Annotated in this window: 51 protein-coding genes and 1 pseudogene (2 of these 52 cut by a window edge); 19 read left to right on the top strand and 33 right to left on the bottom strand. The window is 69.1% G+C overall.

Translation table 11 applies throughout. From position 1 onward, the window contains the following. On the top strand, positions 1 to 307 hold the 3' end of the coding sequence (locus ACGFH6_RS00305; RefSeq protein WP_393379120.1) for an MFS transporter. It extends 869 nt beyond the left edge of the window; only the last 307 of its 1,176 coding nucleotides appear in the window; the start codon falls outside the window, past its left edge; it ends in the stop codon at positions 305 to 307. On the opposite strand, the gene ACGFH6_RS00310 is transcribed toward ACGFH6_RS00305, so the two are convergent. After that, positions 294 to 1,157, bottom strand: a complete 864-nt coding sequence (locus ACGFH6_RS00310) for an SIS domain-containing protein (RefSeq protein WP_393379122.1) — start codon at positions 1,155 to 1,157, stop codon at positions 294 to 296. The two genes, ACGFH6_RS00305 and ACGFH6_RS00310, sit on opposite strands and share 14 nt — an antisense overlap. A 119-nt stretch (positions 1,158 to 1,276) precedes the next feature. Here ACGFH6_RS00310 and ACGFH6_RS00315 point away from each other — a divergent pair, with 119 nt between their 5' ends. Beyond that, a complete protein-coding gene (locus tag ACGFH6_RS00315; RefSeq protein WP_112244167.1) occupies positions 1,277 to 2,059 on the top strand; it encodes a DeoR/GlpR family DNA-binding transcription regulator in 783 nt (260 codons plus the stop codon). Positions 2,060 to 2,214: 155 nt separating this feature from the next. Then, a complete protein-coding gene (locus ACGFH6_RS00320; protein ID WP_393379124.1) occupies positions 2,215 to 2,892 on the top strand; it encodes an O-methyltransferase in 678 nt (225 codons plus the stop codon). 146 nt (positions 2,893 to 3,038) lie between these two features. Here the strand turns inward: ACGFH6_RS00320 and ACGFH6_RS00325 are convergent, their stop codons facing one another. From ACGFH6_RS00325 to ACGFH6_RS00340, 4 genes are read right to left on the bottom strand one after another with little or no spacing between them, the layout of a single operon-like run. After that, complete coding sequence (locus ACGFH6_RS00325; protein ID WP_393379127.1) at positions 3,039 to 3,761, bottom strand: alpha/beta hydrolase family protein; 723 nt, start codon at positions 3,759 to 3,761, stop codon at positions 3,039 to 3,041. After that, on the bottom strand, positions 3,761 to 4,771 hold the full coding sequence (locus ACGFH6_RS00330) for an amidohydrolase family protein (RefSeq protein WP_393379130.1): 1,011 nt from the start codon (positions 4,769 to 4,771) through the stop codon (positions 3,761 to 3,763). The genes ACGFH6_RS00325 and ACGFH6_RS00330 overlap by 1 nt, the downstream gene beginning before the upstream one ends. Beyond that, a complete protein-coding gene (locus ACGFH6_RS00335; protein ID WP_393379132.1) occupies positions 4,771 to 5,289 on the bottom strand; it encodes a 3-hydroxyanthranilate 3,4-dioxygenase in 519 nt (172 codons plus the stop codon). The genes ACGFH6_RS00330 and ACGFH6_RS00335 overlap by 1 nt, the downstream gene beginning before the upstream one ends. 3 nt (positions 5,290 to 5,292) lie before the next feature. Beyond that, positions 5,293 to 5,718 carry a RidA family protein gene (locus ACGFH6_RS00340; protein WP_393379135.1) on the bottom strand — a complete coding sequence of 142 codons (426 nt, stop codon included), beginning with the start codon at positions 5,716 to 5,718 and terminating at the stop codon, positions 5,293 to 5,295. 94 nt (positions 5,719 to 5,812) lie between these two features. On the opposite strand from ACGFH6_RS00340, the gene ACGFH6_RS00345 reads away from it, so the two are divergent. Continuing rightward, positions 5,813 to 9,307, top strand: coding sequence for a tetratricopeptide repeat protein (locus tag ACGFH6_RS00345; protein WP_393379138.1), 3,495 nt, complete (start codon positions 5,813 to 5,815; stop codon positions 9,305 to 9,307). On the opposite strand, the gene ACGFH6_RS00350 is transcribed toward ACGFH6_RS00345, so the two are convergent. The 4 genes and pseudogenes from ACGFH6_RS00350 to glgC form a co-directional block, all read right to left on the bottom strand. Further along, complete coding sequence (locus tag ACGFH6_RS00350) at positions 9,257 to 10,759, bottom strand: 2-hydroxymuconic semialdehyde dehydrogenase (RefSeq protein WP_393379140.1); 1,503 nt, start codon at positions 10,757 to 10,759, stop codon at positions 9,257 to 9,259. The two genes, ACGFH6_RS00345 and ACGFH6_RS00350, sit on opposite strands and share 51 nt — an antisense overlap. Beyond that, positions 10,756 to 12,057, bottom strand: coding sequence for an FAD-dependent oxidoreductase (locus ACGFH6_RS00355; protein WP_393379143.1), 1,302 nt, complete (start codon positions 12,055 to 12,057; stop codon positions 10,756 to 10,758). Before ACGFH6_RS00355 ends, ACGFH6_RS00350 begins: the two co-directional genes overlap by 4 nt. Next, positions 12,054 to 13,313 carry a kynureninase gene (kynU, locus tag ACGFH6_RS00360; RefSeq protein WP_393379146.1) on the bottom strand — a complete coding sequence of 420 codons (1,260 nt, stop codon included), beginning with the start codon at positions 13,311 to 13,313 and terminating at the stop codon, positions 12,054 to 12,056. Before kynU ends, ACGFH6_RS00355 begins: the two co-directional genes overlap by 4 nt. A 92-nt stretch (positions 13,314 to 13,405) precedes the next feature. Continuing rightward, positions 13,406 to 14,614 (bottom strand): annotated as a pseudogene (glgC, locus tag ACGFH6_RS00365) (glucose-1-phosphate adenylyltransferase); the annotation flags it as partial. 229 nt (positions 14,615 to 14,843) lie between these two features. Here glgC and ACGFH6_RS00370 point away from each other — a divergent pair. The 3 genes from ACGFH6_RS00370 (at position 14,844) to ACGFH6_RS00380 (ending at position 17,874) form a co-directional block, all read left to right on the top strand. Beyond that, positions 14,844 to 15,389, top strand: a complete 546-nt coding sequence (locus ACGFH6_RS00370; RefSeq protein ID WP_393379148.1) for a GNAT family N-acetyltransferase — start codon at positions 14,844 to 14,846, stop codon at positions 15,387 to 15,389. 18 nt (positions 15,390 to 15,407) lie between these two features. Then, a complete protein-coding gene (gene glgA, locus ACGFH6_RS00375) occupies positions 15,408 to 16,565 on the top strand; it encodes a glycogen synthase (protein WP_393379151.1) in 1,158 nt (385 codons plus the stop codon). A 70-nt stretch (positions 16,566 to 16,635) separates the two neighbouring features. Next, positions 16,636 to 17,874 carry a hypothetical protein gene (locus ACGFH6_RS00380; RefSeq protein ID WP_393379154.1) on the top strand — a complete coding sequence of 413 codons (1,239 nt, stop codon included), beginning with the start codon at positions 16,636 to 16,638 and terminating at the stop codon, positions 17,872 to 17,874. Here the strand turns inward: ACGFH6_RS00380 and ACGFH6_RS00385 are convergent. Next, positions 17,864 to 18,748, bottom strand: coding sequence for a helix-turn-helix transcriptional regulator (locus ACGFH6_RS00385; protein ID WP_393379155.1), 885 nt, complete (start codon positions 18,746 to 18,748; stop codon positions 17,864 to 17,866). The genes ACGFH6_RS00380 and ACGFH6_RS00385 overlap by 11 nt on opposite strands. Positions 18,749 to 18,852: 104 nt before the next feature. Between ACGFH6_RS00385 and ACGFH6_RS00390 the strand changes: the two genes are divergently transcribed. Next, on the top strand, positions 18,853 to 19,707 hold the full coding sequence (locus ACGFH6_RS00390; RefSeq protein WP_393379158.1) for an oxidoreductase: 855 nt from the start codon (positions 18,853 to 18,855) through the stop codon (positions 19,705 to 19,707). Between the two features lie 35 nt (positions 19,708 to 19,742). Here the strand turns inward: ACGFH6_RS00390 and ACGFH6_RS00395 are convergent, their stop codons facing one another. After that, entirely contained in the window at positions 19,743 to 21,260 is a 1,518-nt protein-coding gene (locus ACGFH6_RS00395) for a leucyl aminopeptidase family protein (protein WP_393379161.1), read from the bottom strand. A 142-nt stretch (positions 21,261 to 21,402) separates the two neighbouring features. Further along, entirely contained in the window at positions 21,403 to 21,570 is a 168-nt protein-coding gene (locus tag ACGFH6_RS00400; protein WP_012923066.1) for a DUF3117 domain-containing protein, read from the bottom strand. Between the two features lie 165 nt (positions 21,571 to 21,735). Between ACGFH6_RS00400 and ACGFH6_RS00405 the strand changes: the two genes are divergently transcribed. Both ACGFH6_RS00405 and ACGFH6_RS00410 read left to right on the top strand, forming a co-directional pair. After that, positions 21,736 to 22,551, top strand: coding sequence for a PaaX family transcriptional regulator C-terminal domain-containing protein (locus ACGFH6_RS00405; RefSeq protein WP_393379163.1), 816 nt, complete (start codon positions 21,736 to 21,738; stop codon positions 22,549 to 22,551). 33 nt (positions 22,552 to 22,584) lie between these two features. Beyond that, positions 22,585 to 23,376, top strand: a complete 792-nt coding sequence (locus tag ACGFH6_RS00410) for an enoyl-CoA hydratase/isomerase family protein (RefSeq protein ID WP_393379165.1) — start codon at positions 22,585 to 22,587, stop codon at positions 23,374 to 23,376. A gap of 747 nt (positions 23,377 to 24,123) precedes the next feature. Here ACGFH6_RS00410 and ACGFH6_RS00415 read toward each other — a convergent pair. The 7 genes from ACGFH6_RS00415 to ACGFH6_RS00445 form a co-directional block, all read right to left on the bottom strand. Beyond that, positions 24,124 to 24,684: a DNA-3-methyladenine glycosylase I gene (locus ACGFH6_RS00415; protein ID WP_393379168.1), complete on the bottom strand. Its 561-nt coding sequence runs from the start codon at positions 24,682 to 24,684 to the stop codon at positions 24,124 to 24,126. Then, a complete protein-coding gene (locus tag ACGFH6_RS00420; RefSeq protein WP_393379169.1) occupies positions 24,681 to 25,130 on the bottom strand; it encodes an SRPBCC family protein in 450 nt (149 codons plus the stop codon). The genes ACGFH6_RS00415 and ACGFH6_RS00420 overlap by 4 nt, the downstream gene beginning before the upstream one ends. Then, entirely contained in the window at positions 25,130 to 26,314 is a 1,185-nt protein-coding gene (locus tag ACGFH6_RS00425; protein ID WP_393381135.1) for a DivIVA domain-containing protein, read from the bottom strand. The genes ACGFH6_RS00420 and ACGFH6_RS00425 overlap by 1 nt, the downstream gene beginning before the upstream one ends. Before the next feature lie 76 nt (positions 26,315 to 26,390). Beyond that, on the bottom strand, positions 26,391 to 27,260 hold the full coding sequence (locus ACGFH6_RS00430; RefSeq protein WP_393379172.1) for a TIGR00730 family Rossman fold protein: 870 nt from the start codon (positions 27,258 to 27,260) through the stop codon (positions 26,391 to 26,393). Positions 27,261 to 27,285: 25 nt separating this feature from the next. Next, entirely contained in the window at positions 27,286 to 28,365 is a 1,080-nt protein-coding gene (gene dapE, locus ACGFH6_RS00435; protein ID WP_393379174.1) for a succinyl-diaminopimelate desuccinylase, read from the bottom strand. After that, on the bottom strand, positions 28,365 to 29,051 hold the full coding sequence (locus ACGFH6_RS00440; RefSeq protein WP_393379177.1) for a VOC family protein: 687 nt from the start codon (positions 29,049 to 29,051) through the stop codon (positions 28,365 to 28,367). The genes dapE and ACGFH6_RS00440 overlap by 1 nt, the downstream gene beginning before the upstream one ends. A gap of 10 nt (positions 29,052 to 29,061) precedes the next feature. Next, positions 29,062 to 29,646, bottom strand: coding sequence for a CGNR zinc finger domain-containing protein (locus ACGFH6_RS00445; RefSeq protein WP_393379179.1), 585 nt, complete (start codon positions 29,644 to 29,646; stop codon positions 29,062 to 29,064). Positions 29,647 to 29,739: 93 nt separating this feature from the next. On the opposite strand from ACGFH6_RS00445, the gene ACGFH6_RS00450 reads away from it, so the two are divergent. Further along, positions 29,740 to 30,399, top strand: a complete 660-nt coding sequence (locus ACGFH6_RS00450; protein ID WP_393379182.1) for a pyridoxal 5'-phosphate synthase — start codon at positions 29,740 to 29,742, stop codon at positions 30,397 to 30,399. Then, complete coding sequence (locus tag ACGFH6_RS00455) at positions 30,390 to 31,058, top strand: maleylpyruvate isomerase family mycothiol-dependent enzyme (protein ID WP_393379184.1); 669 nt, start codon at positions 30,390 to 30,392, stop codon at positions 31,056 to 31,058. Before ACGFH6_RS00450 ends, ACGFH6_RS00455 begins: the two co-directional genes overlap by 10 nt. 100 nt (positions 31,059 to 31,158) lie before the next feature. Here the strand turns inward: ACGFH6_RS00455 and ACGFH6_RS00460 are convergent, their stop codons facing one another. From ACGFH6_RS00460 to ACGFH6_RS00475, 4 genes are read right to left on the bottom strand one after another with little or no spacing between them, the layout of a single operon-like run. Continuing rightward, positions 31,159 to 33,195, bottom strand: coding sequence for a DUF4185 domain-containing protein (locus ACGFH6_RS00460; protein WP_393379186.1), 2,037 nt, complete (start codon positions 33,193 to 33,195; stop codon positions 31,159 to 31,161). 10 nt (positions 33,196 to 33,205) lie between these two features. Continuing rightward, a complete protein-coding gene (locus ACGFH6_RS00465; protein ID WP_393379189.1) occupies positions 33,206 to 34,003 on the bottom strand; it encodes a carbohydrate ABC transporter permease in 798 nt (265 codons plus the stop codon). Beyond that, positions 33,993 to 34,949 (bottom strand): carbohydrate ABC transporter permease, encoded by a 957-nt coding sequence (locus ACGFH6_RS00470; protein ID WP_393379192.1) that lies wholly within the window; start codon positions 34,947 to 34,949, stop codon positions 33,993 to 33,995. Before ACGFH6_RS00470 ends, ACGFH6_RS00465 begins: the two co-directional genes overlap by 11 nt. Further along, a complete protein-coding gene (locus ACGFH6_RS00475; protein WP_393379195.1) occupies positions 34,949 to 36,310 on the bottom strand; it encodes an ABC transporter substrate-binding protein in 1,362 nt (453 codons plus the stop codon). The genes ACGFH6_RS00470 and ACGFH6_RS00475 overlap by 1 nt, the downstream gene beginning before the upstream one ends. Before the next feature lie 226 nt (positions 36,311 to 36,536). On the opposite strand from ACGFH6_RS00475, the gene ACGFH6_RS00480 reads away from it, so the two are divergent. The 3 genes from ACGFH6_RS00480 to ACGFH6_RS00490 all read left to right on the top strand — a co-directional run bounded on the left by ACGFH6_RS00480 (position 36,537) and on the right by ACGFH6_RS00490 (position 39,232). Further along, on the top strand, positions 36,537 to 37,199 hold the full coding sequence (locus ACGFH6_RS00480; RefSeq protein ID WP_393379198.1) for an SIS domain-containing protein: 663 nt from the start codon (positions 36,537 to 36,539) through the stop codon (positions 37,197 to 37,199). Beyond that, on the top strand, positions 37,196 to 38,155 hold the full coding sequence (locus ACGFH6_RS00485; RefSeq protein WP_393379200.1) for a ribokinase: 960 nt from the start codon (positions 37,196 to 37,198) through the stop codon (positions 38,153 to 38,155). The genes ACGFH6_RS00480 and ACGFH6_RS00485 overlap by 4 nt, the downstream gene beginning before the upstream one ends. A gap of 69 nt (positions 38,156 to 38,224) precedes the next feature. Continuing rightward, entirely contained in the window at positions 38,225 to 39,232 is a 1,008-nt protein-coding gene (locus ACGFH6_RS00490; protein WP_131359232.1) for a LacI family DNA-binding transcriptional regulator, read from the top strand. Between the two features lie 1,039 nt (positions 39,233 to 40,271). Here ACGFH6_RS00490 and ACGFH6_RS00495 read toward each other — a convergent pair. The 4 genes from ACGFH6_RS00495 to ACGFH6_RS00510 all read right to left on the bottom strand — a co-directional run bounded on the left by ACGFH6_RS00495 (position 40,272) and on the right by ACGFH6_RS00510 (position 46,028). After that, complete coding sequence (locus tag ACGFH6_RS00495) at positions 40,272 to 43,367, bottom strand: GH92 family glycosyl hydrolase (protein WP_393379203.1); 3,096 nt, start codon at positions 43,365 to 43,367, stop codon at positions 40,272 to 40,274. 18 nt (positions 43,368 to 43,385) lie between these two features. Then, positions 43,386 to 44,279, bottom strand: coding sequence for an NAD-dependent dehydratase (locus ACGFH6_RS00500; protein ID WP_393379206.1), 894 nt, complete (start codon positions 44,277 to 44,279; stop codon positions 43,386 to 43,388). Continuing rightward, complete coding sequence (locus tag ACGFH6_RS00505; protein ID WP_393379208.1) at positions 44,276 to 45,112, bottom strand: phosphotransferase; 837 nt, start codon at positions 45,110 to 45,112, stop codon at positions 44,276 to 44,278. Before ACGFH6_RS00505 ends, ACGFH6_RS00500 begins: the two co-directional genes overlap by 4 nt. 61 nt (positions 45,113 to 45,173) lie before the next feature. Further along, on the bottom strand, positions 45,174 to 46,028 hold the full coding sequence (locus tag ACGFH6_RS00510; RefSeq protein ID WP_393379211.1) for a nucleoside hydrolase: 855 nt from the start codon (positions 46,026 to 46,028) through the stop codon (positions 45,174 to 45,176). Between the two features lie 72 nt (positions 46,029 to 46,100). Here ACGFH6_RS00510 and dapD point away from each other — a divergent pair, with 72 nt between their 5' ends. Next, positions 46,101 to 47,039 (top strand): 2,3,4,5-tetrahydropyridine-2,6-dicarboxylate N-succinyltransferase, encoded by a 939-nt coding sequence (gene dapD, locus ACGFH6_RS00515; RefSeq protein WP_393379213.1) that lies wholly within the window; start codon positions 46,101 to 46,103, stop codon positions 47,037 to 47,039. Positions 47,040 to 47,151: 112 nt separating this feature from the next. Continuing rightward, the gene (locus ACGFH6_RS00520; protein WP_393379216.1) at positions 47,152 to 48,129 is read left to right on the top strand and encodes a hypothetical protein; all 978 of its coding nucleotides are present in this window, start codon (positions 47,152 to 47,154) and stop codon (positions 48,127 to 48,129) included. Between the two features lie 178 nt (positions 48,130 to 48,307). Here the strand turns inward: ACGFH6_RS00520 and fdxA are convergent, their stop codons facing one another. Continuing rightward, positions 48,308 to 48,634 carry a ferredoxin gene (fdxA, locus tag ACGFH6_RS00525; protein WP_131359246.1) on the bottom strand — a complete coding sequence of 109 codons (327 nt, stop codon included), beginning with the start codon at positions 48,632 to 48,634 and terminating at the stop codon, positions 48,308 to 48,310. A 139-nt stretch (positions 48,635 to 48,773) separates the two neighbouring features. Between fdxA and ACGFH6_RS00530 the strand changes: the two genes are divergently transcribed. Then, complete coding sequence (locus tag ACGFH6_RS00530; protein WP_393379219.1) at positions 48,774 to 49,700, top strand: GNAT family N-acetyltransferase; 927 nt, start codon at positions 48,774 to 48,776, stop codon at positions 49,698 to 49,700. Here ACGFH6_RS00530 and ACGFH6_RS00535 read toward each other — a convergent pair. Then, the gene (locus tag ACGFH6_RS00535; protein WP_393379222.1) at positions 49,682 to 51,052 is read right to left on the bottom strand and encodes an MFS transporter; all 1,371 of its coding nucleotides are present in this window, start codon (positions 51,050 to 51,052) and stop codon (positions 49,682 to 49,684) included. The two genes, ACGFH6_RS00530 and ACGFH6_RS00535, sit on opposite strands and share 19 nt — an antisense overlap. A gap of 66 nt (positions 51,053 to 51,118) precedes the next feature. Between ACGFH6_RS00535 and ACGFH6_RS00540 the strand changes: the two genes are divergently transcribed. Next, positions 51,119 to 51,568, top strand: coding sequence for a type II toxin-antitoxin system PemK/MazF family toxin (locus tag ACGFH6_RS00540; protein WP_393379224.1), 450 nt, complete (start codon positions 51,119 to 51,121; stop codon positions 51,566 to 51,568). A 253-nt stretch (positions 51,569 to 51,821) separates the two neighbouring features. On the opposite strand, the gene ACGFH6_RS00545 is transcribed toward ACGFH6_RS00540, so the two are convergent. The 4 genes from ACGFH6_RS00545 to ACGFH6_RS00560 all read right to left on the bottom strand — a co-directional run. Continuing rightward, the gene (locus ACGFH6_RS00545) at positions 51,822 to 53,600 is read right to left on the bottom strand and encodes a VanW family protein (protein ID WP_393379227.1); all 1,779 of its coding nucleotides are present in this window, start codon (positions 53,598 to 53,600) and stop codon (positions 51,822 to 51,824) included. Positions 53,601 to 53,771: 171 nt separating this feature from the next. Next, positions 53,772 to 54,290 carry a flavin reductase family protein gene (locus tag ACGFH6_RS00550; protein ID WP_393379229.1) on the bottom strand — a complete coding sequence of 173 codons (519 nt, stop codon included), beginning with the start codon at positions 54,288 to 54,290 and terminating at the stop codon, positions 53,772 to 53,774. Positions 54,291 to 54,366: 76 nt separating this feature from the next. Then, the gene (gene mshB / locus ACGFH6_RS00555; protein WP_393379232.1) at positions 54,367 to 55,278 is read right to left on the bottom strand and encodes an N-acetyl-1-D-myo-inositol-2-amino-2-deoxy-alpha-D-glucopyranoside deacetylase; all 912 of its coding nucleotides are present in this window, start codon (positions 55,276 to 55,278) and stop codon (positions 54,367 to 54,369) included. A gap of 226 nt (positions 55,279 to 55,504) precedes the next feature. Then, positions 55,505 to 55,797, bottom strand: the 3' portion of a protein-coding gene (locus tag ACGFH6_RS00560; RefSeq protein WP_393379235.1) for a response regulator transcription factor. Its footprint extends 4 nt past the window's final position; 293 of the gene's 297 nt are visible here — the last part of the coding sequence; the start codon falls outside the window, past its right edge; its stop codon occupies positions 55,505 to 55,507.

Here is a 55,797-nt window from a genome sequence, read left to right on the forward strand (position 1 = left end):
TGGGTCCTTCGCCGTACTTCTGCTGCTGGCGGCTGTCGCCGGACTGCTGCAGGGGCCGACCATGCCGGCGATGTTCGCGGCCCGTCAGCAGTACAGCCCTCAGTCACTGCAGGGCAGGGTCAGCACGACCGCAGCCAGCCTGCGCGTGGGCACTGCCGCGCTCGGGCAGGCTGCGGGCGGCCTACTGGTGCCGGCGATCGGCACTCACAAGGCCCTGCTCGTCGTAGCCATCGGACTGGTCGCCGCCGCGGTCTTGGGTCGCGTGGCAGGCGTCCGGACCAAGGAGCCTGTGCTCAGTCGAGGATGACGGACCGGGTCAGACTGCGCGGCTGGTCCGGGTTGAGGCCCAGAGCCAGTGCCTTGGCGACCGCGACGCGCTGCGCCACGACCAGCGACGCCATCGGGTCCAGGTCCGCGTGGTGCACGACGGTCGCACCGGTGGCAGTGACGTTGTCGAGCAGACCGGCCGGCGACTCCCCGAAGATCCAGACGCCGCGGCCCGGCTGCGCGATCGCGATCGGACCGTGCCGGTAGTCCATCGCCGGGTACGCCTCGGTCCACGCGGACGCGGCCTCACGCTGCTTCAGCGCCGCCTCGTGCGCCAGGCCGACGGTCCACCGGGTGCCGACGTACGTGAGCTGCTCCAGCTTGGCCAACTCGTCCACGTTCACGGTCAGCGCCGTCTCCGCGTCCGCGGCCGCCTGCTCGAGGTCCTGACCCAGTGACGCCCGCAGCAGCGCCAGCGTGGTGGTCGCGAAGCGGGTCTGGACGACGGACTGCTCGTCGGCGAAGTCCAGCATGATCGTGTGGTCGGCCAGTTCGACGATCGGCGAGTCCGGAGTGGCGGTGATCGCGATCGTGGGGAGGTCCGTCGTCCGGATCAGGTCGAGCACCTCGGTCGTCGTACCGGACCGGCTGATCACGACCACAGCGTCGTACGTCCGGCCGGCCGGGAACTCCGATCCGGCGAACGCGTCGGTCTCCCCCTGGCCGAGGTCCTCGCGCAGGGCGGCGTACGCCATCGCCATGAACCAGGACGTGCCGCAGCCGACCGCGGCGACCCGCTGACCGGCCTTCGGCAACGCGCCGCCGTACTGCGCGAAACCGGTCGAAACCTGCCACCAGAGGTCAGGTTGAGTGGCGATCTCAGTGCTCACAAATGGCGTCTGGGTCATGTCGTCTCCGCACTTGTCATGGTCGAAACTGCTCGAACGTGATCGAATGGTGCCAACCAGCCGCCACCCGGCTGACCGATTGTGTGAAGGAGGAGCCCCGGGTGAAGCGTTATGAACGCCTCAACACCTTGCTCGAGTCGCTCGCCGAGAAGGGCGCCATCGACGTCGACGAGCTCGCCGAGCAGTTGCACGTCTCGGCAGCCACGATCAGGCGCGATCTGGACCACCTCGGTAAGCAGCAACTCCTCACCCGGACCCGCGGTGGCGCGGTGGCCAACGCGGTGTCGTACGACCTCCCGCTGCGCTACAAGACTGCGCGTTTCGCGTCCGAGAAGCAGCGGATCGCGCAAGCCGCGGCCACTTTGGTCCGCCGCGGCATGGTGATCGGGATGAACGGCGGCACCACGATCTCCGAGGTGGCCCGCACGCTGGCGACCCGGCCGGAGCTGTCCGCCGAGCATGGCGAGCCCGCGTTCACCCTCGTCACCAACGCGCTGAACATCGCCAACGAGCTGATCGTCCGGCCGCACGTCAAGATGGTGCTCACCGGCGGCGTGGCCCGGCCGCAGTCGTACGAGATGATCGGGCCGCTGTCGCACCGGATCCTGGCCGACCTGTCCCTGGACATCGCCTTCATCGGTGTCGACGGGATCGACGAGACCGGCGCCACCGCCCACCACGAGGGCGAGGCGAACATCAACCAGCTGATCGTCAGCCGGGCCGCCAAGGTCGTCGTGGTCGCCGACTCCTCCAAGCTCGGCCAGCGCGCGTTCGCGCGGATCTGCGAGCTGAGCGAGATCGACACCCTCGTCACCGACGCCCAGGCCGACGAGAGCCAGCTGGCCGTGTTCAAGGAAGCCGGCATCGACGTCATCCGTTCCTAGGACCCTCATCGCGCCGTACCTCCCTCCGTGGGTGGCTCATGTCTGCCGAGGTCGATCATATATGACTCAAGTGGCAAAGTTATGAGCAAGAGTGCGCAGTCCCAGCGCGGGAGACACGGAATGCGGCCCTCGTGCCGCTAGGCTTCTGACTCAGCATGAGTAGCGCAGCGGCAGAACCTTGGGAGGGCATCATCGCCACCGGCATCGACCCCACGTCCTGGGCATACGCCGAGGACTACACCGGTGAGGACGAAGTCGTCACCGGTGCGCGGGTGAGTGCCGAGGACAGCGGCATCGCCGCGATCGGTCCCGGTGCCGCGGCCGCGCTCAGCATGCTCGCGGCCGGCGTGAGCGCCAAGGCAGTGGTCGAGATCGGCACCGGCACCGGCGTCTCCGGGCTGGCCCTGCTGCGCGGGATGCGCGCGGACGGCACGCTCACCACGGTCGACATCGACGCCGAGAACCAGCGGCTCGCCCGCAAGACGTTCCTGGACGCCGGCGTCCCGTCGAACCGGTTCCGCCTGATCGCGGGCTCCGGGCTCGACGTGGTCACCCGGCTCACCGACGGGCACTACGACCTGGTCTTCTGCGATGCGGACCGGCGCGAGAACACGGCGTACCTGCACGAGGCGCTGCGCCTGCTCCGCCCCGGCGGCCTGGTCGTCTTCGCCGGCATCCTCGCCGGCGGCCGAGTCGCCGACCCCGCCCACCGCGACCCCGACACCAACGCCCTGCGCGACCTGATCCGAGCCGTCCGCGACGACGACAACCTGGTCTCAGCCCTCCTCCCCACCTCCGAAGGCCTCCTCAGCGCCGCCAAGCGCCTGAGCTAAGCACCACGCGGCGCAAACCGGCAGTGATGCGCTCCCGCTGGCAGGTTATCCAGCCGATAGCGCGCTAGAACCCGCCAGCAGGCAAAGATCGCGCTACCGGTGCCCTCGGCACCCAACTGGTGTCCACGGATTCAGGCTGAAGGCTTTCAACCGGTGAGGCGGGTCAGTTCTGCGGTGAGTTCGTGCCAGTGGGGGCTTTGGGGGTCTATCAGGTCGTAGTGGCCGGCGCCTTCGACGCGGTTGAGGCGGGCGGTGGGGTGCGCGGTGAAGTAGGACTCGGTGACGGTGATCGGGACGCGGATGTCGGCCGTGCCGTGGACGATGCTGATCGGGGCGATCGCGGCGGGCAGGTGCACCGGGTCGAGGTCGTTGCGTACGCCGGTGCCGATGAAGTCCTCTACGGCGCCCTTGTCCAGGCCGAGCCGGTCGGCCATCAGGAGGTCGGCGACCGGGGCCAGCGCGACCACACCGCGGAGCCGGACCGGGTTCAGCGTCGAGGCTGCCCACAACGCAAGCTGACCGCCCGCCGAGTGGCCGACCAGCACGTAGCCGGCGTGGACGTCGACCAGGTCCGGCAGCGACTCGATCGCCGCACGGACGTCCGACGTACTCGCATCGGGGTCACCGGGCTCGCGACGGTACTCCAGTGACAGCACCGGCCAGCCGAGGTCGGAGAGGGCCTCACCGAGCGGGCGGGCGTGTTTCCGGTCGTACTCCGGCCGCCAGAAGCCACCGTGCACGAACACGACCAGCGGCCGGTACTCCTTGGCATGCCAGTAGTCGATCACCTGGTCCGCGTGGTCGCCGTACCGGAGCTCCTCGTCGGGCTCACGGGCCGCGCGGGTCAGAACCGATCGGTCTTCACTCATCAGACCTCCCGAAGCTGCTCTGACCTCCCGAGAAAGTGCAGAGCGTTCGTGGACAGCAGCTTGTGCCGCTGGTCCGCGGACAGGAAACCGGCTTTCCGTACCACCTCCCCGACCGGCCGCTCGCCCAGTGGATACGGATAGTCACTGCCGACCAGTACCCGATCTTCCCCCAAGGTATCGACAAGTAGCCGCAAAGGCGCTGATTCGAACACCACCGTGTCGACCACGAACCGATCCAGGTAGTGAGAGGGTGGGTGCTCGGAGCAACCACGCACGATGTCACCGCGCCGGTGCCAGGCGTTCTCCAGCCGCCCCAGCCAGAACGCGAAACTCCCGCCGCCGTGGGCGAAACAGATCCGCAGCGACGGCGGCAACGCGTCGAAGGCCCCGCCGAGGATCATCGCCAGGACGGACAGATGCGTCTCGGCCGGCATCCCGGTCAGCCAGCGGGCCATCCAGCGATCCAGCCGCGGACCGCCCGGCATGTCCCACGGATGCACCAGGACCGGCATCCCGGTCTCCGCGCAGTGCTTGAGAAAGGCAACGATCCCGGCGTCGTCGAGATCCTTGTCGCCGACATGGTTGCCGATCTCTACACCGGCGTGACCGGCGGCCCGGCACCGGTCGACCTCGGCGCAGGCGACGTCCGGATCCTGCAACGGCACCTGGCAGAACGGGACGAAGCGGCTGTCCCCGGCGAGCGTCTCCAGGGTCAGGTCGTTGAAGATCCGGGCCAGCTTGACGGCCTGGCCGGCGGGCCGGTCATAGCCGAAGAACACCGGCGTCGGCGAGACCACCTGCAGATCGATGCCGTCGGCATCCATGTCGGTACGGCGTACGGCGGGATCCCACGCCTGTGGACCGATCGGGCGGAACTCCGTCGAGCCGACCATGATCATCGCGGCCCGCTCGGAGTCGATCCGCAGCCACGGCCAGCCCTCGCCGCCGCACGCTACCGAGAGATCCGGCCAGCCCTTCGGGACCAGATGCGTGTGGACATCGACGGTCATCAGGCCTTGCCCGGGTGCACCGTGCCGCAGTTCGGGCAGGTGCGCGCGTCCTCGCTGTCGTAGAAGGCCTTGAACACCGGTGGCAGGTCGGCCACGATGTCGGTCACCTGGAGCTCGACCTCGTGCACGATCCCGTTGCAGTTGGCGCAGTACCAGCGGAACTTCTCCAGCGTGCCCGGCTCCCGGACCCGCTCGATCACCAGTCCGATCGAGTCCGGCCCGCGCTGCGGCGAGTGCGGCATGTTCCGCGGCAGCACCCACATCTCTCCCGCGTTCACCTCAACAGTGGCGGGGCCGTCGTCGGTGACGACATTGACCCGGAGCTCGCCCTTGATCTGGTAGAAGAACTCCTCGTACGGGTCCACGTGGAAGTCGGTGCGCTGGTTCGGACCGCCGACCACCATCGTGATGAAGTCGTCCCCGGTCGGGAACATCTGCTTGTTGCCGACCGGCGGCTTCAGCAGATGTTTGTTCTCCTCGATCCACCGCGGGAAGTTCGTCGACTCCAGATTCGCCATGCCCTACTCCTTCGCACCTTGCGGGATCGCCGCTACGGCCTGGATCTCGATCAGCAGCTGGGGATGCGGCAACTGATGGACTGCGACGGTCGTCCGGGCCGGCCCGGACTCGTCGAAGAATTCGCCATACACCTCGTTGTAACCCCCGAAGTCGTTCATCGACACCAGGTACGTCGTCACGCTCACCAGGTCGTCGAGTCCGGCGCCGACCGCCGCCAGGATGTCCCGGATGTTCTCCAGCACCGCCCGGGTCTGCACCCTGATGTCCAGCGACACCGTGCCGAGTTCGTCGACCGAGGCACCGGCGATGGTGTTGTCCGGCAACCGGCTGGAGGTCCCCGACACGAACGCGAACCCGCCGCTCACCTTCACGTGCGGGAACCGCCCCCGCGGCACCGCCTTCCCCGCCACCACCGTCGCGTCGGCCATGTCAGCATCCTTGCCCACCACCCACCATCCGCCAAGTACCTGCCGCACCGGCGTCGCGTGGCCGCTCACCCCGCCCTCCACTACGATCGAACGGGTGACCGACGAGGACTTCTCGCTGCAAGACATCCTGGAGTCCCGGGACGCCGGCACGTTCGTCGGGCGCACCGAGCCGCTCCAGCTGTTCGAGCAGAACCTGGCGCTGCGGCCCAACGATCCCCGCCGCCGCTTCGTCGTCAGCCTGTACGGCGATGCCGGCGTCGGCAAGACGTCGCTCGTCCAGCGCTGGCAGGCCGCCGCGACCAAGCGGAAGTGTGCCACCGCGTACGTCGACGAGGCGTTCGACGTACTGTCCGCGATCGAGCAGCTCGCCCGCGGTCTGGCCGACTCCGGGTCCGCCTGCCGCGGTTTCGACAGCAGGCTGAGGCAGTACCGCAAACTGCGTCACAGCGTCGACTCCGATCCTGGCGCCCCGTCCGGGATCTCGTCGGTGCTGACCCGGGCGGCGGTCCGGCTCGGGATCCGTGCGGCCGGCGAGATCCCCATCGCCGGTGTGCTGGCCGGTGCGATCGACGAGAGCGAGGCAGCGTCGCGGGTCGACCAGTACCGTGCCTACCTGGTCGGCAAGATCACTCGGCACGACGATCTCGAGCTGCTGCTGGCACCGGTCGAAGCGCTCAGTACGGCGTTCGTCGCCGATCTCCGCAAGATCGGCCAGCGCCGGCAGATCGCGCTGTTCATCGACACCTTCGAGCAGACCGGCCGCGCCCTCAACGGCTGGTTGCTGGACCTGCTGCGCGGCACCTGCGGCAGGTTGCCGGCCGACATCGTGGTGACGGTGTCCGGTCAGCATCCACTCGACCCGAACCAGTGGGCCGGCCTGCGGAACCTCCGCGTCGACATCGAGCTGCAGGTGTTCACGGAGGCGGAAGCGCGCGAGCTCCTCGCCACCCAGCGGATCGTCGATCCCGGCACCGTGGACGTGATCCTCCGGCTCTCCGGCTGTCTGCCGATTCTCGTCGCCCTGCTGGCGGAATCAGCGGCTCGCGGCACCGCCGGAACGACGGATCACGCCGAGACCGCCGTCGATCGCTTTCTCCGGGAGGAGCCGGACAAGGACCGGCAGGCGGCCATCCTGGCCGGCGCGATCCCGCGCCGGCTCGACCGCGACATCCTCGAGGTGGCCGCCGGAACGACCGTCGACCTCGATTCGCTGCGTCGCCTCCCCTTCGTCTCCGCCCACGCCGACGGCTACCGCTACCACGACGTCGTCCGTACGCCGATGCTCCGCTCGCTGCGGCGCGCCTCCCTCTCCGACTGGACCGAACGCCAGCGGGCGTTGGTCGACCACTACCGCGAGCGGCTGACAGAGCTCGATCTCGAGCCCACGAAGCGCTGGCGGGACGCCCGCTGGCGCGAGCTGAAGCTCGAGTCCACGTACCACGAGCTGTGTGCGGGCGGCGTGCCCGAGCTGCCGAACGCACTGCAAGGCCTGATCGACGCCTACGGCCGGACCAGCGACAGCACGGCCAAGTGGGCCCAGATGATCGCCCAGGCCGGCCATGACTCCGACACCGACGAGATCCGCTCCCGCGGCGAGCAGCTGACGAGCCTGCTGCAGGGATCGACGAGCGACGAACTGCTCCTCCTCGACGGCCTCGCCCTGGATCCGCTGCTGAGCACCTACCACCGAGCGGGCGCACTGACCGAACGCAGCCGGCTGCACGAGCGTCTGAAGGACTACGAGGCCGCCCTGCGGGACCTCGACCGTGCGGACGCCCTGCTGCCCGGCCGCAGCTGGATCGTCGGCCCGCGCGGACGGATCCACGCCGATCTCGGCGACTACGACAAGGCCTTCGAGGACCTGGCCGAGGCCATCCGGATCGCCCCCGACTACGCGGGGGCCTACTCGTCCCGGAGCTCGATCAGCCGGCGCCTCCGCAAGTACGACGCCGCCCTCGAGGACATCGATCGCGTGATCGAACTACGCCCGCACGATGCCTACTACCTCACGGTCAGGAGCTCGATCTACCGGGACCTGCGACGCTTCGCCGAGGCGAAGACAGACCTGGATCATGCGCACGCCCTGGCGCCGACAGACACCTGGGTCCTGCTGTCGCGGGCCCGGCTCTGGCGCGATCAGCGGATGGCGCGCGAGGCGCTGGCCGACCTCGACAAGGCCGTCGAACTCGACCCGCAGTACGCCTCGGCGCTCGACGACCGGGCCGATATCCTCCTGTCCCTGGGGCAGTACGCCGACGCACTGGCAGATCTCGACCGGGCGATCGCGGCGGATCCGGGCGATCGGTGGTCGTTCACGCTCAGGGCCCGGGTCTACGAACGCTCCGGCGAGCTGTCGCGAGGGGTGGCCGACTTCACCGCCAGGATCCGGTCCGACCCGGACAACCCGGTCCTGCTGCGCGCGCGAGCCGACCTGCATCTCAGCGCACGCCGGTACGACGACGCGCTGCGGGATCTCGACCGTGCCCTCGAGCTGAGCCCCGACGATCTGTCGGCGCTCACGACGCGGGCGCTGGTGTACGACCGGTCGGGCCGTCGCTCCCAGGGACTCGCGGACCTCGACCGGGTGCTCGAGCTCGATCCGACCCGTGGTCCGACCTTCGGGATCCGGGCCGGGATGAGAGCCGCCGCGGGCCAGTACGACGGCGCCGTCGCGGACGCCGAGCGCTCCCTCGAACTCGACCCGTTGTCCGCGCTGGCGTTCGACCAGCGTGGGTCCATCCGGCTGGATCACGGTGATCTCGACGGGGCCTTGGCCGACCTCGATCGGGCCATCGAGCTCGATCCCACTCTGGGTTCGGCGCTGGTTTCACGGGCGCAGATCGCAGAACTGGAAGGCCGGTACACGCAGGCACTGGCGGACCTGGATCGTGCCGTCGACGTCGCCCGGCGGAACGCCGTGGCGCTCTCGCGGCGCGCCAGAGTGCACGAGCGGCTCGGGAACCTCGACGCGGCCCGCGCCGACCACGACCGCGGGGTGACGATCCCCCGCAACCAAGGCTGGGCCCTGATCTACCGCGGCCAGTTCTTCCTCCGCGTGATCGGCGACCACTCGGCGGCCTTGCACGACTTCGCCCAGGCGATCGACCGGCTTCCGCGGACGGCGACCGCCTGGATCGGGCGGGGCGAGACCTATCAGGCGATGGGCAAGACGGCCGCCGCGCTGGCGGATTTCGAGCGTGGCGCCGAACTCAATCCGAAGAACGGCTGGGGGCTGTACCGGCAGGCGCTGATCCGTCTCGGCCAAGGCCGCGACGACGACGCGGCAGCATTGCTCGAGTCGGCGCTTTCGTCACTGGACGATGAGGCGGACCTGCCGCGCCCGGATCTGCGCCGGCTGGTCCGCCAACCCACCTTCCTGACCGCGCTCGGAGAGCAGCGCGACGCGATCAACTACGTGGAAGGCGCGCTGGCGAACGACCTGCCGGCGGATCTGCTCCGCCAGATCGGGGAGGAGCTGACCGAGTTGGGCGAGTTCATCGGCGCGGACAAGGTCGCGCCCGTCCTCGACGTCCTGAGGTCAGGTCAGCTCGATGCAGACGTTGGTGGGCTCGGAGTAGAAGGCCAGTGAGTGCGTGCCGCCTTCGCGGCCGACGCCGGACAGCTTCATGCCGCCGAACGGCGTACGGAGGTCGCGGAGGAACCACGTGTTGATCCAGACGATGCCGACGTCGAGCGCCGGGCCGGCACGGTGGGCGCGGCCGACGTCGCGGGTCCAGACGGTGGCGGCCAGGCCGTAGTCGCTGTCGTTGGCCAGCGCGTAGGCCTCGTCCTCGGTGTCGAACGGGGCGATGTGGCAGATCGGGCCGAAGATCTCCTCGGTGGCGGCGCGGGCGTCCTGCGACAGGCCGGTCACCACGGTCGGTTGCACGTAGCAACCACCGTCGCGGGCGTCGCCGAACGACGGTACGCCGCCACCGGTCAGCACCTCGGCTCCTTCGGATCGGGCCAGGTCGTAGTACGAGAGCACCTTGTCGCGGTGCTGTTTCGAGATCAGCGGCATGTTCATGGTGGCCTCGTCGGCCGGCCAGCCGTAGGTCAGCTCGGATGCTCGTTGCGCCAGACGAGAGCAGAACTCGGCGAAGATCGGGCGCTCGACGTACAGCCGCTCGGTGCACAGGCAGACCTGGCCGCCGTTGGTGAAGACGGACCGCACCGACCCCTCGACCGCGGCGTCCAGGTCTGCGTCCGCGAAGACCAGGCCGGCGTTCTTGCCGCCGAGCTCGAAGGACACCGACTTCACCCGGTCCGCGGCCACCTTGGCGATCGCCGTACCGGTCGCCGACTCGCCGGTGAAGGTGATCGCGTCCACACCGGGATGCCGGGTGAGGTACTCCCCCGCCGACGACGGGCCGAAGCCGTGCACAAGATTGAAGACCCCAGGCGGTACGCCGGCCTCCGCCATCACCTCGGCCAGAACCGTCGCCGAGGCCGGTGTCTCCTCGGACGGCTTCACCACCACAGCGTTGCCGCAGGCAAGCGCCGGCGCGACCTTCCAGGTGAGCAGGAGCAGCGGCAGGTTCCACGGTACGACGATCGCCACCACGCCGACGGGTTTGCGGACCGCGTAGTTCAGCGCCCGCCGGCCATCCGGCAGCACGGTCGTGTACGACTCGGTGGCAGCCGTGGTCGCGAAGTCGGCGAACGCACGGAAGTTCGCCGCACCGCGCGGGATGTCGAGCGTGCGGGCCTGGCTGATCGACTTCCCGGTATCACCCACCTCGGCCGCGACGAGGTCCTCGAACCGCCGCTCGAGTCCGTCGGCGACACGGCGAAGTACCACCGCCCGTTCCTGCTCGCTGAGACGTCCCCAGGGTCCCGTCAGCGCCGCACGGGCCGCCTGCACCGCCGCGTCCACAGCCGACTCGTCCGCCTCGCAGACGTCGAAGATCTGCTCACCCGTCACCGGGCTCACCTTCGCGAACGTCGAGCCGCTCTCCACGAACTCGCCGTCGACGAAGTTCCGCAGCAACCCCACCGACTTGGGTTGCCCGGTCAGCAGTTCCGGCGTCCACAGACTCATCGCCGTCTCCTCCTCCGCGCGATCCCGAGCAGTACGCCGGCCGCGGCCACGGCGCCCAGCCCGAGCACCTGGTGCTGCCGATGAACGCGTTGCCGGACTTCGGCGTACGGCGTGGTGGAGAACGAGACGAGCTCGTAGCGGGACACGTACGTGCCGGGGAGCAGGCGTTCCAGGGCGTGCTCGATGCGCTTGGTGAGGCGGAACACGGGCGACGCGACCTTGTCCCGCATCTCGACGAAGTTGCCGAGCGCCATCTCCGCGATCGCCTCGGTGTTCTCCCGGCGCCGCGCCTCGAACAGCGGCAGCGCGCGGGCCCACGACCCGGCGGTGTCGTCGAGGCACCGGTCCAGCTCGACCACGTCCTCGAAGGCACAGTTCGCGCCCTGGCCGTAGAACGGCACGATCGCGTGCGCCGCGTCGCCGAGCAGCGCGGTCCGCCCGTGCGCCTGCCAGGGCAGCGTGTGCACGGTCCCGAGCACGCCGACCGGGTTGTGCAGGTAGTCGCCGACCAGATCCGGTGCCAACGGCAACAGATCCGGGTACGATGTCCTGAAGTGGTCCTCGATGTCGACCTCGGAGGTCAGCGCGTCGAACGATCCGGCCGGCCAGAACAGCGTGCAGGTGAAGGACCGATCCGGATTCGGCAGCGCGATCATCATCGACGTACCTCGTGGCCAGATGTGCAGCGCACCGGGGTCGAGCGCGAACTCACCGTCGACGGCAGGGATCGACAGTTCCTTGTAGCCGTAGTCGAGGAAGTCGACGTCCTCGGCAACGATGCCCTCGGCAAGCAACTGCTCACGCACCGCGGACCCGGCACCGTCCGCACCGAGCACCACGTCGGCCTCGGCCGAGACCTTCCCCGACGGCGTCGCGAACACCATCCGCCCGGCCTGCGACTCGAGCTCGACCAGCCGATGCTCGAACTCGACCGACACGCCCGGAGCCTCCGCGGCCGCCGTCAGCAGCGCGTTGTTCAGTGCACCACGGCTGATCGAGTTGATCGCCCGGTGACCGCCGGCCGAGTACGCCTGGAAGTCCAGCGGCCCGGAGACCGGGTGGATCATCCGGCCCTTCATCGGCAGCGCGTCCGCCATCACCTGGTCGACCAGGCCGATTCGCCGCAGCGCATCCAGCCCGCGCTCGGAGATCGCGAGGTTGATGGACCGGCCGCGCTCGGCCTGACCGACGCGTGGGTCCGGCCGCCGCTCGTACAGCGTCACCGACAACCCGCGCCGGGCAAGGAAACAGGCCAGGAGACTCCCGGTCAGGCCGGCCCCGACGATCGCGACCTTCATGCCGGCACCGCCTCGGCCAGAGCCGTCGCCGCCCGCCAGCAGTCGTGGTACGTCGAGTACAGCGGCACCGGCGCCAAGCGCAGTACGTCGGGCTCCCGCGAGTCCGCGATCACGCCGTACTCGAACCGCAACCGCTTCGCCAGCGCACCCGCGCGCTGCGCACCACCGATCCGCAGTGACAACTGCGCCCCGCGCCGCTGTGGATCCGTCGGCGTGATGACCCGCACCGGCCGCTCGATCATGACCTCGCTCAATTGCCTCTCCAGGTACGACGTCAACCGCAGACTGCGTTCGCGCAACACACCGATACCGATCTTGTCGAAGATCTCCAGCGACGTACGCACCGGGCTCATCGAGAAGATCGGCGGGTTCGACACCTGCCACGCATCCGCGGACGCGGGTGGTCGCGACTCCGGCGCCATCTCGAACCGGGTCGACGCCTCGGTGCTCCACCAACCCTCGAACCGCGGCCGGCCGCCGCCCAGGTGGCGCTCGTGCACGAACGCACCGGCGAGCGCACCCGGCCCGGAGTTGAGGTACTTGTACGAACACCAGGCGGCGAAGTCCACGCCCCACTCGTGCAGCGCCAGCGGCACGTTCCCCGCCGCGTGCGCCAGATCCCACCCGACGATCGCCCCGGCCGCATGTCCGGCCTTGGTGATCGTCGGAATGTCCATCAGCTCGCCGGTCAGGTAGTTCACCCCGCCCAGCAGCACCAGGGCCACGTCGCCGCCCAGCTGCTCGACGACGTCCGCCGTACGCAGGCACTCCTCGCCCGGGCGTGGCCGCAGGCGGATGATCGCGTCGTCGGCGTCGTACCCGTGGAAGCGGGCTTGGGACCGTACGGCGTAGCTGTCGGAGGGGAAGGCGGAGTCCTCGATCACGATCCGGTGCCGCGCGCGGGTCGGGCGGTAGAACGAAACCATCAGCAGGTGCAGGTTGACCGTGAGTGAGTTCATCACCACGGTCTCGTTCGGCAGCGCACCCACCAGCCGGGACGCCGGTCCGGTCAGGAGCCGGTGGTACGGCAGCCACGGCCGGTCGGCGTCGAGGTGTCCCTCCACACCCAGCGACGCCCACGCGTCGAGGTCCTCGAGCAGCTCGGTCCGGGTCGCGCGCGGCCGCAGCCCGAGCGAGTTCCCGGCGAAGTACGCCACGTCCGGGTACTGACCACCCTGCGCCGGCGGTACGTCGAACAGATCGCGGTGCCCGGGGTCCGCGGCATCGAGTTCCAGCGCCTCAGCCTCCGCGCTCACGCCTCGGCGACCTCATCCGTCGCGGGCTCCGCCGAGTCGCCTGCCGAGTCGTCTGCCTGGGCGGGCTTGTCGGCCGGTGGGTCGATCACCTGGCCCTTGCCGAGCACGGTGATGCCGCCCTTGGAGACGGTGAAGCCGCGTTCCCGGTCATGATCGGGGTCGACACCGATCTCGACGCCTTCCGGGACGACCACGTTCTTGTCCAGGATCACGTTGACCAGCCGGGCCCCGGCGCCGATCTTGCAGTTGTCCATGATCACCGCGCGCTCGATGTAGGCGCCGGCACTGACGATCACGTTGGAGCCGAGCACCGAGGTCTCCACGGTCGCACCGGTCACGATCGAGCCCTGGCAGACGATCGACTCGCCGACGGTCGCGTCGTCGGTGAACTTCGCGCCCGGCAGTTGCGGGTGCGAGGTGAAGATCGGCCAGTCGGAGTTGTAGAGGTTGAACACCGGCTGGATCGAGACCAGATCCATGTGGGCCTCGTGGTAGGAGTCCAGCGAGCCGACGTCACGCCAGTACGAGCGGTCCCGGTCGAGCGCGCCGGGTACGTCGTTGTCGCGGAAGTCGTAGACCCCGGCCTTGCCCTCGGCAACCATCATCGGGACGATGTCGCCGCCCATGTCGTGCCGGGAGGCCGGGTTCGCGGCGTCCTTGCGGAGCGCCTCGACCAGGACGTCGGCGGTGAACACGTAGTTGCCCATCGAGGCGAACGTCTCGTCCGGCGAGTCGGGCAGTCCCGGCGGGTCGGCCGGCTTCTCCAGGAACTCCTCGATGCTCTGTCCGTCCGCGCCGGTCTTGATCACGCCGAACTCGCTCGCCCCGGCCCGCGGCACCCGGATCCCGGCCACGGTGACGCCGTTCCCACGCTCCAGATGCGCGGCGACCATCTGGGCCGCATCCATCCGGTACACGTGGTCGGCGCCGAACACCACGATGACGTCGGGCTGGAAGTCGTCGATCAGGTTCATCGACTGGTAGATCGCGTCCGCGCTGCCCTGGTACCACTGCGGGCCGAGCCGCTGCTGGGCGGGCACGCAGCTGACGAAGTTCCCCAGCAGGGTGGACATCCGCCAGGTGACCGTCACGTGCCGGTCCAGCGAGTGCGACTTGTACTGCGTCAGCACGAACAGGTTCCGGATCCCGGCGTTGACCAGGTTGGACAGCACGAAGTCGATCAGGCGATAACTGCCCCCGAACGGCACGGCCGGTTTGGCCCGGTCCGCCGTCAGCGGCATCAACCGCTTGCCCTCGCCACCGGCCAGCACGATTCCGAGAACTCTGGGCGCCTTTGCCATGTCCGCACCTTAGGTCATGTGCACCCCTCATGTGCAGTGCGAGTGGGTGCTCGGTGGAGTGCATCGGGGTGCCGGAGAGGTGACCTCGATGCGGAGCATCGTGGTCGGCTCTCCGGTGCCGCGAGGTGCCCACCGAGTGCCCGATCGCGCTGTGCAGGAGGGGTGTACATGGCCTTAGCTCCGGGAGCCCCCGGGCATAAGCGCTTGCGAGTGTCGCGACACTGGGGAGATGCCAACCCTCATCGAACCTACGGTTGCCGTTCACCGCTCGTTCCTCGCCGCCTGGGACGAGTTCGGCCCGGAGGACGAGCGGTGGATGGGTGCACGGGCGATCAGCGGCGACGAGGAGGAGTGGAGCCGCGAGCAGGCCGCGGATCCGGACGAGTTCGCCCGGATGGTCGAGCTGATCCGGATCGAGGCGGATCCGGCCACCGAACTGCGGCCGGACCTGGTCCACCAGACCGTGCTCTGGTTCGTCGACGGCGAGGAGTGGCTCGGCCGGCTGTCGATCCGCCACGACCTGACCCCGGTCCTGATCGAGCTCGGCGGCCACATCACCTACGGCGTACGGCCCTCGGCGCGGCGTCACGGTCACGCGACCCGGATGCTGACCCAGTCCCTGCCGATCGCCGCCGGTCTCGGCATCGACCCGGTGCTGGTCACCTGCGACCTGGACAACGTCGGCTCACGCAAGGTGATCCAGGCGGCCGGGGGCGAATTGGAAGACGAACGACACGGAAAGCTGCGGTTCTGGGTACCGACACACGTCGCGTGATGACCTAGCCTCGGACGCATGAAGGTCGCCATCCTGACGCGTGAGTATCCTCCGGATGTGTACGGCGGGGCGGGGGTGCACGTGGACTTCTTGGTCCGCGAGTTGCGCCGGCTGCTCGACGTGGAAGTGCACTGCATGGGCGAGCCACGCCTCGGCGCGACCGCACACTCCGAGGACGACGCACGCATCCCGCAGGCGAACGCGGCGCTGCGCATCCTGTCCACCGACCTGACCATGACGGCCGCGGTCGGCGACTCCCAGCTCGTGCACTCCCACACCTGGTACGCGAACATGGCCGGCCACTGGGCCAAACTCCTGTACGGCGTACCCCACGTGGTGACCGCTCACTCGCTGGAGCCGCGCCGCCCGTGGAAGGCCGAGCAGCTCGGTGGCGGCTACCGCCTGTCCAGCTGGGCCGAGCGTACGGCGTACGAGGCGGCCGACGCCGTGGTCGCGGTGAGCAACGGCATGCGGGACGACGTACTGGACTGCTACCCGGCGATCGACCCGGCCAAGGTGCACGTGATCTCGAACGGGATCGACGCCGACTTCTACCGGCCGGATCCGTCGACCAACGTGCTGGAGCGGCTCGGCATCGACCTGAGCCGGCCGTACGTGACGTTCGTCGGCCGGATCACCCGGCAGAAGGGCGTCCCGCACCTGCTCCGGGCCGGGCTGCGGCTGGACCCGTCGGTGCAGTTGGTGCTGCTCGCCGGCGCGGCCGACACGGTCGAGCTGAAGGCCGAGACGGATGCCCTGATCGACGACCTCAAGGCGGCCCGGGACGGCGTGTTCGTGGTCTCCGAGATGCTCCCGCGCGACGAGGTCCGGCAGGTGCTGACCCACGCGCTCGCGTTCTGCTGCCCGTCGGTCTACGAGCCGCTCGGCATCGTCAACCTGGAGGCGATGGCATGTGAGACCGCCGTCGTGGCCAGTGCGGTCGGCGGCATCCCCGAGGTGGTCGACGACGGCGTCACCGGCACCCTGGTCCGGTACGACGAGAACGACATCGACGCGTTCGAGCGCGACCTGGCCGCAGGGATCAACGACCTGGTCGACAACCCGGCCAAGGCGGCCACGATGGGCAAGGCGGGCCGCGAGCGGGCCGTCTCCCAGTTCGGCTGGGACGCCGTCGCGGACCGGACCGTGCAGCTGTACACCAGCCTGCTCGGGTAGGCGAAAGTCCACCTCCAGCCCGGGGCCGAGCACCCTCGCCGCACGCTCGGCCCGGCGGTTGGCTGGAGGCATGACTTCACGGATTACCAAGACCGCTGCCGCCACTCTCGCCACGGCCGCGCTGCTCGCGGCCCCGATCTCGGCGTACGCCGCTGTCACCCAGCCGACGCTCTCGGAAGCCGCCGTCACCAGCGTCCATGCCCCGCGTGGTGCGCTCGTCTCGGCCGTCCCGGTCGCCCGGCTGACCGCGGCCCAGCTAGACGCAGCCGCGGCCGGGACGGCCTTCGTCGGTACGCCGGCGGCCAAGCACGACGTCACGGCGTACCGGTTGATCTATCGGACCGTCGACCCCAACGGCCGGCCCACCACCGCGAGCGGTCTCGTCGTCCTGCCCGACGGCCGCCACGGCGCGCTGGCCGTCGCGGAGTACCTGCACGGCACGACCGCGACGAAGGCCTACGCGGCCTCCGTGTCCGAAGAGTCGACCGACCGGCTCGTCACCGCGCTCTTCGCCGGCCAGGGTCTGGTCGGGGTCGCGCCCGACTACCTCGGTCTCGGGCTCGGACCGGGCGAGCATCCGTACATCGACACCAGGACCGAGACGAGCGCGTCCGCGGATCTGCTCCTGGCGGCCCGCACGTTCGCGCTGAGGCACGGAGTCCTCCTCAAGCGCGACGTACTCGTCACCGGCTTCTCCCAGGGCGGCCGGGCCTCTGTCGCCCTCGGACGGGCGCTCAGCCGGGGTGAGGTCTCGACGTTCCGCCTCGGCGCTCTGCAGGCCGTGGCCGGGCCGTACGACCTGCAAGGGACCGAGCTGCCGGCCGCGTTCAACGGTGGGCTGGCCCCCGCAACCGCCGCGTTCTACCTGGCCTACTTCACCACGGCGTGGAACCGGACCGTCGGCCTGTACGACGACCCGCGGGAGGCGTTCCAGGAGCCGTACGCGAGCACGGTCGAGGGCCTGTTCGACGGGACGCACCCGGACGAGGAGATCGTTGCCGGACTCCCCGATTCCCCGGAGAAGCTGTTCACGCCGGCGTTCATCGAGCGGCTGAAGCACCCGACCGGTCGCTACCTGCGCGCGCTGCAGGCAGCCGACCAGATCTGCCACGACTGGACCCCGCGCGTGCCCGTGCACTTCTACAACGGGACGAAGGACACCGACGTGGTGGCCGCCAACGCGGATGTCTGTGCCACCTCGCTGCGGGCTCGCGGCGCGAAGGTCACCGTCCATTCGATGGGCGCGGTCGACCACGTGGGGACGGCGCTGGCGGCGTACCCGCAGATCGTCCGCGCCTTCAGTCGCTAGGCCTAGGTGTCTGATCGCGCTGCTCGGTGGTCTCATCGATCTTGTCGCTGGACGCGACGAGGCTGCCGAGCAGGGCGAGCGACTCGACGCTCCGGCTTCCGGGTACGGCGTGGAAGACGACCAGCGTCATACCGTCGGTCCCGCCGATGGTGAGCTTGTCGGACTTCAGCTCCAGGTCTCCGACGTCCGGATGAGTCAGGAGACTCAGCCGGCCGCGGCGCGGGCGGACGTCGTGCCGTGCCCACAGCTGGCGGAACCGCTCGCTGCGCACCGACAGTTCGCCGACGAGCTCGACCAGCCGGGGATCGTCGACCGCCGACCCGAGCTCGGACCGCAGTACGGCGACGCCCTCCTCGGTGAGCTCGTCCCAGTCTCGCCGCAGTGCCTGCTCCGCGGGGTCGAGCAGGACTGCGGTGAGCAGGTTGACGCCGACCGCGTAGTTCGGGGTCAGCGCCGCGCCCAGAGCATTCACCGCGAGCACGTCCGTGTACTTGTTCTGCACGTACGCCGGGTTGTTCGGCCAGCCGTCGATCAGTTCGCGGATGCTCTCCGGCACGGGCTCGGTCCTGGGTCGTTGCCGCTTCGGGACAGCCCGCGGCTGCTCCTGGACGAGCCCGACCAGGTACGCCGTGGCGTCGGCGTCCAATCGCAGTACGTCGGCCAAGGCCTCGAGCACCTGCACCGACGGGTGCCGGTCGCGGCCCTGCTCCAGCCGCAGGTAGTAGTCCGAGCTGATGCCGGCAAGCATCGCGACCTCCTCGCGCCGCAATCCCGGCACCCGCCGCAGGCCGACCCGCCGGAGCCCGACGTCCTCCGGCCGGACCTGTTCGCGCCGGGCTCGGAGATACTCACCCAGCGCGTTCGTACTGTCCATGTCGTCCACGGTAGTCGGAGCGGACGCCCGGTGACTGGGTCCTGTCACTCCCAGGAACAGCGGGACACTCCCTGCTTGGCCGACCCCGAGGAACAGTGGAAAACATGACGAACTCAACCATCACCCTCGCCGACGACCTCACCATCACCCGGATGGGGTACGGCGCCATGCAGCTCGCCGGTCCAGGGGTCTTCGGGCCGCCGAAGGACCGCGACCAGGCGATCGCCGTACTGCGGGAAGCCGTCGACCTGGGCGTCACGCACATCGACACCAGCGACTTCTACGGCCCGGTCGTGGTCAACGAGATCATCAAGGAAGCCCTGCACCCGTACCCGGCCGGCCTGCACCTCGTCACCAAGGTCGGCGCCCGCCGCGGCGACGACGGCAGCTGGCTCCCGGCCCGGGAGCCTGACGACCTGAAGGCCGCGGTCCACGAGAACCTCGAGCATCTCAGCCTCGACATCCTCGACGTGGTCAACCTGCGCACCCCCGCGCACGACGGAGGCAGCGAGGAATCGATCGCCGCCGAGTTCACGGCCCTCGCCGAACTGCAGCAGGAGGGCCTGATCCGGCACCTCGGGCTGAGCGGCGTCACCATCACGCAGATCCGCGAGGCGCAGTCCATCGCCCCGGTCGTCACCGTGCAGAACCTCTACAACCTGGTCCGGCGCGATGACGACGACGTGGTCGACTTCTGTGCCGACGAGAACATCGCGTTCGCGTCGTTCTTCCCGCTCGGCGGCTTCAGCCCGCTGCAGTCCGAGACCCTCGCAAAGGTCGCCACCCGCCTGAACGCCTCACCTCAGCAGGTCGCCCTGGCCTGGCTCCTGCAGCGCTCCACCACCAGCATCGTCATCCCCGGCACGTCCTCGCTCACCCACCTCCGCGAGAACATCGCCGCCCGAGACCTCGTCCTCCCCACCGACGCAATCACCGACCTCAACACGATCGCCGACTGACAACAGTCACGCGATGCCGGAGGTTGGGCGGGCGGTCAGCCGATGCCGGAGGTTGGGGTTTCGGAGGTCAGCCAGGTGGTGAGGAGGCGGGCGCCGGCTCCGGTTGCGCCGACGGAGTACTCGAAGCGGTCGGCCGGGGACTCCGCGATCGACGACAGGTCCAGGTGGGCCCACGGGATGTCGCCCGTGAACGCCTTCAGGAACAGGGCCGCGGTGATCGAGCCCGGGCCCTTCGAGCTGTTCACCGAGTCGGCGATCGGCGTCGAGATGAGCTCCTGGTACTGCTCGGCCAGCGGCATCCGCCACAGCTCCTCACCCGACACGCGGCCGGCGTCGGCGAGGTTGTCCGCGAGCGCGTCGTCGGTCGCGAACAGACCGCCGTACAGCATCGAGCCGAGCGACACCTTGATCGCGCCGGTCAGTGTGGCGATGTCGACGATCGCGTCCGGCTTCAGTTCCTTGACCGCGTAGGCGAGGCCGTCGGCCATCACCAGCCGGCCCTCGGCGTCGGTGTTCTTCACCTCGGTGGTGCGGCCGCCGTAGTGCCGGATCACGTCGTCCGGGCGGTACGCCGTACCGGACGGCATGTTCTCCGCGGAGCAGATCAGGCCGGTGACCCGGACGTTCGCGCCGAGCTCGCGCAGCGCCGACATGGTCGCCATCACCGAACCGCCGCCGGTCATGTCCCGCTTCATCGACACCATGCCCTCGCGCGGCTTCAGCGACAGGCCGCCGGTGTCGTAGGTGATGCCCTTGCCGACCAGGACGACGTACGGCGTCTTCTTGGTCGCGCCGGCCGGCACGTAGTCGAGCCGGATGAACCGCGGCGGCCGGGTCGACCCCTTGCCGACCGCGAGGATGCCGCCGAACCCGTCGGCGGCCAATTGCTTCTCGTCCCAGACTGTGACCTCGAGACCGGACGACGCGGCCAGTTCGGTGGCGCGCGCGGCCATCCAGGCCGGGTCCTTCTCGTTCGACGGGGTGATCGCGAACTGCCGCGCCACCCAACCGGTCCGCCCGAGCACGATGCCGCGGTCGAGCACCGCCTGCCGCTCCGACGCCGATCCGTCGGTCAGCGTCACCCGGCCGACCACCGGCTTGCCCGTGTCGACCGTCTTCTGGGTGTAAGCGAACGATCCGAGTACGACGCCCTCCGCGACGGCCTGCAGCGTCGCATCGTCGATGCCCTCGGCAACGACCGCGGTGAGCTCGTCCTTGCCGCGGCCGAATCTCGCGATCGCGGCCCCGGCGTGTCGCAGGTCCTTGGCGCTCCCGTCACCGGCGCCCACCAGCAGCACCTCGGTCACCTCGCCGGTCAGCAGCGGATAGCTCGCGGTCGCCCCGGCGGTCGGGCTGAAGCCGGTCGCCTGCTGTACCTCGTACAGGCGGTCGAGATCGACTCCGAGCCGCTCGCCCGCCTCTTTGGCGGCAGCGGGCAGACCGCCCTCGCCGACCACGATCACCCAGGTCGGGGCGCCGTGCACCGGCAGACCGGGCTGCCAGGACACGGCCGGAAGAGTCGGGAAGGTGAACGTGTTGCTGCGGCGAGCCACTAGGAGGACCTCACTGGTTTTGATCAAATGTGGGGACTGCATTGTCCGGGGCCAACCGTAACGACCCCGGCCGGTGCCCGAAAAGGCACCCACCGGGGTCGATGAATTGGCAGAGGTACGGAAGGCACCTCGAGGGATCCGCTCAGCCGACGACGGCCTTGAGCGCGTTGCCGAGTTCGGTCGCTTCGTCGGCGTTCAGCTCGACGACTAGCCGGCCGCCGCCCTCGAGCGGAACCCGCATCACGATCCCGCGGCCCTCCTTGGTGACCTCGAGCGGACCATCGCCCGTCCGCGGCTTCATCGCCGCCATGCGCGCACCCCTTCCCAGTGTCGGTGTTGAGCGACGACACCGCGCGGGGAACCGTCGCCGGCGCCGTTGCGGTGATGCGCCGTCGGCGCGTATCGCAGTGTGTATCGCAACCATTATCCCCGATCTCAGGCCAGAGCCGTGCACCATACGGCAGACTCAACTCTTGTGCACGCCCGTTCAGCGCTTTTCGACCTGTACGGCGACCACCTGCGCGCCCGCGGCGCACGGGCCCCGGTCGCCGCGCTGGTCCGGCTGCTCGCGCCGCTGGGCGTCCATCCGCCGGCGGTGCGCACCGCCGTGTCGCGGATGGTCCGGCAGGGCTGGCTGGAGCCGGTCCGGATCGACGGACAACCCGGGTACGCACTGACGTCCCGGGCGCGTCGCCGTCTCGACGACGCGGCCGCCCGGATCTACCGCACCAGCCCTGACGGCAGCGGTCCGGCCGGTACGAACGGCTCGTCCGGCTGGGATCAGCACTGGCATCTCGGCATCCTCCGCGAGGTCCCGAACGCGCGCCGCCGGGACCAACTCGCGAGCCAACTCGCCTTCCTGGGTTGGGCTCCGCTGTCCGACGGCGCCTGGGTCGGCCTGCGCAACGACGCCGAGGTGGACCAGATCCTCGGTGTGGAAGGGATCGCCGCGGATCGGTTCCGCGCACCCGTCGACGCCGGTGCCGTCGAGTTCGCCCGCCGGGTCTGGAAACTGGACGAGCTCGGCGCGTCGTACGACGCCTGGCTGATCGAGGCGAAGGCCCTGGTGGAGAGTGCGGGCGACGACACCACCGACGAGCAGGCGTTCGCCGTACGGTCGGAACTGGTGCACGAATGGCGCAAGTTCCTGTTCCTCGACCCGGGCCTGCCGGGCGAACTGTTGCCCGACGACTGGGCCGGAACGCGGGCCGCAGCGTACTTCGATTTCCATGCCGAACGACTGGGCCCCGCGGCCGGGCGTTTCGTCGACGACTGCCTGACACTGCACTGAAATTCCTCACCGATTGTCAAGGAGCTGACCACGATGAGTGACTCCGTCACCTACACCGTCGCCGACGGCGTAGCCACCATCACCCTGAACCGGCCCGATGCGATGAACTCGCTCGACACGCCGACCAAGGTCCTGCTCCGCGACACCGTCCAGGCCGCCGCCGAGGACAACGCCGTACGCGTCGTCGTGCTCACCGGGACCGGACGGGCGTTCTGCGTCGGCCAGGATCTGAAGGAACACATCGGTCTCCTCGAGGCGAACGACACGGCCGCACTGTGGAGCACGGTGCCGGACCACTACGCCCCGATCGCCCTCGCCCTCGCCGAGATGCCGAAGCCGGTGATCGCGTCCGTGAACGGAGTCGCGGCCGGCGCCGGCGCGTCGATGGCGTTCGCGTGCGATTTCCGGGTTGTTGCTGACACGGCCGGCTTCAACCTCGCCTTCACCGGCATCGCCCTGTCTTGCGACACCGGCATCTCGTGGACGCTGCCTCGTCTGATCGGGCACGCCAAGGCAGTGGAGTTGCTGTACTTCCCTCGGACAATCCCCGCCACCGAAGCCCTCGACCTCGGTTTGGCCACGTCGGTCGTGCCCGCCGCCGATCTCACGTCCGCCACTGCGGAGCTCGCCACCAAGCTCGCTCAGGGACCGACCGTTGCGTACGGCGCTGTGCGACAGTCACTTGGCTACTCGGCCACTCACACACTGGCCGAGTCTCTGGTGTACGAAGCGGGCAAGATGCAACAAACCGGCGACACCGAAGACCACCACAACGCCGTCGCCTCCTTCGTAGCCAAACAAAAACCAACCTTCACCGGCCACTAGCCCGCCTCCGGCAGCCGACGTACCTGCCCACGGCTGCCAAGTCGTGGATCGCCGCACACCCGGCGGCCGATTCCCCACAAACATCCACGACTCGACGACCTCCCGACGGTCCGCCCGACGAAATCAGCGCGCAGGCGACGCTGCGGCTCCCGAGTCGTGGATCGCTGCACCCCCGGCGGCCGACTCCCCGCAAACATCCACGACTCGACGACCTCCCGACGGCCCGCTCAACGAATCAGCGCGCAGGCGACGCTGCGGCCGCCGAGTCGTGGATCGCTGTGCACACGGCGGGCGATTCGCTGCAGACATCCACGACTCGAGGGTCTTTTGGTCGGGTGTCTTCTGGCGGCGGTTTGTTGGTGTGCCCAACGCGTTGCGCCGCTGAGGGGGTGTCGCGCGCGGGGGGGGTGAAAAGTTTGGTGGGCTCCCCGGCCGCGTTCCGGCCGGGCGAGTCACGGCCGGACAACCACCTGACAGTCGGGGAGCCCGGAATCACCTCATCACGTTCAGTGCCCGGAGCACAACTCGTTCAGCCGTTTGTCTTTCAAATTGGCCCAGATCCCTTCCACCACAGGCGTTTCCGGGCAATCGTGCCCTTGCACGCGCCACCTGCATGCCGCAAAGTACGCATGCAGCTGCACGTGCATCGAGCACCAGTCAGCGCCGCACAAAGCTGTTGAGTCTTGCTTGGTTCAGCCCAGAACGACTGCACACGATCTGGTTTCGGGTCGCCGTGCCAGGGGAGGATCAACGGGCGATGCAGGTCGACAGGTGGTCGTTCACGATGCCGCTGGCCTGCATCAGTGCGTACGCCGTCGTCGGGCCGACGAACACGAACCCCTTTTTCTTCAGGGCTTTCGACATCGCGACGGACTCCGGCGTCGTGGCCGGCACATCGCCCAACGTCTTCGGCACCGGCCGATCGACGGGCTGGAACGACCACAGCAGCTCAGTGAACTCGCCGTCGTCCAACTCCAGCAACGCACGTGCGTTGGAGATCGTCGCGTTGATCTTCAGGCGATTCCGGACTATCCCGGGATCGGCCATCAACCGGTCGAAGTCGTCGGTGCCGTACTTCGCGATCACCTCTGGGTCGAAGTGTGCGAACGCGGCCCGGAAGTTCTCCCGCTTGCGCAGGATCGTGATCCACGACAGCCCGGACTGGAACCCTTCCAGCGTCATCCGCTCGAACAGTCCCCGGTCGTCGCGGATCTCCTTGCCCCACTCGTTGTCGTGGTACTCGATGTACTCCGGCGCTGAGGTCGCCCACCCGCATCGCGGCTGCCCGTCCGGCCCGATCACCGTCATCGCGCGACCTCGCGCACCAACCGCCGCAACGAGATCCGCATCAGCACCTCGAACGCCGGCCGCACCACCGGCCACCCCATCCGACCGACCCTCCCCAACGGCGGTACGACGTCCTCCGCCCACGTGAAGGTGCTCCCGACACCGGTAGGAACGATCGAGAAGGTCCCGGTGCCGGCGACGACGGTGCCGAGGTGTTTCACCGTGCACTCGCGCGGCGGATCCCAGTGTGTGATGACCATGTCGTCAGTGAACCCCAAGCCACCGACAGAAGTGCGCGCCGCGATCCCACCGCCGACACCAACGCCGTCGTGCTCGGTCGCCCAGACGCGGGTCAGCAGCATCCATCGCGACTGGCGTTCCCAGTCGATCGCGGCATCCCAGGCTGCTTGCGGACTCAACGACAGATAGACCGACGCTTCCGCGTGGCAGTTCCCGTCGGGGTTCATCAGCTCGGCCGCTGGTAAGCACCCTGATCAGGCGGCGCCGGCTCCTCGTGCTGAGGCGCTGGATCGGGCAGCACCCAGTGTGGCGTCGGAGCGGGCTGCGGCCCGGCCGCCGGCACCGACCGTTGCTGGCCCTGCGAGCTGTCAGCCGCGGGCGGCTGCTCGGGAGCAGGCCGCTGGTACCACGCCTCACCCTCGGGCTCGTACGACGCGGACTCGGGCTGCTGCGGCTCGGGAGCCCGTGTCTCCGACTGGCGAGGCGGCGTCGACTGCTGAGGGGCAGGCTGACGCTCGGCCGGAGTACGCCGGGGTGGTCCGGGCTGGGACTGGGCTTCGAGGAGTGCGCGGGCCTCGGCTTGGAGACGCTCGTACTCGTCCGCCGCAGCCGCGTGGGAAGCGGCGGACCGCTCCCCAGCCGTCTGCTCGGTGGTGACAGGCTGCTCGGCAGTCACAGGCTCGTCGGCAGCGACGGGCTGCTGCAGAGTCAGGGGCGGAAGATAGGCGGCCGGCGACACGCCCTGAGCCGCAGCAGGCTGCACCCCTGCCGAGGGCTGCACGCCACCGGCAGTCTGCGCACCGCCCGCGATCTGAGCGCCACCGGCGGATTGAGCGCCGCCCGCGATCTGAGCGCCGCCAGGCGTCTGAGCGTCGCCGGGCGTCTGCGAGGTGGATCCGGTCTGCCCAGGCTGGCCTCCGGCGGCCGCCTGCTCCGGCGACACGCTGGGCTGCTCGGCCTGCTCCGACGTCACGACAGGCTGCTCAGCCGTGACCGAGGGCTGCTCCGAGGTGTCCGACTCCGGGAAGTCGCCACCGACCATGATCGGCTTCTGCGCCCCGGTGTCGTCGAAGTCGGTCGCGCTGTACCGGGACCGGGACGTGAATCCCGCCCCGTCCGGCGCCTCCACGATCGGCGCGACGGCACGCTCGAGGTCGGCGATCCGGCGGTCGCGCTCGGCGACCTCCTTCGCGACCCGCTCGAGCAGCGTGTCCACCTCGTCCATCCGGTAGCCGCGCAGCCCGACCGCGAACCGGGCCGACTCGATGTCGGCCGAGCTCAGCGCCTGCCGCGCCGGCACGGTCATGTCGGGCCGATCGTCGTACGCCGTACTCATGGCACCCCAACGACCCGAGGCCACCACTGCGACAGCCCCGATCAACAGCACCACGATCAGCCCGAAGAACCACATCACGGGTCCGATCGTGCCATGCCGATCCAGTCACCCGCACAATCGGCAGGGTTTCGGACGTGCCTCACGGGCCGGATCAGCTCCCGTCCGAGCCGAGCCGGTGCGCCTCGCGACGCTCGCGGGCCTCCGGGTTGTTCGCCTCGGCCACGTCCCGGGCAGCGGCGGCCGCGGCCTCCTCAGCGGCGGCGTCGGCCCCTTCACCGGCCTTGACGATGTAGCTGATCGCCTCGTCCACGTCGTCGGTGATGGTGAACATCTCCAGGTCGGCCGCGGAGATCTTCCCGTCCACGAGCATCGTGTCCCGCAGCCAGTCCGCCAGCCCACCCCAGTACGACGTACCGAACAGGACGACCGGGAAGGACGTGACCTTCCGGGTCTGGGCCAGCGTGAGCGCCTCGAACAGCTCGTCCAGCGTGCCGAACCCGCCCGGCATCACCACGAACCCCTGCGCGTACTTCACGAACATGGTCTTGCGGGTGAAGAAGTAGCGGAAGTTCATCCCGATGTCGACCCACTCGTTCAGGCCGTTCTCGAAGGGCAGCTCGATGCCGAGCCCGACCGACACGCCGCCGGCCTCGGAGGCGCCCTTGTTCGCCGCCTCCATCACACCGGGTCCACCACCGGTGATCACGGCGTAACCGGCGCCGACCAGCTTCCGCCCGAACTCCTCGGCGGCGGCGTACATCGGGTCGTTCGGCTTGGTCCGGGCCGAACCGAACACGCTGATCGCGGCGCCGAGCTCGGCGAGCATGCCGAAGCCCTCGATGAACTCCGACTGGATCCGCAGGACCCGCCACGGGTCGGTGTGCACCCAGTCGGACGGGCCGCGGCTGTCCAGCAGGCGCTGCTCCGACGTGGATTGCTGCACCTGGTTGCGGCGCATCACCACCGGCCCGCGCTGCTGGTGGCCGGGCGGGCGGTCGGGGTGGATCGAGGGTTCTGCCATACCCCCAGGTTAGGTCGTCAGGTATTTACCAGCCTGGCGACGCGGGCTCCGTCAACCAAGTCCTCAACCTTTGTTCACACAGCTCGATCTCGGCCTCCGGCACGAACTCGTCCTGCTTGTGCGCGTACAGCGGGTCGCCCGGCCCGTAGTTCACCGCCGGTACGCCGAGCAGCGTGAACCGAGCCACGTCGGTCCACCCGAACTTCGGCTTCGGCTCACCCCCGACCACCTGCAGGAACGCCGCCGCGGCCGGCCGCTCCAGCCCGGGCAGCCCGCCCGGCGCGGAGTCGGTGACGGCGAGCTCGAACCCGTCGAACACCTCCCGGAGATGCGCCTCCGCCTCCGCCTCCGACCGGCTCGGCGCGAACCGGTAGTTGATCTCCACCGTGCACAGATCCGGTACGACGTTGCCCGCGACACCACCGCGGATCGCGACCGCGTTCAGGCCCTCGCGGTACTCCAGGCCGTCGATCGGCACCCGCCGCGGCTCGTACGCCGCCAGTCGCGCGAGGATCTCGCCCGCGGCGTGGATCGCGTTCTTCCCCATCCAGGACCGGGCCGAGTGCGCCCGCTCGCCGCGGGTGGTGACCTCGATCCGCATCGTGCCCTGACAGCCCGCCTCGACGACCGCGTTCGACGGCTCCATCACCACCGCGAACACACCCTCGAGGAGCTCCGGGTTCGACCGGGTCAGCTTGAACAGGCCGTTCCGCTCGGCCTCGACCTCTTCACAGTCGTAGAAGACGTACGTGACGTCGCGGTTCGGCTCGGCCAGCGTGGCGGCGAGCCGGAGTCCGACCGCGACCCCGCCCTTCATGTCGCAGGCGCCGAGCCCGTGGATCAGGCCGTCGGCGCGCCGGGCCGGGAGGTTGTCGTTCAGCGGCACGGTGTCGAGGTGCCCGGCGATGACGATCCGCTCGTCCCGGCCGAGATCGGTGCGCGCGACCACGGTGTTGCCGTGCCGGAACACCTTCAGATGGGCGTACGCCGACAGCGCCGCCTCGACCTCGTCCGCGAGCGCCTCCTCGGTCCCACTGACCGAGGAGATGTTGACCAGCGCCTCGGTCAGCTCCGGGCCGGGCATGGTCAGGTCGAGCTTGTTCATCAAACGTCCTCCGCCGGGGGTACGAACACGCAGAACTCGTTGCCTTCGGGGTCGGCGCAGACGGCCCAGCCGATCTCGTCGTCCTTGGGCCGCAGCAGTGTCGCACCCGCGTCGAGCACCGGCTGCAGTGCGGGCGCGGTGACGTCCCAGTGCACCCGGTTCTTCACCGTCTTCGGCTCCGGCACCGGCACGAAGACCCAGTACGGGAACGGCAGCCCCGGCACGTTCTCCAGCCAGTTGTACGGCGTACCCGGCCTACTGCCGAAGTCACCACCGACCACTCCATGCCACCAGCGCGCCTGCGCCTCGGGGTCGGCCGCGTCGACGATGAGCTCCAGCACCTTGTACGCCGGGACGGTGGTGCGCACGAATCCGCAGAACTCGCCGCCCTCCGGGTCCTCCATCACGGTCCACTGCTGCTCGTCACTGGCCGGCACCTGGATCGTCGCGCCCTGCCGCTCGAGGTCCGCGATCGCGCCGGTCGCGACGTCCAGGTGGACGCGCTGCTTCACCGTCCGCGGCTCGTCCACCTTGTTGATCCAGATGGTCTTCTCCGGTACGTCGCCGACCAGCACGTTCGGGTTGTCGGCCGGCGAGGTCAGCCCCAGGATGTTCCCCCAGAACGCCGTCATCGCGCTCGGGCACGTCACGTCGATACACAGGTCTTTGAAACGTGCGACGGTCATGGCCCACAGGCTATCGGCCGTGCTGCCGGCGGTAATGGCGGTTCACGCGCTCGCGGTTGCCGCAGGACGGGGAGCACCAGGTCTGGCGCGGATCGTCCTGCAGGAAGTACTTCACACAGCGCGCCGCCGGGCAGGCACGGAGCCGGACGCGGTCCGGGCCGGCCAGGAAGTCGATCGCGGAACGGCCGACCGCGCCGACCAGAAGCGCGACCGGGTCGTCGGTCCGCCCGGCCCACTTGGTGACCGGTACGCCGTCTGCGGGCCAGTCCAACCGGGTGGTCCCGAGCCGGTCGGCGGCGCGGTTCACCATGCGCAGTGCCGCCCCGGCATCGATCAGCCGATCCGCATCCGCCGTACTCGCGGGGCGCGGCGCGACCGCGCGGGCGAAGAGTGCTCGGATGGCGCCGCGGATGCGCACGAGTTCGTCTTGCGCGTCGTCGGCGCCCTCGAACGGGCGGCCGAGCACGTCCGCGACGAGATCCTCGTGCTGCTCGACCCAGGTGGCGGTGTCGGCGGGCGTCGCGAGAAGGTCCGCGACACCGCCGTTGCCGTCGTGCCGAATCGTCGCCGCGAGAGCGAAAGCCAGCGTGCTCACGGTCGCAGTCTAATGGGATATCGGGTTGCTGCCATGTGAGTTGCTGCTCTAGGGTCACTAACGTGACAGGCCGCACCTACCGTTAGGCATTCGATGACCGACCTCCGCACCAGACTGCGCGCCGTCCCGACGTTGACCGGGACTCCGCCGGCGTTCGATCCGGCGCTGACGCCGGAGACACCGCATCCGCTGTTCGTCGAGTGGCTGCTGGCCGCGGTCGACCAGCAGATCCCGGAGCCGTGTGCCGCGACGCTGTCGACGGTGCGCGCCGACGGGCGTCCGAACGGACGGGTCCTGATCCTGAAGGACGTCACCGAGGACGGATGGCAGTTCGCCTCGTCGTCGACCAGCCAGAAGGGCGAGGATCTCGCGGGATCGCCGTACGCCGCTCTGACGTTCTACTGGATCCCGCTCGGGCGCCAGGTCCGCGTGCTGGGGACGGTCGAGGCCGCCGATCCGGAGGAGTCCGCGCGTGACTTCCTCGCCCGACCGGTCGGTTCGCGGGCGGCAGCGCTGGCTGGGCGGCAGAGCGCCGTACTCGAGGATTCCGCCGAGGTCGACGCTGCGATCGCTGTGCAGGCCGAGCGGCTGACGGCCGAGCCGGGGCTGGTCGCGCCGAACTGGACTCTCTACACGCTGCGAGCCGACGAGGTGGAGTTCTGGCAGGCCGATCCGGACCGTCGCCACCTCCGCCTTCGCTACCGGCTCGACGACCCGACTCTTCCCTGGACCAAGGAGCGCTTGTGGCCCTGAACGACGTCAACACGGCAGCCGCGCAACTGACCGCGTTGGTGACGGATCTCGACGACGAAACGGCCCGCGGCGCGTCGGTCCTGCCCGGCTGGTCCCGCGGTCACGTGATCACCCACATCGCGAACTTCTCCGAGGCGATGACGAGGCAGGTGGAGGAAGCCCTCCAGGGTCGGCTCGTCGAGTTCTACGACGGCGGCCGCCCAGCCCGGGACGCCGCCATCGAGGCCGGCGCCAACCGCCCCGCCGCCGAGCTCGAGTCCCACCTCAACTCGGCAACCACCGGCCTGCTCACCGCCTTCGGCAAACTCACACCCGACGACTGGCAGCGCCCGATCACCCACCGCACCAGCAACCTGGCCGCCGCCCTCAACACCACCTGGCGCGAGCTCCTCATCCACACCACAGACCTAGGCCTGGCCATCACCCCAGCCGACTGGCCGAGCACCTTCTGCCTGCACCTCCTGGAGTTCCTCCGCCCTCGCACTCCCGAAGACATCACCCTCATCCTGGTCCCCACCGCAGGCCCCACCTGGCAGTCCGGCGCCGGCGAACCCAGAACCCTCACCGGCGAACTCCAAGCCCTCACCGCCTGGTACGCGGGCCGCACCCCCGCCACCCCCGTCGACGGCGCAACCCCCGACTTGCTGCCCTGGCCGTAAGAGGCGGACCTCCAGCACACATCAATCGCCCGCGACGCCGACCTGTCAGGCGTGTGCCGGCCCGCTCGATGCGATTGTGATGCGCTGGAGATCCGCTCTCTCACTCCACGGTGAAGTCGTCCACCTGGATCCAGGTGTCGAGGTTGGGGCCGGTGAAGCCGGAGTACACGGTGAGTTCGTGGACTCCGGCTGGGACCTTGACCGTCACCTCGAGGTGGACGTAGCCGGTGCCTGCCCCGAAGGTGCTGGAGGCCAGGTCCTGAGTGCCGTTGCGGACGCCGAAGCGGCCTTGGCCGGCGGGCAGGTTGGCGGAGGCGTTGATCCAGGAGCCGAAGGTGTAGGTGGCGCCCGGGGTGACGGGGATGGTTTGGTACAGGGCGCTCCACCCGGTGCAGGTGCAGCGGATCCAGCCGTTGTTCGCGCCAGAGTGGGCGAAGCCGAGTCCACGGTCGACACCGTTGGCCGCCGTACCCTCGAACAGCCACGCCGGCTTCCCACCGCCGGTCCCCTCGAAGCCACCATCCGCGAGTTGAGCGACGTACCTGACCGCCAACTCCGACACGGACGTGAAGCTCCGCGTCCCGCCCGGCAGTCCGATCACCCGCACACCATCGGTCTCCTGCACAGGGAACGTGATCGTGTACGTCGTGTTCGCACCGGCCGAGACGTCACCCGGGTACGCCGGTGACACAGTCTGCGCACCGACCTCGACCCATTGACCGTTCTGACGAACCTGCACCCGCGGCCGACCCGTGAAGAACCCACCTTGCGCCGACACCGCACCCGAGGTGAACGACACATTGTTCACCTTGTGGCGAGACGGCCACTCGTAGCCCCACCACGACGCACCCTTCACCTCGTCGTCGAAGTCGGTCTCGCTCCCGGTCGTCGCACCGTCGCTCATCAGCGCCAGACTCCCGGACTGCGTCGACTTGGAGATCGCGACGGCACCCGAAGACGGCGCCGCCAGGTTCTCAGGTCCGGGCAGATTGTCAGCCGGCGCATCAGACGACGGCGTCAAGACGAGCTTGCGCAGGTTGAAGTTGTAGACCGACGTCCCGATCCCGCCGCCACCGCACGGGCAGACGTTCGCCTGGATGTACATCGTCCTACCGTCCGGCTGCACGAACTTCGACGGGATGGTCACGCCGTACCCGCCGTACTTCGAGGTCGACCACGGATACCCGCCGAAGTCCTTGCTCATGAAGTGCTTCCACGGACCCCACGGCGTCGGCGACTCGTAGAACTCGAAGGTGTACTCCGTCCAGGACGTGTACACGTACCGCTTCTGCTGAGCCAGGTATGTGACCCCGCCCTGGCTGATCACACTCAGGTTCGACGCGTTCGTCCCGTACGTCTGTGCGTACAGCCGCCGCTGGTCGGTCAGCACCGGCTTGCGGTCCGCGATCTTCGCCGACCATCCGGACCCGGTGTAGAACTTCCACGCCCCGCGATCCTGGACGTTCCCGCGAGGTACCCGCGCCAGGAACACGCTCTGCGGATCCGCCACCGTGTCGTCGAACGAATCCCGCCAGTTCCCGTCCAGCCCGTACGCGTAGACGTACCCGTCCGGCGCAAGCGCACCGCCCTTACCGAAGTCCGCGAACCAGATCGTCGTGAACACATGGTCGGAGAACATCGGCTTGCTCTTGTCCCACGTCCAGGTCCGCCCGTGGTCGGTCGACTTCAGGATCGTCGCGGCCGGTACGTCGTTGAAGTCCAGCGCAAGGTCCTGGACAGCCAGGTACATCGTGTCCCCGACGCACACCATCCCGGTGGGTTTGCGGTTGTACCCGGCCCCGCTCCAGATCGATCCGACCTGGTCGCCCTTGGAGATCGTTGCCCCGGACAAGTTCCCCGGCGTTCCGTTGATCTCGCTGACCGCGATGTCGGCGAAGTCCTGGTCCAGGCTGAAGCCCTTGCCGTCGCCGTTGGCGGCGTACAGCTTGTCGTTGCCGGCCCAGCAGGACGGCCACAGGTCGCCGTCGCTCGGGCTGGGTGTCCCCTTCGACTCCACCTGTGCCGTGCCGACAGTGGTCGACGTGGCGGCAACCGGCGGCGAGTCGGAGGACTGGGTGAGCAGTGTCGCCGTTCCGAAGACCAGCGGCAGGACAGCAAGCAGAGCCCCACGCTTCATGAGCGTTCCTTTACTTGAGGCCGGTCGTCTTCATCGCGTCGACCAGGCGTTTCTGGCCCGCGACGAACACCACGACCGTCGGGATGGCCGCGATCACCGCGGCCGCGAGAATGAGGTTCCAGGCCGAGGCGTACTGCCCCTGCATCCCGGACACACCGAGCTGGATCACCCGCAGGTCCGGGTTCCTGGTGATGGTCAGCGGCCACAGGAACGCGTTCCAGTTGGCCAGGAAGAACAGCACCGACAGCGACGCGAGCACCGGGCGGCTCAGCGGCAGGATGACGCTCCAGTACCGCCGCCAGTAGCCGCAGCCGTCCAGGTCGGCCGCCTCCTCCAGCTCCCGCGGGATGTTCAGGTAGTACTGCCGGAGCAGGAAGATGCCGAAGGCATGGAAGATGCTGGGCACGATCAGGCCGGCGTAGCTGTCCAGCAGCCCGAGTTGCTTGGCCACCAGGAACAGCGGCACCAGGATCACCGGCAGCGACACCAGCAGCGTCGACATGATGCCGGAGAAGATGATCCCGCGCCCCGGGAACCGCAGCCGGGCCAGCGCGTACGCCGCCATCGAGTGGAAGAACAACGCGACCACAGTGACGACCACCGCCACGATCGCACTGTTCAGCATGAACCGCGGCATCGGGATCTTCAGCAGGACGTACTGCAGATTGTCCAGCGTCCAGGTGGTCGGCCAGCCGAAGTTGAACACGTCCTCGGCCGGCTTGAGCGCGCTGATCGCGATCCACAGCAACGGCAGTACGGCGATGATCGCCAGCACGTGCGCCAGGATGGGCAGGAATCTAATCCTCATCGAAGCGGCCTCCTCGGGTGAAGCCGAACATCAGGCCGGTGCAGATCACCAGGATCGCGACGACCACGGTGGTCAGCGCGGCGGCGTACCCCATGTTGTTGAAGGTGAAGGCCTGCTCGTAGATGTAGAGCACGACCGTGCTGGTGGCGCGGGCCGGGCCGCCCTTGGTGAGAACGAAGACCAGGTCGAACGCCTGCAGACCGGTGACCGCGCCGATCGTCGAGTTGACCACGACGAAGAAGCTGGTCGGGCGGAGCAGCGGCCAGATCACGTAGCGGAACCGTTGCCACGAGCTCGCGCCGTCGATCTGCGCGGCGTCCTCGAGCTCCTTCGGTACGTCTTTCAACCCGGCCAGGAAGACCAGCATCTGATATCCCATCAGGAACCAGACACTGATCACCACATAGGTGCCGAGCGCGAGTGACGGCGTACCGAGGAAGGACACGTCGCCGAGGCCGAACGGCGCGAGCAGCTTGGACAGCGCGCCGCGCTTGTCGACCAGCAGGAACTGCCAGATCAGGCCGACCACGACCAGGCTGACCACGTTCGGCAGGAAGAACGCCGAGCGGACCCAGCCGATGCCCTTGAAGTGGTTGCGGACCAGCATGGCCAGCGCGAAGCTCACCACGAACGCGATCGGCACGAAGGTGACGACGTAGATCGCGGTGACCTTCAGCGACGCCCAGAGCTGGTCGTCGCCGGCCATCAACTTGTAGTTGGCCAGACCGACGTACTGGTAGTTGCCGAAGCCGTCGACCTTGAAGAACGCGACGCCGAACGCGAGCACCATCGGCAGTGCGACGAAGATCAGCAGGCCGATGGTGTCCGGCGCGAGGAAGGCGTACGCCGCCAGTGCCTCGCGCCGTTTCCGCGTCATCCCGGCCTTGGCTTTGGGAGCCTGGGCCTTCTTCCGCGCGGTGGTGGGAGGAGCTGTCGTGGTCACCATCAGCTGATCGGCGCGCCCTGGTAGGTCTTCAGGAAGGTGTCGATCTTGGCCGCCGCGTCAGCCGCCGCCTTGGCGGGGTCGGCCGCGTTCAACTGGCAGGCCTGGATCGCGTCCGCGATCGGCTGGTACACCTCCGGTGGGAAGCGCGGCTCCGGCTTGCCGGTCGGCGCGATCTCGCTGACGAACTTCTTCAGCGCGCCGTCGGCGAACGCACCCTTGGCGTCCGCGGCCTGCTGCACCGACTTGCGCGGCGGCAGGTTGGTCTTCACCACGGTGTTCCACTGCCGCTGGCGTTCGATGCCGGCGGCATCGGTCGAGCCGAGCGCCCAGGCGATGAACTTCGCCGCGGCCTCCGGGTTCGCGCCCTTGGAGTTGGCCACGAACGCCCAGCCGCCGAGGTCGGTGGCCGGCTTGCCGCCGTCCGGGGTCGGGTGCGGGATGATGCCGTACTTGAAGGTCTTGGCCTTCGCGCGCATGTCCGCGACCGCCCAGATGCCGCTCTGCTGCATCGCGGCCGCGCCGGAGCCGAGGTTGGACACGACGTCGCCGCCGCCGTCGCCGAGCGCCTTGCGCGGGGCCACCTTGTGCTGGATGGTGTCCTGCCAGAACTTCAGTGCCTGGACGGCGGCCGGCGAGTCGAACGCGACCTTGCCGTCCTTGATCGGCGTACCGTCGCCCTGCCAGAGGAACGGGTACCAGGTGAAGTTCTGGTAGTAGCCGGGCAGCGTCTCGAACATCACGCCGTACCGGTCCTTGCCGGTCAGCTTCTCCGCGACCGCGATGGTCTGGTCCCAGGTCTTCGGCAGGTCCGCCTCGGACAAGCCGGCCTTCTCGAACGCGGTCTCGCTGTAGTACATCGCCAGCGGCTCGATCTCCATCGGCAGGCCGTAGACCTTGCCGTCGACGCTGCGCGCCTCGAGCAGGCCGGGCAGGTAGTCGGCCTTCGACTCGTCGGACAACGCCGAGCCGAGGTCCTGCAGTACGCCGCCGTTGTAGTAGCGCAGGAAGTCACCGGGGCTGATCAGGAAGATGTCCGGTCCCTGCCCCGACTGGAACGCGGTCTGCAGGGTGGTCCCGTTCAGGTAGTCCTTGCCGGGGATGTAGCGCAGCTTGACCTTGACGTCGTTGTTCTTGTTCCACTCCGCGACGGTGTCGACGAACCACTTGCTCTGTGGGCCTTGGTCGTCGGACGGGCCGTAGAAGTTCCAGAACGACATCTCCTTGGCGTTGCCGCCGGAGTCGTCGCCACCGCAGGCGGACAGCAGCGGTACGCCGGCCGCCGACGCGGCGACGGCGCCGAGTCCGCCGCGCAGGATCGAGCGGCGGCTGAGCTGCCTGGCAGGGAAGGGTGTTGCGGCCATCAGGTGCTCCAGGGGGTGTGCTCTCGAACGACCGAGGATTGGCAATCGATTTCTCGCAATCTACGAGTGACGACCTGGCCGGTCAAGGCCCGAACCGGTGACGATGTGATCAACCCGGCCGATTTCCTCGTGCACGTGAGGGTTTCGACCTCGGTGCAGACGTTGACACTGCCGGATCGGGCTGCCTACTCTTCGGAAATCGATTTCTGACATGAGAGGCGCTGGGATGCCAGTTGTGCCGAACCGTGCGACCGCCCACCGCACGGCCGACGAGCTGTCCAGGGACCTGGTGGCACGGGGGTTGGAAGCGGCGCGGAACGCGATCGAGACCGAGGCCGCGGCGGTGTCCGCGTTGGCGGACCGGCTGGACGGGGTCTTCCTCGACGTCCTGACCGCCGTCGCCGGCTGCGAAGGTCACCTGGTGGTGACCGGCCTCGGCAAGTCCGGGCTGGTCGGCCGCAAGATCGCCGCCACACTCGCCAGCACCGGAACGCCGGCTACCTTCATCCACTCCGGCGACGCGCTGCACGGCGACTCCGGTGCGGTGACGACCCGCGATCTGGTCCTCGCCCTGTCCGCCTCCGGTGAGACCGCCGAGGTGTGCGCGTTCGCCCGGATGCTGCGCGACCGGGAGATCCCGGTGATCGCGATGACCGGCAACGAGGAGTCGACGCTGGCCCGGCTGGCGACGTACACGCTGGACACGATGGTGCTGAAGGAGGCGGATCCGCTGAACCTCGCGCCGACCGCATCGACCACAGCTTCGCTCGCGATGGGTGACGCGCTCGCCTGTGCCCTCGTCGTACTGCGGGAGTTCAGTCACCACGACTTCGCCCGGTTCCATCCATCAGGTGCCCTCGGCAAGCGTCTGCTGGGGGACGAGGCATGAGTTCGTACGACGTCTGCGTGCTCGGCTCGTTCATGAAGGACCTGGTCGCTTCGGCCGAACGGCGACCGTTGCCAGGCGAAACCTTGCACGGGACCGGCTTCGCGGAGTTCCTCGGCGGCAAGGGCGTGAACCAGGCCATCGCGGCCGCGCGGATGGGCGCCCGGACCGCGATCGTCGGCACCATCGGCGAGGACCGGTACGGCGAGGAGTTCCTCGAACTGCTCGAGTCCGACGGCGTCGACACCGCGTGGGTGGTCCGTCATCCGTCGCTCGGTACGGGCGTCGGTCTGCCGCTCGTACTGCCGGACGGTGGCAACTCGATCATCATCGTGTCCCGGGCCAACGCCGCGATCACCGCGGCCGACGTCGAGGCGGCAGCCGGCGTACTTACCGCCAGTAAGGTCCTCAGCGTCCAGCTCGAACTCCCGGTCGAGGCGAGCCACGCTGCCCTCCGGCTCGCCTCGACCGCGGACGTCACCACGATCCTCACCCCGGCCCCCGTCGGCCCGGTCGATCCGACGCTGGCGTCGTACGTCGACATCCTGGTACCGAACGAGGTGGAGGCGGCCGCGCTGACCGGGCTGAACTGCGACGACGAATCGCAGGTGCCCGCGATCGCGCGGAAGCTGGCCGAGGAGTGGGACCTGCGCGGGTGTGTCGTGACGCTGGGGTCGCGCGGGGCCTACGTTCTGGATCGGGCGCGGGATTTCGAGGAACGAGTCGAGGCGCACCGGGTCGCGACCGTCGACACGGTCGGTGCTGGGGACGCCTTCTGCGGTTCGCTGGCCGCGTCTCTGGCCGGCGGTGCCGAGCTGATCGACGCCGTACGTCTGGCCAACGCTGCCGGTGCCCTCTCCACCACCGTGAACGGCGCCGCGGACTCCGCTCCGGACCGCGCGGCCGCGGTGGCTCTCCTCGACGGCGCGACATCTGGCGTCGGACCGCCGCCCACATGAGATCCTTTCTGTCGGATCGGGGTTAGAGTGCGATCCAGACGACCTTCGGATCTCCAGCGGGGAGCGGGCATGACGACGATCTACGACGTCGCGCGTAGATCAGGCGTGTCCCCGGCCACTGTCTCGCGGGTGCTGAGCGGCCGTCGCAACGTGGATCCGCAGTTGTCCGAGAAGGTCCGGGCCGCGGTGGCCGAGCTCGGCTACCGCCCGAACGGCGTCGCCCGCAACCTGCGCAAGTCCAGTACGAACCTGTGGGCCGTGGTCATCTCCGACATCGAGAACCCGTTCTTCACGTCGTTGGTCCGTGGTCTGGAGGACGTCGCGCAGACCGAGGGGTACCACGTCGTACTGTGCAACTCCGACGAGGACCCGGCCAAGGAGGCGGCATACGCCTCGGCGGTGCTGACCGACCAGATGGCCGGTGTCGTCATCTCCCCGACGTCGACGGCCGAGGGCGTGCAGCAACTCGCGGAAGCGAAGATCCCGCTGGTACTGATCGACCGCCGCGTCGACGGCGTCGAGGCGGACACCGTGCTGGTCGACAACGAGCACGGCGCGCACGAGGGCGTCAAACACTTGATCGACGGTGGGTATCAACGCATCGCGTGCATCACGGGTCCACGGAAGGTCAGCACGGCCATGGATCGGCTGGCCGGCTATCGGTCGGCGTTGCGGGCTGGTGGGATCCGCTACAACAAGGACCTCGTCCGGCACGCGGACTTCCGCGAGGCCGGTGGGTATGCGGCGATGGAGAGTCTCCTCGAACTGGCCGAGCCGCCCGAGGCGCTGTTCGTCACCAACAACCTGATGACGGTCGGTGCGCTGGAATGCCTGGCAAAGAAGGGCCTCCGCGCTCCGGCCGACATCGCGGTGGTCGGCTTCGACGACATCCCGTGGGCGGACCTCGTCGTACCCAGCCTGACCACGGTCGCCCAGCCGACGTACGAGCTAGGCCGAACCGCGGGCCTTCTGCTGAAGGACCGCACCGCCTCCCCCGGCCGCCCACCCTCCACCGTCACCCTCCGCACCGAACTCCACATCCGAGCCACCTCAGCCCCCCGAACCAAGAAACGCTGACACAAACACCTAGCCGGAAAGCACACCGCTCCGCGGCGACTGCCCTGTAGCCCGCCTCCGGCGGCGCACGGAACTGTCCACCGACCACCGCCCTCCCACCGACTACAAGGTCATCCGAAGAACACACATCGGACACCGATCCGCGGCGACCAAGCTGTCGGCCGCCTCCGGCGGCGTGCGGAACTGTCCACCGACCACCACCCTCCCACCGACTACTAGGTCATCCGAGGACGCAGATCGGACACCGCTTGGCGGCGACGGTCCTGTTGCCGCCTCCGGTGGCCGGCGCTGATCGTGACACGGGTTAGGTGATCGGCGGGGCGGGCAACTGTCGGGGATATCCGGGAGGCTGCTCGATCCCGCCAATCAAGTGCCTCCGGTCAACGGCTGCTGGCGTACCGAAGGACGGGTAGTAGTCGGCTGCAGCCTGCTCACGCAGGCGGCGCCAGGTCGCGCCGGCGTGCCAGGCGGCAACTACTACCCGTCCTTCGGTACGGGCAGACCCGGCCGGGGCCCGGCCTGGACGAGGCGACAACCCACCCCCGCCGATCATGTGTCTCCAGCCAACGGCTGCCGGCGTACCGAAAGACGGGTAGTAGTCGCCTGCAGCCGGCTCACGCGGGCGGCGCCAGGTCGGGCCGGGGCGCCAGGCGGCAACTACTACCCGTCCTTCGGTACGGATAGACCCGGGCAGACGCCCGGCGCGGATGGGACGGCGGGTCGGGCGAGGTTCGGTGGCAGGCCGGCGACGTCGGCGGGTTGTCGCGCCGATCACGTGGGTGCGGAGTCCCGGTCGGCGCGCGCCGCCGGAGGCGGCCAACAGTCAGTCGTCGCGAAGCGGTGTCCTTTCCATGCGGTCGCGGTCCGCGGGTGCCGCCGCCCCGGGCGGAGGTTCGGAGGTAGGCCGGCGACGTCGGTGAGTTGTCGCGCCGATCACGTGGGGTGCGCGGTCGCGGTCGGCGTGCGCCGCCGGGGGCGGCCAATAGGCAGTCGCCGCGAAGCGGGGTCCTTTCGGTGTGGTGCGGTGGCTGGGCTGGGGTTAGTGGAGGAGTTCGAGTTGGCTGAGGGTTGGGGTGCTGGTGGAGGTGGTGATGGTTAGGCGGTAGTGCTGGTAGGGGGCTGGGGTGGGGATTTTGAAGGGGCGGGTTTGGCGGGGCCAGGGGAAGGACTGGTTGGTTCGGGTGTCCAGGTGGATCCAGGTGGTGTTGTCGGTGGAGGCTTCCAGGTGCCAGGCGGTGGGGGTGCCGCCGGTGCCGGAGGTGAGGGTGTAGAAGGACGCCGTGGCTGGGGAAGGGAGGGACCAGTGGATGGTGGGGGTTGGGGTGTCGAAGGTGACCTCCGTGGTGGAGGTGTTGTCGAAGAGGGGGTTGCCGGGGTCGTGCGGGATCAGGTCGACGAGCGGGGTGGGGATGGCGTCGTCCTGGGTGATGGAGGGTGGGGTGGCCAGGGTTGCCCAGTCGGACGGGTCGGGGCCGAGGGTGAACTCGATGTGGTGGGCGGCGCGGAGTTCGGCGTCCCCGATTGATGCGGTAGGCAACTGTTTGCCGTCGACCAGGAGCTCTTGGACGTAAGGGTGTTGCGCACCCGATGCCGTGATGACGATGGGCTTGCCGCCCAGCGGGGTGACGACGGTGCGGGAGAAGAGCGGCGAGCCGATCGCGTATTCGGGGGCGCCGACGCGGAGCGGATAGATGCCCAGGGCAGCGAACAGGTACCACGCGGACATCTCGCCGTTGTCCTCGTCGCCTGGGTAGCCCTGGCCGATCTGTTCGCCGACGTAAAGACGGTCGAGGACCTCGCGGACGATGGCCTGCGTCTTGTGGGGTGCGCCGGCGTAGTTGTACATCCAGGCGATGTGGTGGGCCGGCTGGTTGCTGAAGCCGAACTGGCCCATCCGGACGGCCTGGGCTTCGAGCATCTCGTGGATGACGATCGAGTAGGTGCCCTTCTTCACCGCGAGTTCCGGGGTGGCGAAGAACTCGTCGAGCTTCGCCTCCAGTCCGCGCGGGCCGCCGTACAGGTTCGCGAGGCCGCGTGGGTCGTGAGCGACGTGGAAGGCGAAGTTCCACCCGTCGGTCTCGGTGAAGTCACCGCCCCACTCGCACGGGTCGAACTCTTCGGGCGTCTTCGCGAACGTACCGTCCGGCCGCCGGCCCTGGAAGAAGTTGACGGCGTCGTCGAAGAGCAGGACGTAGTTCAGTGATCGCCGGCGCAGGTACCCCGCTTCCTCCGCGAGGTGAGCGCGGCGAGCGGCAGCAACCGCGGGATCATCGGCGAGACGGGCGGCCATCTCGGCGAGGCCGAAGTCGTTCAGGTACGCCTCGAGCGACCAGGACACGCTCTCCTCGGTGTCGGTGCTCACGTATCCGGTGAAGAACCCGGTCTCCACGCCCTTCCGCCCGACCTCGGTCGCCTCCGGCCCGACGGTGGCATTGCGGAGGCCGGCGTCGTACGTCGCCAACGGATCCGGCAGCTCGACGCCCTTCAGATAGGCATCCGCGAACGACACGTCGGAGCTGGTCCCGGTCATGCAGTCCGCGTAGCCCGGCGACGACCAGCGTGCGATCCAGCCACCGTCGCGGTACTGCTGCACGAACCCGTCGACGAACTCGGCCGCCAGCGACGGGTAGAGGAACGCGTACGCCGGCCACGCGGTCCGATAGGTGTCCCAGAACCCACTGTTGACGTAGATCTTCCCGGGCTTCACCACCGCACGATCGCCCTCGGGCGCGGTGACCGGGCTGGCGTAGCGGTAGTCCGGTTCGTCAACGCTTCCGGCGTTCTCGAACTGGCTGTTCGGGTAGAGGTTGAGTCGGTAGAGGTTGCCGTAGACCGTGCGTAGCTGCGGCTCGGTCGCGTCGTCCGGCCGGATCACCGCGAGCCGCTCGTTCCAGGCCTGGTTCGCGGCCTGCCGGATGTCCTCGAAGGATCGTCCCTCGAGCTCGAGGGACAGGTTGTGGCGCGCCTGGTCGACGCCGATGAACGACGTAGCGATCCGCAGCGTCACCTCCTCCACCCCTGAGAACGTCACCGCGCGAGCGTTGTCCCGGCCACCGACAGCCGGCCCGAAACCCTCGGGCGCTGAGGAGAAGACCCCGTAGCAGTACATCCGGGTCCGGCCGAACTCCGACCCGTTGTCGACCCAGCCGGTCAGCGCGGTCCCGTCGAAGCTGAAGGCGCCGTTCTCGTCGATGGTGTCGAACACGAGATGCCGGCCGGCCGCGTCGCCCGGGAAGCCGAACCGGAAGATCGCCCCGTGATCGGTCGGCGCCAGCTCGGCCAGTACGCCGTTCGCAAGCCGGACCGAGTACAGGTCCGGCCGGGCGATCTCGTCGTCGTGGCTGAAGGCGGCGGCGCGTTCGGCCGGATCGCCGAGCGGCTCGGCCGCGGCCACAGGCATGATCGTCAGCTGGTCCCGGTCACCCATCCACGGGCTGGGCTGGTGTGAGAACGACAGGCCCTGCAGCTCCGGCCGGTTGCCGGCGTTGTTCGCGCGGTGGTACTCGTACGGCCAGCGGTGGGTCGAGGCGTCGGTCACCGGCGTGAGGAAGTTGAAGCCGTTCGGCCAAGCGGTGATCGGCAGCGTGTTGCCGCGGGAGAAGTCGTGGCTGGCGTTGGTGCCGCGCCGGGTGTCGACGTACGCGGCCAGGTCCGTGCCGTCCAGCCGGGCCGGCGCCGGCCCGATCTCGACATCGTCGACCCAACCCTCGAAAGTCTCTGAAGGAGCGTCGACCACGAGCAGCACCCGGTCGACGGTCTTCCCGGCCGCCGGCGAGAGGTCGACCTGTACGTCGTTCCACTGGTTCGCGTAGAGGATCTTGGCCGCGCCCTGGCCAGCCGCATCGAGCGGCATCCCGTACTGGTCCGTGGCGCCGAGACCGGACAGCCGAGTGCCGTCGGCGAAGACCAGGTCCACCGCCGCGTACGTCGCCGAGTAGCTGAGCATCTCGTCGAGCTCGGGATAGATCTTGTACCGCAGCCGGTCTCCGACCTGCAGTAGGCCACCCACCGTCTGAAGCGCCGCTTCCTGACGGCCTCCCGTCGTACCGGAGTAGCGGGTCGCGTCGACACTGCTGAAGCCGGCGCCGCTCGGGCTGGTCGGGCCGACCGGCCCTCCACCTGTCTCGATGATCACGGGAGGCAATGCTACGGATCAGTGCGGCGGCGGAGGCGGGACGTTCCCATCCTGGACCCAAGCCACGTAGTCACGTGCGATCTCCGCATCCGCCCGCAGCCGGAGTCCCGCCGCCAGGGCCCGCCGATTGTCGAGCCGGAACGTCCCGTCGTTGCTCCCGTCGTGCGGCAGGTGGAACCGGTCCACCGCCGGCGACCAGTCCACCGGAGCAGCATCGGGTACGACGGAACGCCAGGCGTCGGCCAGCTCCACCATCGTCCGAGTCGGCCCGACCGCGTTGAACGGACCACTCACGCGCTCGGTCGTGAGTCGGAGCAGGAAGTCGGCCAGGTCGCGGGCGTCGACGTACTGAACCGGCTGCGAGCGTCGGGCGGCGCACTCCATCCGGTTGCCATGGGCGAGCGCGGAGCCCCAGTTGCCGAAGTCCGGGTTGTACGGACCGACCACGAAACCGGACCGAACTGCCGCGGTCCGCGCGCCGAAGGTGGCCGACAGCAACGACTCGCAGCGCACCTTCGACGGGCCGTAGATGTCCATCGTGAACTCGTCCTCGGGTGCACCGTCCGGCCAGTCCAGCAGTGGAGCCGACTCGTCCATCCCCGGCATCACCTTGCTGGCGTAGACGGCGATCGACGACATGTAGGTGTAGTGGCCGACACGATCCCGGAGCAGGTCCGCACTCAGCCGGACCTGTGGAAGCAGGAAGCCGGACATGTCGATGACACCGTCCCACTCCCCCGTCGCCAGCACGTCCGGCGCGGCCCGCTCACCGACCAAGCGTCGTACCTCGGGGAACAGCTCAGGGTTGGTCACGCCACGGTTGAACAGCGTCACGTCGTGACCGTCGCGCAGGGCGGCCTCGACGACATGACGGCCGAGGTTCTTCGTCCCGCCGAGGACGAGCAGCCTCACGACAGCTGGTCCATCAGATCCTCGAGCTCGGCCAGGAGCGGGGCGATCCAGGTGCCGGATTCCGGGATCGTGCGCCGGCCCTCGGCGACGACGAAGTCCAGTGCGAGAAGGCAGAAGCAGGCGCCGCCGGCGAGGAGTTGGCGGTCGACCAGGAACGGATCCGCGCCGGCCGTCTCGACGTAGTGGGCAACGATCGGACCGCGGTCGTGGCCGAGTGCGGTCGCGTCGCGGACCAGGGTGTACAGGTCGCTGAGGTACGGCGCGACGTACGTCAGCGGCCAGTCGACCGCGGTCCACCGGGTGCCGTCGCTGACAAGGTTCTTCGGCACGAAATCACCATGGACGACGGCCAACGGTGCGTCCCGGTGCAGTGCGGCGAGAGCCTCGGTCAACGGCCCGACGTCGAACGAGATCCGGTCGATGCGGTCGGCCAACTCCTTGACCCGCTCCGGCGGGAACCCGCTCGGCCCGGAGACAACCCGGGAGCGAATCTCGGCCACCAACTCGGCCGCAGCCAGGAACCCCTCCGCCGACGGCTCCTGCTCCAGCGTCACCCGGCCCACGTCCGCGAGCACGAGCATGCCGTCCTCGGCGTGGATCAGCTCCGGTGCCGGCAGCCCCAAGGGGATGACGAACCGCTCGTACGCCGTTCCCTCACCAGACTGACTGTCCGTACCCCGCTTCACGATCACGCTGCGCAGTCCGTACGACAACCGCCATACTTCCGACGATCCCCACTGCCGCAGCAACTCCCCGCGCAACGCTCCGACCGACGGAGCCTCCGTAGCCCGCAGTACCGGTCCGTCAACATGCGAGAGCCACGCCGGAAGCATCACGCCAGTAGATCACGGCCGCTCGATCAGCCGCCGCCGAATTTCCCAGCCGGGGCCGGGCTCAGGTCGGGCTGCCCGCACACGCGACGAGGATCCGGTCCACGATGCGCTGGGCGACCGCCTCGGCGTCGAGATCGGCGACGATCCGGTGCGGCCCGTCGCCGGGCGTGAACGGGGTGATCCCGGCCTCGTCGACCTCGATCCGGCCGGTCGCGAAGGTGAACAGGTCCGGATCGGTCAGCATCAGCACCGCGGCCGGGTCGTGCGGGACGTTGGAGTCGGACGCGGAGAAACTCCAGAACTGCCGCATCTCCGCACCAAGCAGCTGCCCGAGCGGTCCCGCTGCTTCGAACTCGGCGACGACAGCGCCACCCAGCCGCAGCCGCGACGTCTGGTCGATCCCGATGACCGTCGCCGGCACTCCGCTGGCGAACACGACCGCGGCCGCGTCGACGTCGCACTTGATGTTGTGCTCGGCATCGGCCGACAAGAAGTCGCCGCCCATCACGCACAACTGCTCGATCTGGTGCCCGGGCCGCTCGACGGCCTCCGCCACGTTGGTCAACGGCCCGACCGCGACGACAGTCGGCGAGGCGGCGAGCACCGCGATCGGGTCGGTGTTGGTGGCCACGGTCTCACGGGCCAGGTCCGGAAGGAGCGCGCCTTCGTGACCGGCCCACCAGACCGGCCGGCCGGAGCGGGTTTCGGTCCGGCCAGGCACGATCGGATCGATGGTGCGACCCGCGACCGTGGCCACCCGTGCGGCCATCCGAGCCCGCAACAGGGTGTCGCCGTAGACGGTGGTGACGGCCGTGAGATCGAGTTCGGGTGAGCCGAGGATCGTCGCCAGGGCGAGGACGTCATCGACGTCGGAGCCGAGATCGGTGTCGAAGGTCACCGCGGATGCCGTCTGCATCCGTCCATGTGACCACAGCCACCGGTGCACCGGCCTCCACCGCGGCGTGGGGCGTCTGGCAGGCTTGTGGGCATGACCGAGAACGCCACGCACGCCTGGGGCTTCGGCCTCGCCACCGTTTCCGCCGACGGGACCGTCCTGGACGTCTGGTACCCGGCGCCCGAGCTCGGCTCACAGCCGGACGACACCAAGGCGCCGGCCGAGCTGATCGCTGCCGAGGGCAACGACGAGATCCGGCAGGTACGGCGTGAGGTCGTGTCGGCCGAGATCACCCTGGACCAGGCGCCTGCGGGCACCGCGGACGCGTACCTGCGGCTGCACCTGCTGTCGCACCGGCTGGTCCGCCCGCACGGCCTCAACCTGGACGGCATCTTCGCCGCGCTGCCGAACAACGCGTGGACGTCGCTCGGCCCGGTCCCGGTCGAGAACATCGAGCAGGTGCGGCTGCGGGCCCGCGCGGCCGGCCAGCACCTGAGTGTGGCGAGCGTCGACAAGTTCCCGCGGATGACGGACTACGTCGTACCGAGCGGCGTTCGGATCGGCGACGCCGACCGGGTCCGGCTCGGTGCCCACCTGGCCTCCGGGACCACGGTGATGCACGAGGGCTTCGTGAACTTCAACGCCGGCACGCTCGGTACGTCGATGGTCGAGGGCCGGATCGTGGCCGGTGTGGTGGTCGACGACGGCAGCGACATCGGCGCCGGTTCGTCGATCATGGGCACCCTGTCCGGCGGCGGCACCCAGGTGGTGTCGATCGGCAAGCGCTGCCTGCTCGGTGCGAACGGCGGCACCGGCATCTCGCTCGGCGACGACTGCGTGGTCGAGGCCGGGCTGTACGTGACCGCCGGCACCAAGGTGACCCTGCCCGACGGCAGCGTGGTGAAGGCGCGCGACCTGTCCGGGCAGCCCGGACTGCTGTACATGCGCAACTCGGTCACCGGTGCCGTCGAGGCGCGGCCGCGCAAGGGTGAGGGCATCACGCTCAACGAAGCCCTGCACGCCAACGCGTGACGGGTGAGCACCAACGCGCGCGGGACGCCAACCAACCACACGTCCCGCACGTCAACCACTTCGTGACCGACCACCCGGAACCCGACCACCGCCCCCACACGTTGGGAGCGGTATGCCGATGAAGCGTGGTGCCCTGGTGGCCGTGGGCGCTGTCGGTGTGCTTGCGCTGGCCATCGGGTTGACGGTCAGGTGGGTCGGGGACAAGGGGATCGGGCCGTTGCTGCCGCCCAAGGAACAGTGCACGGCCACGGTCAACGGGACCACCGTCGAGCTCGACCTCGAGCAGGCTGAGTCGGCCGCGATCATCGCGGGGGTCGCCGTACGCCGGGGACTGCCGGCGCGGGCGGCGACCATCGCGTTGGCGACGGCGTACCAGGAGTCCGGTCTGCGGAATCTGGCGCATGGGGACCGGGACTCGCTGGGGCTGTTCCAGCAGCGGCCGTCACAGGGCTGGGGTACGGCGAAGCAGGTGCGTGACCCGCACTACGCGGCCGGGAAGTTCTACGACGCGCTGGTGAAGGTGAAGAACTACCAGACGCTCGCGGTGACAGTGGCGGCCGACCGGGTCCAGCGCAGCGCGTTCCCGAACGCCTATGCGGATCACGAAGCGGATGCCCGGGTGCTTGCCTCGGCGCTGACCGGGCAGTCGAAGAGCGTGTTCGCCTGCACGGTGAACACCGACTCGGTGAAGCAGGAGGTGGTCGGCCGCAACGGGCTGACGCCGCGGGCGGACGCCGTACGCACGGATCTGCTCGAGACGTTCGGGACGCTGTCGACCGGTGGGTATGCGCCGGGTGGGGTGCAGTCCGGGCACATGGTCGGGTCGGCGCACTACGACGGCCGGGCGGTGGATGTGTTCGTCCGGCCGATCTCGAAGTCGAACACGACCAAGGGCTGGGCGATGGCGCAGTACCTGGTGGCGCGGGCGGACCTGCTGAAGATCAAGACGGTCATCTTCAGCGACAAGATCTGGACGGCCGGGGGACGGTCGGACAGTGGGTGGCGCGACTACACCCCGCCCGAACGCTCCGGCGACCCAGCCATCCTCCGCCACCTGGACCACGTCCACGTAGACGTCCAGGAGCAGTAAGGCGAGGCACCCAACCGGACGCCCCGCCTCAAACTGTCATCAGACGATTACTCGTCGTGTTCCTGCGGGGCAGGGCCTCGGCTCCTACACCCCCGCCTTGGCTTTTTCGCTCTTACTCGTCGTGTTCCTGCGGGGGCAGAGCCTCGACTCCTACACCCCCGCCTTGGCTTTTTCGCTCTTACTCGTCGTGTTCCTGCGGGGGCAGGGCCTCGATGAAGGGGTGATCCTTGTCGATCTTGCCCATCTTGGAGGCGCCGCCGGGGGAACCCAGGTCGTTGAAGAAGTCGACGTTCGCGGTGTAGTAGTCCTTCCACTGCTCCGGGGTGTCGTCTTCGTAGTAGATCGCCTCCACAGGGCAGACCGGCTCGCACGCTCCGCAGTCGACGCATTCGTCGGGGTGGATGTACAGCATCCGGTTGCCCTCGTAGATGCAGTCGACGGGGCATTCTTCGACGCAGGCGAGGTCCTTCAGGTCAACACACGGCTGCGCGATGACGTAGGTCACTGCTACTCCTCCTATGGCAGGCAAGCGCAGCGCTGATCTGGGGTGCTGCGATGCGGTGATGCTGTGCTTGGTGCTGTGTTTGGTGCAGGGTCTCTAGTATCACGGTAGTACTTCGCCCACTCTGCCAGGAGTCCGCATCGTGTCAGGCTTCAGTGTCCGTGATATCGGCCACCGTGTCGTGGTCCGGCACCGGATTCCGGGCGGACTGACCGACGTGATCGGCGTACTGCAGTCCTGGGACCCCTCCGGCCTGGTCGTACGGCACGCGGACAGCAGTCTGCACCAGATCGGCAGCGCCGACGTGGCGGCGGCCAAACGGATCCCGGAGATGCCGCTGCGGCCGGTGGACGTCGAACAGCTCTTCCTGACCACGGCTCTGGGCCGGCCCGCGGCCGAGACGGCGTACGTCGGCCAGTGGTTGCTGCGGGCATCTTCGGGCTGGACCGGCCGGGGCAACTCGCTGCTCCCGGCCGGGAATCCCGGCATGCCGGTCGCCGACGCGCTCAAGCACGCTGAAGCTTTCTACGACGAGCGCGGCCTGCCCCCGCTGGCGCTGGTCCGCGTCGGCAGCCCGGAAGCGGCCGAATTCCTTGCCCAGGGGCGGATCGACGCCCGCCCGGAGCAGTCGGACACCTTCGTCCTGCACACCACCCTGGACCACGTGAACGCCACCCCGCAGTACGACGTACTGCTCGCGGAACACCCCAGCAACGAGTGGTACGCCGCCGCCTTCGACGGACCGGTGCCCGAGGCAGCCCCGGCCGTGATGGAGGGTGCGCCGAAGGCTGTGTTCGCCTCGATCACCCTGGACGGCCGCACAGTGGCCGTTGGGCGGGGGTCCATGACGGGGCACTGGCTCGGTGTCGATGCCGTCCGGGTGGACCCGTCGTACCGCCGCCGTGGCCTGGGGACGGCGCTCGTCCAGGGCCTGGCCAGGTGGTCCGGGCCACTGGGCGGCCGCCGTACCTATCTGGAGGTCGTGGAAGAGAACACGGCCGCCATGGTCACCTACCGCAGGCTCGGCTACGCGGAGGCGTACCGCTACCGCTATCTGACCAAGCGCTGAGCCGCAGCCGCCCCGACCAGCGTCAGCACGACGAACCCGGCCAGTACGACGCTGAGCGCAGTACTGGGGTTCGAGGCGAGCGCTGCGTAGGCAGAACCGGCCAGAGCGACCCCGAGAGCGCCGGACAGCTGTGCGTTGGTGGCGACCACGCCGGACAGGTCAGCCGCGTACTGCGGGGACATGCTCGAGGTGATCGCGCCGATCAGAGTGTTGGCGCTGATGCCGAGCCCGAGGCCGCCGACTCCGAGCAGTGCGAAAAGCAGCGGTCCGGTACGGCCACCGAGCTGCAGATAGGCCAGGACCGAGACGTATCCGGCCGCGAGGACCAGACAGCCGATGACAGGCATCCACCGCACTCCTCTGCGCAGCCGCGGGATGATCGGCCCGGCCAGCCCGAACGCCGCGACCCAGACGACCATCGCGAACCCCGAGTACGCCGGCCCCTTGTGCAGACCGTCCTGGAGGTAGAGGGCGAGGACGAAGAGCAGAGCGAAGTACGTGCCGGTCGTGCAGCCATGGGCGAGCATGCCGGCCCGGACGGACGGGTTGCGGAGCACTTGCCTCGCGATCAGGGGACGACCACCGCGTGCGGCTGCCCGGCGTTCGGCGTACTCGAAGAAGGCCAGGGCTGGCAGGCTCAGCAGGAGGCACAGCCAGGACCACGTCGGCCAGCCGCGCTCAGAACCCAGCAGGAGCGGGACGATCACGAGCAGGACGGTGGCGGACAGGGTGAGTACGCCGACCAGGTCGACGGGATCGCGGTCGGTCGTCGGGTCAGCGGGGAGCAGGCGGCGGCCGGCGACCAGGAGAGCCAGGCCGATGGGGATGTTGACGAGGAAGATCGGGCGCCAACTGGTGCCGAACAGGTCGGCCGCGATGAGTACGCCGCCGAGGATCTGTCCGAGGACAGCCCCGCCGGACAGGGCGATCGAGAAGTAGCCCAGCGCCTTCAGCCGGTCCCGGCCGTGGAAGTGCAACTGGATGCCGCTGAGGACCTGCGGGACCATCAGCGCGGCGCCCGCGCCCTGGACGAAGCGGGCGACGACGAGAGACGCGATCTCGGGCGCGAGACCACAGGCCAGCGAGGCAGCCGTGAACACCAGCAGACCGAGGAGGAACGTCCGCCGGTAGCCGAGAGACGAACCGAGCCGGGCACCGGTGATGAGCAGGACTGCGAACGCTACGACGTACCCGGACACGACCAGTCCGACCGCGCCTTCCGAGGCCCGCAGATCGGCGCCGATGGACGGGCCGGCGATGTTCGCGACCGCGGTGTCGATGTTCGCCATGAACTGCCCGGTGAGCAGGACGGCAAGGATCGCGGCCCGATTGACCGTCTTCGTGTCTTGCATGGTGTTTTCCACGCCGGTGGAACGGTGTGAGGCCGGTGTGATGTGAGGGGGATACTCTCGGGTGCCATGTCGGATCACAGGGCAGATCACGTGGCTGAGCGGCCGGAGTACGCGGGGGACTTCGAGGGAACGGTGCACGTGGAGTACACGCCGCACCCGGACGACGGAGTGGCTGACCCGGGTGAGATCGTCTGGACCTGGGTGCCGTTCGAGGAGGACCACCACCGCGGCAAGGACCGGCCTGTGCTGGTGGTCGGCTCGGACGGGCCGTGGCTGCTGGCGCTGATCCTGACCAGCAAGGACCACGACCGGGACGCCGCCGACGAGGCGCGCTGGGGCCGGATCTGGCTGGACATCGGCAGCGGCGCCTGGGACAAGGAAGGCCGCAACAGCGAGGTCCGTCTGGACCGTGTCCTGCGCATCGACCCCGGTCAGGTCCGTCGCGAAGGCGCCGTCATCGGCGAGGACCTCTTCCACCAGGTAGCCACCGAACTCCACAAGATCCACCGGGGCTGACCCCGGCCCCCAGCACCCGCCGTACGCGATCGCCCCGTGTTCGCTGCAGGGGATAACCCCCCGAGGCCCGCTGCAGGGGATAACCCTCCGACTTGTGGGTTCTCCCTCCGCATACGAACAGAGAACCCACAAGTCAGAGGGACATCCCCTCGAATGCGCCGGGGCGGGGTCGTGGCGCGTCGGCGGGCCGGGTGCCGCACGCCGCGGGCCGGGTGCCGCACGGCGTGGGCCGGGTGGGCGGGCGGGTGCCGGATCAGTTGGGTGGGCGGGTGGTGGCGCCCTGGGCGGGCTTGTTCAGGCCCGGCGGCGTACTGGTGCCGGGCGGTGGCGGCGTGGTGCCCGGCTTCGGACCACAGCGGATGTCGTCGGCCGCGTTGTACTTCGTGGTGAACGACTCCGTCTTCTGCCGTACGCCGTTCTTCGCGAAGTACCGGAAGATCGTGATGTCGAACCCGGCCGTCGGCGCCTGCGGCCGGCACTTGGGATCGGGGTTGTAGACCACCTTCGGTGCGCGCGGGTTCCGCTTGCCCGACTGGCCCGCGGTGATGTCCCAGACCTTGGTGCCCCAGATCTTCACCGTGATGCTGCCCGCACTGCCCGGCGTCGACGCCTTGAAGATCGTCTGCACCAGCACCCCGTGGCCGGAGTCGTTGAGGAACCTCATGTCGACCGCCGGCCAGGCCACGGTCGCTTCGCGGCCGATCGGGTAGCGGCTGATGTAGACGCTGTGCGCCTTGTGCTCGACGTCCTTCAGCCCGGCGAAGAACGCCGCGTTGAAGGTGGTCGTCGCCGACTGCGACACGCCACCGCCGAGGTCGAGCACGAACTTGCCGCCGCTGATGATGTTGCCCTCGGTGAAGCCGTTCTCCTTGGTCCGCTCGCCGACGATCTTGTTCAGGCTGAACGTGTCGCCCGGCTTCACCAGCGTGCCGTTGATCTTGGCCGCCGCGGTGCCGATGTTCACGTTCCGGTACGGCGCGTGCGGGAAGCTGGTGGTGAACTCCCCCATCACTTCCTTGATCCCGAGTGCGGCAGCGGCCTCGGTGGTCACCTTCGCCTTGGTGTGGGTCAGCCCGACCGCGGCCCGCCGCTCCCCTGGCGGCTTCGGCAGCACCGCGATGATCGCCGGTCCGACCTTGGCCCGGTCGACCACCATGCCGTCGACGGCCGGGACGACCTTCGGCGTGGTCCCGACGATCTGGACCGTGGCGTCCTTGGGCAGCGTCTCCAGCGTCTTGAACCGCTCCTGGAACAGCGACTCGAGCATCTTCGTGTTCAGCGCCGGCGTGGCGTCACCGTCCTTGACGGTCACCGTCAGCGCGGGCCCGAACTCCTTCGGCTGGAGCTCGGCCGACTTGTCGCCGACCGTCAGCCGGACCGGGCCGGCCATGGCCGGTTCGGCGAAGTCCTTCAAGGCCTTGTCCATCGCGTCGGTGCCGGCCTGCGGCCTGGTCACGTTGACCGGAAGGTCGGCGGGGGCGTCACCGGCCGGGTAGGCGGCGACGAGTGCGTCGGTAGCCTTCGCGTTGTCCAACTGGAGACCCTCGGCGGGTGCGTGCTGGACCGGCGTGGCTTCCTTGAAGGTGATGGTGCCTTCGGTGGCCGGACGGTTCACCTGGGTGGCGAGCTTGTCGACAGCCGCCTTCAGCTTCGCGTCGTCCGCGGTGACCACCGGGTCGACCGCGTCACCGCCGGTCAGGGCATGCCAGATACGGCCGGGGGCCAGGCTGCGGCCCGCCCCCGCGGCGTCGACGGTGGCGTCCAGGTTCAGGCTGAGGCCGGCGTCGGCCGGCTTCACCTCGAACTTCGACTGACCCGCCTTGAGGAGCATCGGCTGGGCCAGGCGGTCCTTCAGCCCGGCCTCGAGCTTGGCCTTGGCAGCGCCCTCGGACATCCCGCCGACCGGAATGCCGAGCACCGTGGTGTCACCGGGAATCTTGTCGCCCGCGAACGCGAACGCCGCGCCGTAGCCCACGACGATCACGCCGAGCCCAGCAGCGGCGATGATCCCCGCTAGCTGCTTCTTCCCCACCGGACAGAGTCCTCCACTCAAACCGTGTACAGGCCGCGTCCGCTCGGGACACGAGGGCACATCTTACGGGACGGATGAGGCCTCTTCTGCCGCCGGGGCGGGCCCGCCCTGGCCCGGCGTGCCCGACATGCCCCCGGCTTGCCCGTACCCGCGCGACGTGCGCGATAACGCTCAGGCTCCGGGCAGTTTCCGGTAGTGACTCGCGTGGTAGATCAGCGCGCTCGGATCGGCCGGCTCACCCAGGCCGAGGCTCAGCACCTCACCGACCACGATGGTGTGGTCGCCGCCGTCGTACGTCGCCCAGGTCCGGCACTCGAGCCAGGACAGAGCCCCCTCCAGCACCGCGCAGCCGGTCTTCGGGCCGGCCGACGTCGTGATCCCGTCGAACTGGCTGTACAGATCCCGGCCGGAGCGGGCGAACCGGTCCGCGATCGGCTGCTGGTCGCCGGCAAGCACCGAGACGGCCCAGTAGCCACAGTCGAGTACGGCGGCGTGCATCCGGACACCCTTGTCGACACAGACCAGCACCAGTGGCGGGTCGAGCGAGAGGGACGTGAACGCGTTCGCCGTCATCGCGTGCGCGACGCCGTCCTGGAGCGTGCTCATGATCGTGATGCCGGAGGCGAACCGGCCGAGCGCAGCACGGAAGTCGGCGGGCGCGACACTCCCACTGGGCTCCGACGAGGACACCATTGCAGACTATGCCCGCAGGAAGGTTGACGCCTCAACCGAGCGTGTGGGAACGGTCACGCCCGCGCGGTCCGTCCTACAACCCCGCGAACAGGTCGTGCTCGAGGCCGTCCGGGCCGGGCGCCGCGGTGCCCTTGACCAGGCGGTACGACTCCGAGGCCCAGATCTGACTGCCGTTGTTGTTGGAGAGTGCGAAGAACGGCCCGTCGACGGTGATCTGGGTGGCGTGCGCCTTCATCGCATTCATCTTGCGATCCAGGAACTCGTCGCCGTCGATCACGCAGTCGATCAGCCGGTCCGGCGTGATCGGCGGACCCATCGGGCCCTCCGGATCCATGCCCTCGAACGTCGTCGTGTCACCGGCCTCGCGCAGCCGGCGCAGGCTCTCGCGCATCCGCGACTCCGCCATCGCGATCCAGTAGATCTTCGCGATGTCCCATGCCTCGCCGAGGTCCTCCCGGTACGACGGGGCGGCCGCCAGGGCAGCGGCGTACGTCGCGACGCGATGGGCCTTGATGTGGTCGGGGTGACCGTAGTTCCCGTACTCGTCGTACGTCACCAGGACCTGCGGGCGGACCTCGCGGATGACCGGGACCAGGTCGTCGGCCGCGGCGAGCAGGTCGGCCTGCCAGAAGCTGTCCTTGCGGGTCTCCAGCGGGACGGCGGCGTTGCCTTCGTCGTTGTAGATCATCCCGGTGTCGCGGTACTTCCCGGCGCTGCCGAGCCAGCGGTGGTCGGTGACGCCGAGCTCGGCCATCGCGGCGGCGAGCTCGCCGATCCGGTGCTCACCGAGCTGATCGGTCTGGTCGGCGGCCAGGTGTTCGAGGTCCGGGACGAGCACCTCACCCTCTTCACCGAGCGTGCAGGTGATCAGCGTGACGGCGGCTCCCTCGGCCACATAACGGGCCATCGTCACGCCGTTGTTGATGGTCTCGTCGTCCGGGTGGGCGTGCACCAGCAGCAGCCGGCGGTCAGGTAGCTCACTCATGCCGAAAGCCTACGTCGGCCCGCCGACAGCTTTCGTGCCTCGCCGGCCGGGTCGTCGCGGCCCGGCGACGACCTTGGTCGCGGCCCGGGCGCTGCGCCTGGTTGAGGCCCGGGCATCGCCGGGCCGCGACGGGTCCGGCGCTGCATACAGGGGGGTCAGCGGCTGAAAGGGTGGTCAGCCGGTCCGCAGCGCCGGTCTTCCCCGGACCCGAAGCCCGGGGAAGGGATCAGCCGAACCGGCGGACGAGCAGACAGCCGGCCTGGAAGCGGGACCTGGCACCGAGACCGGCGATCAGCGCGCTGATCTCGGCCCGGACGGTCCGCAGCGAGAGGCCGAGTTCCCGTGCGATCGCCGCGTCCTTGGCACCGGTGGACATCATCCGGCCGATCGCCACCTGGCGACTGGTCAGCTCCTTCACCGCCGCGGGGGTACGACGCCGCGATCCCAGCTCGTACACCTCGCAGACGAGCTCCGGCGCGATGTCCTCCCGCCGTACCGCGGGAACGGACTGGTACACCG

This window comes from Kribbella sp. NPDC049227 (assembly GCF_043197265.1).
In the GTDB taxonomy this organism is placed as follows: Bacteria; Actinomycetota; Actinomycetes; order Propionibacteriales; family Kribbellaceae; genus Kribbella.

Excerpts from the sequence above, each read along its gene's own strand:
- dapD (WP_393379213.1), top strand. The coding sequence starts at position 46,101 with ATGACCGAGAACGCCACGCACGCCTGGGGCTTCGGCCTCGCCACCGTT.
- dapE (WP_393379174.1), bottom strand. The coding sequence starts at position 28,365 with ATGAACAAGCTCGACCTGACCATGCCCGGCCCGGAGCTGACCGAGGCG.
- ACGFH6_RS00325 (WP_393379127.1), bottom strand. The coding sequence starts at position 3,761 with ATGAGTGAAGACCGATCGGTTCTGACCCGCGCGGCCCGTGAGCCCGAC.
- ACGFH6_RS00485 (WP_393379200.1), top strand. The coding sequence starts at position 37,196 with ATGAGTTCGTACGACGTCTGCGTGCTCGGCTCGTTCATGAAGGACCTG.
- ACGFH6_RS00330 (WP_393379130.1), bottom strand. The coding sequence starts at position 4,771 with ATGACCGTCGATGTCCACACGCATCTGGTCCCGAAGGGCTGGCCGGAT.
- ACGFH6_RS00335 (WP_393379132.1), bottom strand. The coding sequence starts at position 5,289 with ATGGCGAATCTGGAGTCGACGAACTTCCCGCGGTGGATCGAGGAGAAC.
- ACGFH6_RS00490 (WP_131359232.1), top strand. The coding sequence starts at position 38,225 with ATGACGACGATCTACGACGTCGCGCGTAGATCAGGCGTGTCCCCGGCC.
- ACGFH6_RS00380 (WP_393379154.1), top strand. The coding sequence starts at position 16,636 with ATGACTTCACGGATTACCAAGACCGCTGCCGCCACTCTCGCCACGGCC.
- ACGFH6_RS00475 (WP_393379195.1), bottom strand. The coding sequence starts at position 36,310 with ATGGCCGCAACACCCTTCCCTGCCAGGCAGCTCAGCCGCCGCTCGATC.
- ACGFH6_RS00535 (WP_393379222.1), bottom strand. The coding sequence starts at position 51,052 with ATGCAAGACACGAAGACGGTCAATCGGGCCGCGATCCTTGCCGTCCTG.
- ACGFH6_RS00340 (WP_393379135.1), bottom strand. The coding sequence starts at position 5,718 with ATGGCCGACGCGACGGTGGTGGCGGGGAAGGCGGTGCCGCGGGGGCGG.
- ACGFH6_RS00415 (WP_393379168.1), bottom strand. The coding sequence starts at position 24,684 with ATGACGGTGATCGGGCCGGACGGGCAGCCGCGATGCGGGTGGGCGACC.
- ACGFH6_RS00400 (WP_012923066.1), bottom strand. The coding sequence starts at position 21,570 with ATGGCGGCGATGAAGCCGCGGACGGGCGATGGTCCGCTCGAGGTCACC.
- ACGFH6_RS00460 (WP_393379186.1), bottom strand. The coding sequence starts at position 33,195 with ATGAAGCGTGGGGCTCTGCTTGCTGTCCTGCCGCTGGTCTTCGGAACG.
- ACGFH6_RS00390 (WP_393379158.1), top strand. The coding sequence starts at position 18,853 with ATGACGAACTCAACCATCACCCTCGCCGACGACCTCACCATCACCCGG.
- ACGFH6_RS00420 (WP_393379169.1), bottom strand. The coding sequence starts at position 25,130 with ATGAACCCCGACGGGAACTGCCACGCGGAAGCGTCGGTCTATCTGTCG.
- ACGFH6_RS00450 (WP_393379182.1), top strand. The coding sequence starts at position 29,740 with ATGACCGACCTCCGCACCAGACTGCGCGCCGTCCCGACGTTGACCGGG.
- ACGFH6_RS00350 (WP_393379140.1), bottom strand. The coding sequence starts at position 10,759 with ATGAGTCTGTGGACGCCGGAACTGCTGACCGGGCAACCCAAGTCGGTG.
- mshB (WP_393379232.1), bottom strand. The coding sequence starts at position 55,278 with ATGAGTGAGCTACCTGACCGCCGGCTGCTGCTGGTGCACGCCCACCCG.
- ACGFH6_RS00480 (WP_393379198.1), top strand. The coding sequence starts at position 36,537 with ATGCCAGTTGTGCCGAACCGTGCGACCGCCCACCGCACGGCCGACGAG.
- ACGFH6_RS00370 (WP_393379148.1), top strand. The coding sequence starts at position 14,844 with ATGCCAACCCTCATCGAACCTACGGTTGCCGTTCACCGCTCGTTCCTC.
- ACGFH6_RS00440 (WP_393379177.1), bottom strand. The coding sequence starts at position 29,051 with ATGACCGTCGCACGTTTCAAAGACCTGTGTATCGACGTGACGTGCCCG.
- ACGFH6_RS00410 (WP_393379165.1), top strand. The coding sequence starts at position 22,585 with ATGAGTGACTCCGTCACCTACACCGTCGCCGACGGCGTAGCCACCATC.
- ACGFH6_RS00320 (WP_393379124.1), top strand. The coding sequence starts at position 2,215 with ATGAGTAGCGCAGCGGCAGAACCTTGGGAGGGCATCATCGCCACCGGC.
- ACGFH6_RS00520 (WP_393379216.1), top strand. The coding sequence starts at position 47,152 with ATGCCGATGAAGCGTGGTGCCCTGGTGGCCGTGGGCGCTGTCGGTGTG.
- ACGFH6_RS00505 (WP_393379208.1), bottom strand. The coding sequence starts at position 45,112 with ATGCTTCCGGCGTGGCTCTCGCATGTTGACGGACCGGTACTGCGGGCT.
- ACGFH6_RS00355 (WP_393379143.1), bottom strand. The coding sequence starts at position 12,057 with ATGAAGGTCGCGATCGTCGGGGCCGGCCTGACCGGGAGTCTCCTGGCC.
- ACGFH6_RS00470 (WP_393379192.1), bottom strand. The coding sequence starts at position 34,949 with ATGGTGACCACGACAGCTCCTCCCACCACCGCGCGGAAGAAGGCCCAG.
- ACGFH6_RS00385 (WP_393379155.1), bottom strand. The coding sequence starts at position 18,748 with ATGGACAGTACGAACGCGCTGGGTGAGTATCTCCGAGCCCGGCGCGAA.
- ACGFH6_RS00430 (WP_393379172.1), bottom strand. The coding sequence starts at position 27,260 with ATGGCAGAACCCTCGATCCACCCCGACCGCCCGCCCGGCCACCAGCAG.
- ACGFH6_RS00510 (WP_393379211.1), bottom strand. The coding sequence starts at position 46,028 with ATGCAGACGGCATCCGCGGTGACCTTCGACACCGATCTCGGCTCCGAC.
- ACGFH6_RS00425 (WP_393381135.1), bottom strand. The coding sequence starts at position 26,314 with ATGTGGTTCTTCGGGCTGATCGTGGTGCTGTTGATCGGGGCTGTCGCA.
- ACGFH6_RS00540 (WP_393379224.1), top strand. The coding sequence starts at position 51,119 with ATGTCGGATCACAGGGCAGATCACGTGGCTGAGCGGCCGGAGTACGCG.
- ACGFH6_RS00465 (WP_393379189.1), bottom strand. The coding sequence starts at position 34,003 with ATGAGGATTAGATTCCTGCCCATCCTGGCGCACGTGCTGGCGATCATC.
- glgA (WP_393379151.1), top strand. The coding sequence starts at position 15,408 with ATGAAGGTCGCCATCCTGACGCGTGAGTATCCTCCGGATGTGTACGGC.